Below are 54,260 nucleotides of genomic sequence, written 5' to 3'. Positions count from 1 at the left end.
GGCAAGCCATTCACCGTCATAGACAGTGCCATCCGGGTAGGTTTGAACCCCTTTGCCGTGCGGCAGATCTGCGCTGAAATCACCTGTATAGGTGGCACCGTCGGGGTAAGTGACCTCACCCAGCCCTTCGATTTGACCGTCCACCCATTCGCCGGTGTAGTCAAACCCGTCAGTACCAAGAAAGCGCCCTTTGCCGTGGCGGCGGTCATCGGCATATTCGCCTTCATAGGTGGCACCATTGGCATAGGTGGCCTTGCCATTGCCCTCGCGGCGACCATCGACCAGATCACCTTCGTAAAGATCGCCATTCGCCTGCAACAGGCGACCTTTGCCAGTCATGCGGTCTTCAGACCACTCGCCGGTATATGTCATGCCATCGGGGATGGTTAGCGTGCCCTGTCCATCGCGCAAGCCGTTCTTGATTTCTCCTTCGTAAATGCTGCCTTGAGCAGAGGTGATTTTGCCCTTGCCGTGCTTGACGCCGTCCAACCACTCGCCATCGTAGACGTAACCGCTGGGGTCGGTCAGGACGCCTTTGCCGTGATAGCGAGCGTCTTTGAAGCTGCCTTCGTATCGGACGCCGTTAGTGTACTTTGCAACCCCGGTTCCGTTGATCGACCCTTCAGCCCATTCCCCGTCATAGCTGCCGCCATCGGGGTATATGATTTTGCCCTGACCCTCGGGTTGCCCCTTTGAGAACATCCCCTCATAGACCGAACCGTTGACATAGCGCGCTATGCCCTTGCCCTGAATTTCGCCTTCGACCCATTCACCGACATATTCGAACCCGTTTGGCAGGCGATAGGAACCTTCGCCGTGGCGCAGGCCGTTCAGGAATGTGCCCTCGTACACGCCGCCGACATCATCATCCGCAATGATAACCTGTCCGTCTTGCGCAAATGCGGATGCGGCCAGCAAAGCCATCGCCGTGGCGGCAAAAGATATGCGGATAGCGTTCATGGTTTTTCCTGCGTTGCCCGGTTGTCACCTGTTCGGGCAAAACTAAGATACCCGTGCGGACAGAGCAACGTGTTTTGCCGCATTTGCCTTTTACTCGCGGCGCGATCTGCTAAATGGCATTAAGACTGACGAGGGCAAGAGGGCAGTATGGCCAACAGTTTCCGCATTACTCTGGCGCAACTCAACCCCGTTGTTGGGGACATCCAAGGCAATTTGGACAAGGCGCTTGCGGCGTGGAAGCAAGGGCAAGAGGCCGGTGCCGACCTTGTCGCTTTCCCTGAAATGTTCATTACCGGTTACAATACGCAGGATCTGATCATAAAGCCGGTATTTCATCAGGCGGCCATGACTGCGGTTCAGAATCTGGCCGAGCAATGTGCCGACGGACCCGCCATCGCTATCGGTGGTCCGTGGACCGAGGGCGGCAAGTTGTTCAATGCCTATCTGATCCTCAAAGGTGGTCGCATAGGCAGCAAGGTTTTGAAACATCACTTGCCGAATGAAACCGTATTCGACGAGGTGCGCCTATACGACGCCGGACCCTTGGGCGGACCTTATTCGGTTGGTAATTCGCGGATCGGCAGCCCGATTTGCGAAGACAGCTGGCATCCTGATGTTTCGGAAACACTGGAAGAAACCGGGGCCGAGTTTCTCTTGATCCCCAATGGTTCACCCTACTTCCGCAACAAGTACGATGTGCGCCTGAACCACATGGTTGCCCGTGTGATTGAGACCGGTCTGCCTCTGATTTACCTGAACATGGTAGGAGGGCAGGACGATCAAGTCTTTGATGGTGCGACCTTCGGGCTAAACCCGGGCGGCGAGATAGCGTTTCGGATGCCGGTTTTTGACGAGGCCGTAACGCATATCGATCTGGAACGCGGTGATGATGGCTGGCGCATTGTACCAGCCGAGATTGTGCCGCAGCCGGATGAGTGGGAGCAGGACTATCGCGCCATGGTTCAGTCTTTGCGCGATTACATGGCTAAGACCGGGTTCAAAAAGGCGTTGCTGGGATTGTCGGGCGGTGTGGACTCGGCGTTGGTCGCGGCAATTGCCGTTGACGCAATCGGTGCCGAAAATGTCCGGTGCGTAATGCTGCCGTCAGAATACACCAGTCAGGCTTCGCTGGATGACGCTGAAGCCGTCGCCAAGGCGTTGGGCGTGCACTACGATTATGTGCCGATCTCGGATAGCCGGGCGGCTGTGACAGACACACTTGCTCCGCTGTTTGTCGGGCACGAGGCGGATTTGACCGAAGAAAATATCCAGTCTCGCCTGCGCGGAATGCTGTTGATGGCGATCTCGAACAAGTTTGGTGAAATGCTGCTGACCACGGGCAACAAGTCCGAGGTGGCTGTCGGCTATGCAACCATCTATGGCGACATGAATGGCGGCTATAACCCGATCAAGGATCTGTACAAAACCCGCGTGTTTGAAACGTGCCGCTGGCGCAATGCCAACCATCGCGGCTGGATGATGGGACCCGAGGGCGAGGTGATCCGCCCTTCGGTGATCGACAAGCCGCCCAGTGCTGAGCTGCGTGAAGACCAGAAAGACAGTGACAGCCTTCCGGACTACCCGGAACTGGATGCCATTCTGGAAATTCTGGTCGACCGCGACGGGTCAATTGCGGATTGCGAAGCGGCAGGGTTCGACGCAGACGTCGCCCGCCGGGTCGAGCACCTGATCTATATCAGCGAATACAAGCGGTTTCAGTCCGCACCGGGCACCCGTCTGACTAACAGGGCTTTCTGGCTGGATCGCAGATACCCGATTGTGAACCGCTGGCGGGACCGGTCTTAGGTCGTAGCCACGCGCGTTCGATCGGGGTCTCAGGAGTTTCCAAATAATCAACCAGGCGGCGAATTGATTCCCATTGTCCTCGTCTTGAGGACAGTGATTTCTTGGATTCGGCTGTGAAGGGTAAACACGCTTGAAGTCAGGACATTTTTCTGACACATTTTAGCTTAATTGCCGCCTCAAGTGGGGCAGATGCGGCGCATTCCTATTTGGATCAGGTTATCTGGTCAAAATTTGTTTGTGACGCATCATTGATTGGGTGTCTGTGTTAACGATTTGGTGTGAAAATGCGTGAGCAATACGATAGGCCACTCCATTCGCCACTTCCGTGGCGTTCGATGGAATCCAAAGGCCATGAGCTAGACGAAGATCAGGTCGATTCTGCCATCGCCGAACTCTTGGGGGCCGAGATGCCGCCAGAGCAGGAAACGGTGCCTGTGGAATCAGTGGCCGCTTCGCTTCTGCCTGAACTAACTTCTCAGGAAAGTGTGGGAGAAGAAACGTCCGGCGACGATGCCGGTCTGGCGGCCACATTGCGTCAGAAATGGGCTGAACTCTGCGGAGCTGCCTGACGGTCCGAGCCAACTGGAATGCACGGTGCCAGAGATCATTCTGGCACTTTGATCACAGCTTCTGAAAATTGTGATCCGCGCGTCAGGCGACATGTTGCCTAATGCCTGATACCGCGCATTCATTGCGATCCGAGCAATGAAGTAAGAGCGGCGGATGCCCGGTCCAAAACCAACCCCTGTAGAACCCGATCTGCACCTGCCCAAGTCCGTCGACGTCGTGGTCATAGGCGGAGGAATCATTGGGGCCGCTACAGCCTTGGAGCTGTCAGAGCGGGGCGCGTCCGTTTTGCTGTGCGAAAAGGGCCAGATCGCCGGTGAGCAAAGCTCGCGCAACTGGGGGTGGGTGCGTTTGGGGCTACGGGACCCTCGCGAAATCCCGCTTATGTTGGAAGCACAGCAGATTTGGCAGGATTTGGATCAACGCATCGGGCGCCAAACCGGGTTTTCGCGGTCCGGGATCCTTTTTGGAGCCTCAGGGACGCGCGATCATGCAAATCTCGAACGTTGGATGCGCCATGTCGAAGGCCTGCAGACCGGCGCAAAGATGGTTTCGGGTGCCGAACTGGACGCCTTGTTGCCCGAAAACCAAAGTGGGCTGAAAGTTGCTTTGCACATGCCGCAAGACGGGCGGGCGGAACCGCAATGGGCCGCCCCCGCGATTGCCGAAGCGGCACGCGACAAGGGGGCGTGTCTGATGACCAACTGCGCTGTACGCAGCGTTGACTTTGAAAACGGTCATGTCTCTGGTGTGTTTACCGAACGTGGGCGGGTAGCGTGCGCACGGGTGGTTCTGGCCGGAGGCGCATGGTCGCGTCTGTTTGCCGGAAATACGGGCATTGATTTGCCACAGCTCAAGGTTCTCAACACGGTATTTCGCACTTCCCCGGTGGATGGTCCGGAAACCGCATTTTGGTCAGATGAGTTTGCGATGCGAAAACGGGCCGATGGCGGCTATACCGTTGCGTCTGGCCATGAGAATACGGTGGATATTGTTCCAGACAGTTTCCGACTCGCGATGCAATTTGTACCAGCGTTCCGGCAGGAATGGCGATCCCTGCGGTTCAGGCTGTCCAAGCGCTGGGCGGCAGAGGCGGGCGAGGACCGATCGTGGCTGCATACCGATGTCACACCATTCGAACATTGCCGAGTGCTGGACCCGGAACCGTCGGCCAAGGTCCTGCGGCGGGCTTGGGCGCGTGCGCGCAAAGGCTTGCCGATACTGAATCAGGCAGAAATCGTCCAAAGCTGGGCGGGATTGATCGACGTCACGCCGGATGCCATTCCGGTGATATCCTCAGTTGATACCATGCCGGGCATGTTCATCGCCACGGGATTCTCGGGCCACGGATTTGGTATAGGCCCCGGAGCAGGGCGTTTGATGGCCGATCTGGTTTGTGAAACCACGCCATGCGTTGATCCGGCCGCCTTTCGCCTGTCCCGATTTACGGATGGTTCAAAGGTGCGGCCGGACCCGGGATACTAGGGCACTACCCCATCATCTGATAGCTGACCGGCACAAAGCGGAACCCATCGCCACGGGGTTCAACAAATCCAGCCGCCGGGAATGGCATGTGATAGCCGATCATCGGGACTTTGTCGGCCGCCAGCATGCCCAGTACGTCGCGCCGCGATGCAGTGGCGGCAGCTTTGTCCATGTCAAAACGGACTTCCCATTCCGGATGGGCAAAGGACCAGACATAGTGGTTGGCCAGATCGGCGGTCAGAACCAGACGCTGCCCGTTGCTCTCTAGATGATAGACAGTATGGCCGGGCGTATGCCCATATGCTGCAACAGCGGTGATGCCCGACGCGACTTCGCCGCCGTTTTCAACAAAGGTCATTTTCTCGGCCAAAGGTGTCACCTTTGCTGCGACCAGATCGCCTACGCGATTGCCTGCGTCCTGCGCGGCCCAGAAATCGTATTCCGGTGATGCGGTGACATAGCGTGCGTTCGGGAAGGTTGGCGCGTCATTGGTGGTCATTCCGCCGATATGGTCCGGATGCATATGGGTGATGACGACCACATTGATCTGGTCCGGGGTAACACCTGCATCATCCAGTGCTGCCTGAATACCGCCTTGTCCCAGTCCGGTGTCGAACAAAACCAGCTCAGATCCGGTGTTGACCAGAGTTGGCGTAAAGAAGAACTGCGCGACATCTGGCGAGATGAAGTTGTCTGCTGAGACTTTCGCGAAGTCTTCATCCGAAGCGCCACCACCGAAAATTTCCTGTGCCCCGTCGCGGGGCAGGCTGCCATCCAGCAGCGCCGTTACGGTGAAATCACCCAAAGAAAAAGATCTGGCGATGGTCGAGTTTGCCTTGGTCTCGGCTCCGGCTGCCAGAACCGGTGCCGCGGCTGCGGCAAAGGGCAAAGCGGCTGCGGTTCCCAGCGCTGCGCGGCGTGTAAGTTTGATTGTCATTTTCGTTCTCCCAGTCAGGACACCATTAAGTGAGTTAGGTCGGCACGAGTCTCTTGCCAGTTTATACCCTTTCAAATGGGCTGCGCGGTTGAACATTACGTGTTAATTTTTGTTCATGGCGCGATCTGCAAACAAAACCGTTCCCACCGGGCAAAGTGTGGATAGTTTCCTGGCAACCGTTCAACCGGCCAAGAAAGCCGATGATGCGCGGTTGCTCGATGCCTTGTTTCGGAAAACGACCGGGTTTGAACCAGTCATGTGGGGCCCGTCGATCGTGGGCTACGGCCGATACCACTACCGCTACGAGTCCGGGCGTGAGGGTGATTTCCTGGCAACCGGGTTTTCCCCTCGCAAGGCCGCACTGTCGATTTACATCATGCCAGGTTACACGGATTTTGGCGGCATCCTGTCCCGGTTGGGTAAGCACAAGCTGGGTAAATCCTGTCTTTACGTGAACAAGCTGGCCGATATCGATACGGACGTTCTGTCCGAACTGATCCGTGCCGGGCTTGCGGACTTGAACCGGCACTGGGCTGTGAAACCAACCTGACGCGTCTGCTGGACAATTGGCTAATCCTGTGACATGAGCCGCGCCAACAGGAGAACTCCATGACCACCACCCGTTTTGCCCCGTCGCCCACCGGTTACATCCATGTGGGCAACCTGCGCACCGCCCTGATGAACTACCTGATCGCCCGCAAGGCTGGCGGCACGTTCATCCTGCGCATCGACGACACCGACCCTGAGCGGTCGAAAGAAGAATATGTCGATGCAATCAAGCAGGATATGGAATGGCTGGGCCTGCACTGGGACAAGGTCGAACGCCAGTCGGAGCGCCTGGATCGCTATGCTGAAGCCGCTGACAAGCTGCGCGAGATGGGCCGGTTCTATGAAGCGTTCGAGACGCCCACCGAGCTGGATCTCAAGCGCAAGAAGCAACTGAACATGGGCAAGCCGCCGGTCTATGATCGCGCCGCGCTGAACCTCAGCGATGCTGAAAAAGAAGCGCTGCGCGCCGAACGCGGCAACGGCGTCTGGCGGTTCAAGCTGGATCATGAGCGGATTGAGTGGAATGACGGCATTCTGGGCGATATCTCTATCGATGCGGCATCGGTGTCTGACCCTGTGCTGATCCGCGGTGATGGTCAGGTTCTTTATACGATAGCGTCGGTGGTCGACGATACCGAGATGGGCGTGACCGATGTGGTGCGCGGCTCGGACCACGTGACGAACACCGCTACTCAGATTCAGATCATCAAGGCGCTGGGCGGGAATTGCCCGCGTTTTGCGCACCATTCACTGTTGACCGGCCCCCAGGGTGAGGCGTTGTCCAAACGTCTGGGCACACTTGCCTTGCGCGATCTGCGTGAGCAAGGCGTGCAGCCCATGGCACTGCTGAGCCTGATGGCGCGTCTGGGTTCGTCCGATCCGGTTGAGCTGCGGTCTGACATGGCTGAGCTGATCGAAGGGTTCGATGTGAACCGGTTTGGTGCGGCGCCGACGAAGTTTGACGTTCAGGACCTTTTCCCTCTGACGGCAAAGCACTTGCAGTCGCTGCCGTTGACCGATGTTGCCGAGGCGGTAGCCGACGCAGGCGTTCCGGCGGAACTGGCCGAACCGTTCTGGGCAATGGCGCGCGAGAACATCACCACTCTGGCTGATCTCAAGGGCTGGTGGGAGCTGTGCCGCGACGGGGCAGAACCGCTGATCGCGGATGAGGATCGTGACTTTATCGCCGAGGCCATAGCCTTGTTGCCCGAGGGGCCGTTCGACGGTGAAACCTGGGGTAAATGGACCAGCGCGGTGAAAGAGGCGACTGGCCGTAAAGGCAAAGGCCTGTTCATGCCTTTGCGCAAGGCGCTGACTGGCATGGAGCGTGGTCCTGAGATGGCCGCTCTGCTGCCGTTGCTGCAGGTGATCCGCGCAAAAGCCTGAGCGTGTTTAGATAGACTGACAAAAGGCGGGGTCACTTGATCCCGCCTTTTTCTATGCGTTCTGCACAATTCGGGCAGAGATGCGGCTGAGACGGTCATCGACGAATTCCGTCTCAATCGATTTTAGTTTCTGGTGGCGCGGGTATCTCGGTTCGGCTCGGTCGTTCAGGATCGGGGCTTCCCATCCATCGGTGGTGGCAAAGAAACGATCTGCACCGTCTTCGCCAAACGCGCGCAAGTATCCCTGCACGACCACATCAATGTAACTTAATAGCAGAGGGTGATGATTGCTTGGTGCGTTGTGTCGGTCCTGCGGCACAGTGTAGACGGCAATCTCGACCTCGTGCGTTAAGGGATGTGTGACCGATTGTGTCGCAGATACTCGGTCGTAGGCCCACTCCCGTTCATCCAGCGCGGCCCAATCGTTCTTCGGTACATGTGCAATCATGCCCTCGATTTCGGAAGCGGGATCCGGAACGGCTGTCAGAAAGGCAACCGGGCGCAGGTCTGTGTGCCTCCATGCGCGCCGCCAGCCGCTCAACCGGGCAGGCCGCGGATCGGGGAAGTCATGCGTCGACAGGTTCACGAGGCTGCCGTAGCCAAAGAAATAGGGGTCCGCCATTCGCCGCTGGTTCCTTTCCTGACGATTGATGTATGTCAAACCGCTTTTTTGCCGGACATGCAATAAGTCTGCATCTTGATTTTAGGGAGGCCCCTATGCGGATTACCAAACGGACGAATATTGCGGTGCGCCTGTTGATGTATTGTGCGGCGCATCAGGACAGGTTGGTGACAAAATCCGAGATTGCCGGTGTGTGCAACATCTCGGAAAACCATCTGGCGCAGGTGATCAATCAGCTTAGTCAGTTGGATTATCTCAGCACTCAGCGCGGGCGCAACGGTGGTATGACATTGGCCAGACCGGCCGATCAGATCCGTATCGGCTCTGTATTTCGCCATGTAGAGGGCAATTTGCCACTGGCCGAATGCTTTGCGGATTCCGACAATACATGTCCGTTGACCGATGCATGTCGATTGCGCGTGGCATTGCAGGATGCGGCAGAGGTTTTCTATGCCTCATTAGATGACATTACGTTGGACGCCCTTGTGTGCAACAACGATCACCTGTTGCAAATCCTACAACCTGTCGCCTGCGCTCGGGTGGCTTAATCGCTGGCGCGCAGGATGCCGGCCGGGCGAACGGCCAAGGGGCGCAAGGCGAACAGAAGCCCTGCGCCAAGCGTTACGATGACGCCCGCCAGAACAATGCCGATAGCGGACGGCCAGATCACTGAGAACTTCGTGTCAAAAATATAGGTGGCAACCGCCCATCCGCCCAGAATACCGGTCAACAGGGCTACACTGCCTGCGGCGGCACCCAACAGCACCGCGCGCAGGGCAAAGCTATACAGGATACGTCGCCGGTCCGCACCAAGTGTCTTGAGGATTGCGGCTTCATATCGGCGGGCAGGTTCTCCGGCGGCAGCGGCCCCAATGAGTACCAAAAACCCGGTTAGCAGAGAAATCCCAGCGCCATAAGACGTGGCCGCTGCGATGCCTGCCAACAGGCCCGAGACACGGTCGATCGCATCGCGAACCCGGATCGCGGTTATGTTGGGGAACTTCCCGGCCAAATCCCGCAGAATTGCCGTTTCAGCCTGTTCGTCGGCGTAGACCGTCGCGATAAAACTGTGTGGGGCACCCGCAAGGGACGAGGGATTCATGGACATGATAAAGCCCATACCGGCATTTGAGAAATCGACCTCGCGTGTCGAGGTGAGTTCTGCAGTAATGTCTCGTCCCAAAATGTTCACGGTCAGGTGGTCACCCAGTTTCAGGCCCATTTCTTCTGCCTCTTCGGCGGCAAAGCTGACCTGCGGCATACCGGTATAGTCTTCGGACCACCATTTGCCGGAAGTGATACGTGCATTACCTGGCGGCTGCGCGGAATAAGTTACGCCGCGGTCGCCATCCAAAACCCAATGATCGCCTGCCACTTCGCGGGCGGGTTTGCCGTTGATCTGCGTGATGATCCCACGCAGCATCGGCGCGCTTTCGATCCGGCTCACGGCGGGGTCCGAGGTCAGCCGGTCATTGAATCCGGGCATCTGGTCTTTCTGGATATCGACGAAGAAATAGGACGGGGCGACATCCGGCAGGTTCCCGGAAATTGCATTGCGCAAGGTGCCGTCGATTTGCCCCACGGCAGCCAAAACCGAAAGTCCAAGGCCTAGAGACAGCACAACGGATGCTGCGCCTTCGCGTGGATCGGATATGGCCGACAAGGCCCATCGAAAAGCTGGTCGCCCGCGCGCAGACGATGCGCTGAGCCGGGCCAACCTACGCACCGCGTATGCGGCTACGGCAAGCAACAGCAAAGCGCCCACCAATCCTCCGGCGGTCCAAAACGTCAGGCGTGCCGATCCGCTGAACCAAGCGGCGGATGCGATCAGCAGCGCAACGCCGATGCCGGTTGCAATTAGATGTGCACCTCGTGGAAGTGCCCGGGCAGAGGTCAGGGCGTCGCGAAACAGGGTCGCCGCGCGGACGTCCTCGGTGCGGGCAAGGGGCCAGAGCGTGAACAGGAAGGCTGTCAGTATGCCGTACAGAGCCGCTTCGGCAAGCGGGGCCGGATAAATCGAGAAAACCGCGGGAACTGGTAGGCTGGCTTCAATCACTGGGGCCAGGAGCAGAGGCAGCAGACCGCCCAAGACGACACCAAGCAAGATACCAATCCCCGACAGAACTCCGATCTGAATCATGTAGGTTTGGAATATCGTGGCCTTGTCGGCGCCGAGGGTGCGCAGTGTCGCGATGGTTTCGGTCTTTTGGGACAGATAGGCACGCACAGCCGCCGAAACCCCGATGCCGCCGACCGCAAGACCCGATAACCCGACCAGAACCAGAAATGCGCTGAGCCGTCCGACGAATTCGGCAATTCCGGGCGCACCGTTGCGTGCGTCGGTCCATCGCATGCCCGTACCCTCAAAACTCTGACGGGCTTCTGCCGACAGGGTTTGCAGATTTGTGCCCTTTGGCAGGGTCAGGCGGTACTTGGTTGAAAACAGTGTTCCCGGAGCCAAGAGGCCGGACTTTTGCAGGTCTTCGGTCCGCACCAACGTGCGTGGGCCCAGACCAAAGCCATCGGCGGCCCCGTCTGGTTCATGGATCAGGGCGGCCGTCAGAGTGAATTGCTGCGTCCCCAGTGCAAAGCGATCTCCGATGGAAAGACCCAGTCGATCAATCAGTGATGGATCCATGACTGCGCCGGGAAGACCCTGATACGTCCCAAAAGCTTCCGACAAGGGCATCGCAGGCTCAAGAACAGGAGACCCCAACAAAGGATAAGTGTCATCGACCGATTTGACCTGAGTAAGCGCGCGCTGCGTATCCTGGCCCTGATCGACAACAGCCATCGACCGGAAATCGACCACTTCGGACACACCTGTCCCCGTCTGATCCATCCACGCGCGTTCGTCATAAGTTGCGAACCGGTAAGTGAACTCCAGCTGCGCATCCCCACCCAACAGGGCAGCGCCTTCCTCGGCCAAGCCAGCCTGGATCGCGTGGCGTACGGACCCAACGGCAGCAATCGCTGCGACACCCAGCGCAAGACACGCCAGAAAGACGCGAAACCCACGCAAACCACCGCGAAGTTCACGGCGAGCCAGTCGACCGGCCAGCCGAAGGCTCATTCTGCGGCCTCTTGCTGGCTGTCTTCCGAAATCCGCCCGTCACGCAACCGGACAACCCGATCACACCTGCGCGCCAGGCTATGACTGTGGGTTACAAGAACCAGCGTAGCGCCGTGTTTGTCACGCAATTCGAACAGTAAGTCGACGATGGCCGCGCCGTTCGTTTCGTCCAGATTTCCTGTCGGCTCATCCGCCAACAAAATCTGTGGTCGCGGTGCCGCAGCGCGGGCCAGCGCGACCCGTTGTTGTTCACCGCCTGACAATTGAGCTGGGTAGTGATCGCGGCGATGAGATAGCCCAACTGCGTTCAGTTCCGCCTCGGCGCGTTGGAAAGCATCCTTTTGCCCTGCCAATTCCAGCGGCGTGGCCACGTTTTCCAGGGCCGTCATGGTGGGGATCAGGTGAAAGTTCTGAAAGACGACCCCCATCGCATTGCGCCGGAAACGTGCCAGAGAATCCTCATCCATGTCGGTCAGGTCCTGGCCAAGGGCCGTGATCCTGCCGGCCGTTGCCTGTTCCAACCCACCCATCAGCATCAGCAGAGACGATTTGCCGGACCCGGACGGCCCAACGAGCCCCAGTGTTTCGCCTTTTGTGACTGTCAGGTTAATGTCATGCAGGATATTGATCCGACCGGCATTGCCATCCAGCGACAAAGCGGCATTTTGAAGCAAAAGAACAGGTGTTGTCATAGGTACTTCCACGAGGAGGCGGTCATTTTGGGATATGGAGCGGTTCAAAAAATGCGCAAGGCCTTGATGTCTGTACTGTTTGCGTGTTGCGGCTTTGCCGCCACAGCGGAACCAGTGGTTATCGCCGCGCTTGGGGACTCGCTGACACAAGGATATGGCCTTCCGGAACAGGACGGGTTCGTACCACAATTGAACCAATGGCTGAAGGATCAGGGCGCAGACGTGCAAGTGATCAATGCCGGAGTTTCCGGGGATACCACTGCCGGCGGTGCGGCGCGTGTCGATTGGACCCTGACACCTGATGTGGACGCGTTGATCGTGGCGCTGGGTGGCAATGATCTGTTGCGCGGGATCGACCCAGCTGTGTCTCGCGCGAACCTTGAGACAATCCTGGCATCCGCTCGGGTGGCCGAGGTCGAGGTTTTGCTGATTGGAATGCAAGCGCCTGGGAATTACGGGGTCGAATACAAACAGGCCTTTGACTCGATGTACCCGGACTTGGCTGAGGCATATGAGCTTGTGTATGCGGAAAGCTTTTTTGAGGGGTTGCAACCAAACGGTGATCCGAATGCAGTCCGGCAGTTCATGCAGCCGGATGGGATTCACCCCAACAAGGCGGGGGTGGCGCGGATCGTTGCAGCGCTTGCGCCATATGTGCTGGAGCTGGTCGAAGTTTCGACCAAGCAGGATTGAAAAGATGCCAGGGCGTTTTTTCCTGACACGGCCGATGTCCGAAATAGCCCAGGCTTTAGGCGTCCGGAATAACGCGGAATCGCAGTTGCCCCGCAAGAACATTCAACCGGGGCAAGAGGTGACGGTCCTGACTGAGTCTGGCCTGACGCCCATGCGTTGGGGGATGATCCCAGTTGGGCGCGTCAATGCGCGCGGTCGGCCTGTGATGGAAACCATAATCAACGCCCGATCAGAAACCGTCTTTCACAAAACCGCATTCGAGGGCGTAGGCCGGGCCGTAGTGCCGGTGGACGGGTGGTACGAGTGGACGGGCGAAAAGCGTCGCAAAACCGCATGGCGTATTGCCTCGGCGGATGGCAGTCCTCTGTTATTCGCTGCGATCACGGACAGTTGGCAGGCACCGGGTGGTCTTCAGGTTGACCAGTTTGCAACCGTGACCTGCCCACCCAATGCAGATCTTGAACCGATACACCACCGAATGGGCGTCCTGCTAAAACCTGCCGACGTTCAGACATGGCTTACGGGAACCGAAGATGACGCCAAGGCGTTGGCGCGACCTTGGCCGGACGGGATGTTGCAGATCGAAGAGGCGACAGACGTCGATTGGTCCGGGCCGTAAGCGCTTCAGACCACCGTAACTACGGTTCCGACCGGTACACGCTCATACAAATCGATCACGTGTGAATTCAGCATGCGAATGCACCCGTTTGAGGCGGCGCGTCCGATGGTTTGCGGCTGGGTCGTTCCGTGGATGCGGAAATAGGTGTCGACCCCATTCTGGAACAGGTAAAGCGCGCGTGCCCCCAGCGGATTGTCCCCTCCACCGGGTTGTACGTAATCATTGTCCTTGAACTTTGCATAGGTGGTCGGTTCGCGTTCGATCATCTCGTCCGTGGGCCGCCATGTTGGCCACTCTTTCTTTACGTCGATCGTAGCCGTTCCGGTGAATTCCAGCCCCGCCTTGCCAACGCCACATCCATATCGGATCGCCTTACGTGGCTCGGTGATGAGATACAGATAAAATGATCGCGGCGCGACCAGCAACTGACCGGGCAGAAACTGTTTCTTGACCCGAACGAACTGCGGCGTGGGGTCGTATTCAACAGCTTTCTTCTTGGCCGAAGCAAGGCTGGGTGCCAGACCTGCCGCAGCAGATGTTGCTAGGAAAGTGCGACGTGTGAACATATCGGTTCTCTTCAGGACAGCAGAATATCGTTAACCAGTGTCGGAATGATAGCCGATCTGGTCAATCATCTGCCAAGAGTAACCGTATTGTGATGTAATCGCAGAGACACACTTCTGTTGCAGTTTTGCCCCGCGCAATGTGAAAAGGGCAGAGCTAACCTCTGCCCTTTCGTGGCCTTAGGCCAGTGCGATATCGTCGGCGCTTTCGCGACCGTCACGACCCGAGCGCAGCTCGTACGTGACTTTCTGGTTGTCGGCCAGGCCGGTCAGGCCCGAACGCTCGACAGCCGAGATGTGAACGAAGATGTCTTTGCCGCCATCTTCGGGTGCGATAAAGCCGTAGCCTTTGGTGGTGTTGAACCATTTTACGGTGCCTGCAGGCATATCCGTGTCTCCTAATTGGTGCTGCCCACGGAGTTGCGGCAGCCCGGCGTCGTTGTCTGGATCGATAGACTGAGCGCCGTAGAAGGTGACAGTAGGTCGAAATAGAAAAACGTAAGCGCCTTTGATATGGCATTGAGAAGGCCATGTGGCAAGGGTGGATTGGTTCGCCAGCAGCGCACTGCCGAGGAATCTGACGGCATCGGCATTCCCAAAGCGCGCCTCGACTCAGAATCCAGAACAGCCCCAAATTACAGCCCCAAACTACTTGCTGCAAAATTGTGCCGCCACGTCACGGGAATTCTGGCAGGATTAACCTGAGTTCGCAAAGCTGCCCTACAAAAAGATTTTCTGGGAAAGCCTTTCAAAAATGACGCGAAAAGCAGTTTTCTTCCCCATTGGCTCCCACACATTTTTTCATATGTACGCCGAGCCGCTGCGGGCGCCCACTCACGGAAGAACGGTCTTTGAGTCGGTTACCACCGCACGCTCGAACCGGCCCGCAGCGGAACATTACGACGAATACTCAGATTCGAACAATTGCGAGAAATTAAACGCTCAAGGTGAAAGCTATGTTTTTTAAGTCGAAATTTGGCCGTATGTTCAAATCAAGAGAACTGGCCGGTTCCGTCAAAGAAGATCTTGCTGAGAAAGCGCAAACCGCAAAATCCGGAGCGGTTAACAAATCCGAGCTGACCGCACTTTTCGGAGATGTGCTGAATGACAGTCACGTTCGGAGTGGTGAAAGCCGACGGTCAGCCAGCCCGTCACAAAAGTAGGTGATTACGGCCGGGTGCTGTGAGGTGCAGAGCGAAAACACGCGGGAAACGTGTTTTTATTAGTACTTTGCCGGGTTCTGGTCGACTGGTTGAGTATCGGGTTTTGGGGCCTGGGGACATCAAAACTAGTGGCAAGGTCAGGTGACGGCAATTTCCTGATACCTACGTTGATGCTCTCCTCTATGCGGGCAGGTTCAGGCCCGTAATCACATCCTGTGGTTACGGGCCTTTAACGTTTCTATCGCGCAAACTTCTTGTGCTTTAACCGCTTGGGCTCCAGCGCGTCCGGTCCCAGACGGCGCTTTTTGTCCTCTTCGTAATCCTCGAAGTTGCCTTCGAACCATTCCACATGAGCATCCCCCTCGAAGGCCAGAATGTGCGTGCAGATCCGGTCGAGGAAGAAGCGGTCGTGCGAGATAACCACAGCGCAGCCGGCGAAATCGACCAGCGCGTCTTCCAGCGCGCGCAGGGTTTCGACGTCGAGGTCGTTGGTCGGTTCGTCGAGCAGCAGGACATTGCCGCCCTCTTTCAACAGGCGGGCCATGTGGACGCGGTTGCGCTCACCACCTGACAGCAGCGAGACCTTTTTCTGCTGGTCGCCGCCCTTGAAGTTGAAGGACGAGCAATAGGCGCGGGAATTGACCTGCGCATCGCCCAGCTGAATGATCTCGGCGCCGCCGGTGATCGCCTCCCACACGGTGTCGTTGTCTTTCAGGTCGTCGCGGGACTGGTCGACATAGGACAGCTCGACCGTGTCGCCCAGCGTGATGGTGCCGCTGTCGGGCTGTTCCTGACCGGTGAGCATCTTGAACAGGGTCGATTTACCGGCACCGTTGGGGCCGATGACGCCGACGATGCCGCCGGGGGGCAAGGCAAAATCCAGCCCTTCGATCAGTTGCTTGTCGCCCATATGTTTTGACAGGCCCTCGACCTCGATCACCTTGCCGCCAAGGCGCTGGCCGCTGGGAATGACGATCTGGGCGCGGGTCAGCTTTTCGCGTTCGGACTGTTCGGCCAGCTCGTTATAGGCGTTGATCCGGGCTTTGGATTTGGCCTGACGGGCCTTCTGGCCCTGACGCATCCATTCCAATTCGCGCTGCAGGGTCTTCTGCTTGGACTTGTCCTCGCGGGCTTCCTGCTCCAGCCGTTTGGCTTTCTGTTCCAGCCACGCCGAGTAGTTGCCCTCGTACGGAATGCCGCGACCGCGGTCGAGTTCGAGGATCCAGCCGGTGATGTCATCCAGGAAATAACGGTCGTGGGTGACGATCAGGATGGTGCCCTTGTAGTCGATCAGGTGCTGTTGCAGCCAGGCGATTGTCTCGGCGTCCAGGTGGTTGGTCGGTTCGTCGAGCAGCAGCATGTCGGGCGCTTCCAGCAGTAGTTTGCAGAGCGCCACGCGGCGTTTTTCACCCCCCGAGAGGTTGGCGATGTTGGCGTCGTCCGGCGGGCAGCGCAGCGCCTCCATCGAAACGTCGATCTGGCTGTCGAGGTCCCAGAGGTTTTCGGCGTCGATCGCGTCCTGCAGGGTGGTCATTTCCTCCATCAGCTCGTCCGAGTAATTCTCGGCGATCTCCATGGCGATTTCGTTGAACCGGTCGACCTTGGCTTTTTTCGCGGCCACGCCCAGCATGACGTTTTCACGGACGCTGAGGCTTTCATCCAGTTGCGGTTCCTGCGGCAGATAGCCGACCTTGGCGCCCTCGGCGGCCCATGCCTCACCGGTGAAATCGGTGTCGAGGCCGGCCATGATTTTCATTAGCGTCGACTTACCGGCACCGTTGACGCCGACAACACCGATTTTCACGCCGGGCAGAAAGCTCAGGTGGATGTTTTCAAAGCACTTCTTGCCACCGGGATAGGTCTTGGAGACACCCTGCATGTGGTAGACATATTGATAGGCGGCCATGTCGCGTCCTCTGGGTCGGTGAAATTGAGTTGGGCGGTGTGATAGCGGATGCGTTGGGTGGGGGCAATGATGCCCGTCAACGATTGTTGAGTGGCTGAAACACCTCTAGGTAATCGTTGATGAGTGCGGAGAGAAGCTCTGTGCGCGGAACGTTCCGAAGAGCGTCAGGAACAAAGTCGTTTTCAAAGTTAAGTTCACTCTGACCGAGTACCGGTTTGTCACCAAAGCCAGGGTCCAAATAATAGTGCCATATCAATATTAGCACGTGTCGCTGGTTATTGCGGGGCCTGTTGTTTTCATAAAGCTCTACGCGTGCCAAACCCAACTGCTCAAGCACTTCGTTTTTTGGAAGCTTTCCAACTCTCAATGATGTGTAGAGCTCCGGCCTTTTGATTTTGATTAATATCAGACCCGGCACCAACCATGCTGCGTACTTCCCGCCCCAGTCAGTGTCTATTGGAGCGGCAATGGAAGCCAAAGCACACACCCTTTCCGCGTCACGAAGTGTCAATTCGCGGGTTGCTGAACCGTGCTTAGTGTAGAGGTTTAGTAGCCCGACACCTTGAGTGTTCTTGCTCTTGGTATGTTCAGCGACGAGGGCCAAAAACTTTGAAAGTGTCGTTGCTGATGCCTTGCCTGTTTCTAATGGTAGTTTGAACTGAACGTGAATGAATTTCTGTAGATAGGCATTTGCGTTTGTCTGTCTTCCATACCGAGCGCGAACTGAGTTCTGTAGCTCCTCTAGATTTACGCCCAAAACGAACTGGACGCCTGCCACGTCGAAAAAGTGTTTGATCGTTTCCAAAACGGAGAGGGCAAAGTCTGGTCGACAACGATCCAACTCGTCAATCACAACGATCAGTTTTCGGTTTGGCGCTCCGCTGGCATCTGGTTCGGTCAGATCGACCAGTGCCCGTCTGAAACCCTCCATTGCCGCTCGTTTACCATTTTCTATTTTCCAGAACTCAGCCACGGCTCCGTCAAGCTCACCGGAAACGGTTTTGATCGCGGCCTCCGCCAACTCGTCTGCCTTGGTTACAAGACCCGCAGTCACGACGGACGCGCCAGTACGAACAAGTGCGCGTCCAAGGGCGGGGGCGACCTGCTTGGCTGTCTTCCAGGCCTTCTGAGCCGCTTCGTCGTTTGTTTCTTCGAAGCGTTCGGCAATTGCGCCGGTTAATGCAATTAAAGGATCATCCAGAAAATCATGTTTGAACGCGTCGAAATAGACGGTTTGTGTGGTATTCCCATCGCGTTTTAGATGCTCACCAACCCAACACCTCAAGAACAACGACTTACCTGACCCCCACGCTCCGTCCAAAGCGATCACAAGTGGGTCGTCGATGCGCTCGACCAGTTCCGACAGTTTGTCGCCGGTGGGTTTGCGCGAGAGTTTGTCGTGCTTGTCAAACCCGTCCTCGTATAGCTTGATCTTGGGTTCGGGGATGGTCAGGCGCATGTTTGGCTCCAATTCACAAATCAATCAGCGCTACTATTATCGGCTGCCTCGGGAACGGCCAGACTGCTAGATGAGGGGAGGTGTGAAAATCTCGGAGCCTTTGATGTCTTTGAAAGATCTCATTGCCGGTTGGGCGCAGCCGGGACGTGTTGAATGGATCGGCTTGCGGTCGGATCGGCGGATGGAAATGGGATTTGTAGAGTCAGTCATGATCGCCACCGACGGCCTCGATGGTGACCGTAGCCGGGCGGGCAAGCGAGCGGTGACTCTGATCCAGCAAGAGCATCTGGTGGCGATTGGTTCGTATCTGGGGCAGGAGCCAATTCCCCCAGAAATCCTGCGGCGCAATCTGGTGGTGTCGGGGATCAATCTGGCGGCGCTCAAGGGGCGTGAGGTGCAGGTGGGCGAGGCCGTTCTGCGATTTACCGTGATCTGTGCGCCGTGCAGCCGGATGGAGGAAGCGCTGGGCAAAGGTGGCTATTCTGCCGTGCGCGGGCACGGGGGGTGGTGTGCCGAAGTGATTACGCCGGGAAGGGTTCGGCTGGGCGATCCGGTGCAACCTGTTGATTGACAACCCCTCTCAGTTCTGAACATCAGCAAGGGATGTTGCGAAGCGCCATTCCATATGCACGACCCGGTCAGGTGATTGGGCTGTTCGGCGGGTCCTTTGATCCGCCCCATCAAGGGCATGTCCATGTGACGCTTGAGGCGATGAAGGCCTTCGGGCTGGATCGGGTGTGGTGGCTGGTGTCTCCGGGCAACCCGTTGAAGGCGCGGGGGCCTGCGCCTCTTGCGCAGCGGTTGGCAGCTGCGCGGGCTTTGATGCAGCACCCGCGGGTCGAGGTGACGGATGTCGAGGCGCTGACCGAAACGCGGGCAACGGCGGATACGTTGGCCGAACTGCGACGCTTATATCCCAAAGTTCGGTTTGTCTGGATCATGGGCGCGGACAATCTGGCGCAGTTCCATAAGTGGAAAGACTGGCAGCGGATCATGGACAGCGTTCCGGTGGGTGTGATCGCACGGCCGGGTGACCGGATTTCCGCGCGGATGTCCCCTGCTGCCCGGCGCTATGCCAAGTATCGGATAGATGGGCAGGCGCGGCGTCTGTTGGGGCGTGCCGAAGCACCTGCGTGGTGTTTCGTGAACGTGCCGATGGTCGATGTCAGTTCGAGCCAGATCCGGGCACGCGGTGGCTGGGGTGCCGGGGTGTTGCCGGAATAGCCCCATGCGCGCATAATCCATATCAGTGGTTGTGCGTATTTGATCTGTGAGATTTTATTCGACCTATGACTGATCGATTTTCTCGACGTAGATTTCTAGCAGGGCTGGGGGCGGTATTGACCCCCGTCGTGGCGCGGGCCGAAGCGCCATTGGTTTCGCTGAGACCGCAGATTCGCGGCGATCTGCCGACGGGTGTCGAGCGGTTAGTCCAGGCGGCCGGGCTGCGCGGTGAAGTGGCATTCGCGGTGGCGGATGTTACAACAGGGACACAGCTTGAGGCGTTTGGTGGTGATCAAGGACTGCCGCCTGCAAGTGTCGCCAAGGCGCTGACGGCTCTTTATGCGTTGGATGTCCTGGGTAAGGACTATCGGTTTCAGACCACTCTGATGGCGGACGGGCCGATTGAAAACGGTATCCTGAAAGGTGACTTGATCCTTGTGGGTGGTGGCGACCCGTTGCTGGATACGGATGCACTGGCCACAATGGCTGCAAACCTGCGCGAGGCAGGCATTACGGAAGTACAAGGTGCGTTCAAGGTACATGAGGGGGCGCTGCCTTATGTGTTTAGCATTGATCCGGGGCAGCCGGATCATCTGGGCTATAGCCCGTCCATCAGCGGCATATCACTTAACTTCAACCGGGTGCATTTTGAGTGGAAACGTGATGATACCCGCTATGACGTGTCAATGGATGCGCGCAGCGCGCGGTATAAACCGTCGGTCGACGTAGCCTCTATGCAGATCGAGAGCCGAAAAGCGCCGATCTATACCTACGAATCCAGCGCGCGGCAGGACCGCTGGACTGTGGCGAAAGGCGCGCTTGGTACTGGTGGGGCGCGGTGGTTGCCAGTGCGCAAGCCTGCGCTTTACGCAGGCGACGTGTTCAAGACTTTGGCGCGTGCGAATGGTATCCAATTGGGCCGTGTTCAGGTCACGCGCGCGGCACCGATAGGAACCCCGCTGGTGGTGCACCTTAGTGACCCCCTGGACAGCGTTTTGCGCGGGATGTTGAAGTATTCGACCAACCTTACGGCAGAGATGGTTGGTATGGCGGCCTCAAAAGCGCGCGGCGCAACGTTGCAAACATTGGCGGATTCGGCGGCCGAGATGAATCGTTGGGCGGCAGAGACATATGGTGTGACGGGTGTCGCGATGGTGGATCACTCGGGTCTGGGTGATGCGTCCCGAATGGGGCCGGGCGATTTGGTAAAGGCTCTGGTCGCGGCGAAACAGGCAGGCACGTTGAAACCTTTGCTGAAAAAATTCACCCTTGCGGATAGTCAGGGACGACCCGTCAAAGATCACCCAATCAAAGTAGCGGCCAAGACCGGCACGCTGAATTTCGTATCCGGCCTTGGCGGTTTCATCACAACGCCGGGCGGCTCAGAGCTGGCCTTTGCCATTTTCACTGCAGATGTTGATCACCGGGCCACGATTCCGCGCGCGCAACGCGAACGACCACAAGGCGCGCGAAGCTGGAACAATCGCTCGCGCAAACTGCAACGCACTCTGATCGAGCGCTGGGGGTCATTGGCCGGAAGTTAATTTCAGGTGGTGTGGCGTGCCCGCGCGCCGCGTTCGATCGCGGCAGCGTGCAGGCGATCAATGTTCAGCTCGTAACGAATTTCTTCCAGAAGTCTCAGTTCGGATTCCGCCAGGGAGCCGTCTGCAGCGGCCACATCACAGGCCAGCGCATATGCGGTTTCGTTCAGTCGTTCGGGCAGGTTGTCGCGGATCAGGCCGAATAGTGCGTCCAACCCATCTTCTTGTTCAAACAGGTCAAACACGGTTTGTGAAACGCGGCGCGTGCGGTCGATGTCGTATTCGGCAAACACCGGCAGCATATTGACTGCGCCTTCGATCTTGACCAGCTCGGCAGTCCGGATGGTTTCATCAGACGCAGAGATCGCAACCATGATCGCAACAAGGCAATCCTGAGGGGACATCGGGTGGGGTACTTGTTCGGTCATGGTGTCGTCCTGATTAGGCTTTCTGCGTCAGCACGATAGGAGGGCAAGCGGGCAGGTTCAACGGGTTTCGCTTCACCGAAGCTAGAGAATGGGCAGCGGACCGCGCGTTTTGGTTTGACGCAATACGAAATTGCTGCGCGTGTCGCGCACAAGCCCGGATTTCAGAAGCCGTTGCATGATAAAGTGCTCAAGTTCCTCGGGGGTTTTAGCGTAGACTTTTAGGATGAAGTCGTGATCCCCGGTGATCGAGGCGCACTCGACGATCTGCGGTTCGGTTTCAATCAAGCGGAGGAACGCATTAATACTGTCTTCCTGATGTTCGCGCAGCGCGACGTGGACGTAGGCGATGGCGTTCAGCCCAACGGATTTAGCACGTACCTGCGCGGTATAGCCGGAAATGATAGCAGCGGCCTCTAGGTCGCGCACACGCCGCCAGCACTGTGAAGCGGATAATCCGGTGCGATCGGCAAGGTCCTGCATGGATTGGCGACCATCCATCTGAAGCTCTTGCAAAATGGCAATATCGGCAGGTTGGAGGTTTTGTTTCATAAACAGTGACTCATCGATATATATTTGCCAATTTATATCGTATTTTCCCCTAATCCAAACCATATTTGTCGACTCGCTAGGGTAAAATTTCCACAAGGAGGAAAAGTGATGCCCAAGTCGAGCAAATATGTCGCCAAAGTCGCCGATGCGCGCGGCCACATCGCGTACACACCAGAAGAGGATGCGGTTTGGGCCGACCTCTATGCGGCCCAGGAGGAAAGCGTTCAGCGATACATGGCGCGGGACTATCTGGACGGGTTGGAGCGGCTGGACCTGCCGAAGGCATCTGTGCCGTCCTGTGCGGATATTTCCGAGCGTCTTCTGGATATGACCGGATGGCGTGTTCAGCCAGTACCGGCGCTGATTGGATTCAAGACCTTCTTTGGAATGTTGGCAGATCGGGTTTTCCCCGCCGCGTCCTTCATCCGGTCGCGCGAAGATTTCGATTACATTGAAGAGCCGGATATCTTTCATGAGATTTTCGGCCATACACCATTGCTGAGCGATCCTCGCTTTGCCGCCTTTAGCCATGCCATCGGGAAGGCCGGGGTTCAGGCCGGCGATCAGGATTACGCCTGGCTGATCCGGCTGTATTGGTTTTCGATTGAATTCGGACTTCGACGTCAGGATGGTCAGATCAAGGCGCTTGGCTCGGGACTTGCCTCTTCGCCGACCGAACTTGTTTATGCCGTCGAAAGTGACATCCCCGACCGGGATTCGTTCGACATCCTGACAATTCTGCGCACGCCCTATCGTATCGACATGCACCAGATGGGCTACTTTGTGTTAAATGATCCAGAGGAGCTTTTTGCCGCTGCTGATCGTGACCTTTTAGCAGATGTGCGCCGGGCGCAGACCCTCGGGCTGTTACCGAACAAGTTCCCTGAAAAAGTAACTGCGGCGGAGTAATCGGATTATGACGACAACAGGAGAAACCTGCAGCCTGTCGGACCGCACCTGTGTGCCCTGTTCCGGCGGTGTCCCAGCTTTGACACACGATGAGGCCAAAACCCATATGGCTGAGCTTTCGTCAGACTGGCAGCTCGATGCAGATGCAAAGATGCTGAGCCGGCACTTCAAGTTCAAAGGGTTCGCCAAGGCGACCTATCTTGCAAATCTCTGCGCCTGGCTGGCTGATCAGCAAGGGCATCATCCTGATGTCAGCTTTGGGTGGGGATATGTGGACGTCAAACTGACGACCCATGAAATTGGCGGCCTCAGCGACAACGACTTTATCTGGGCCGCGAAACTGGATCAGCTGACCGCCTAAATCCGCCTTTCCATCAGGAAAAACAGCCCTCTTTATTGACTCATGCTGCACCGGCACAATAGGAGGGGTCGGTCGGTTGCATGGGGCGACCGGCACTGTTTTTCCCGATGGAGCAAATCTGATGTCTGAACTGCGTGAAACCGCGATGTCGTCCAAGGCCTGGCCTTTTGAAGAGGCGCGCCGGTTGCTCAAACGCTATCAGAAAAGGACTCCGGAAAAGGGATACGTGCTGTTTGAAACGGGTTATGGCCCCTCGGGCCTGCCGCATATTGGCACGTTTGGCGAAGTTGCGCGAACCACGATGGTCAAGCGCGCATTCGAGGCGCTGTCGGACATCCCCACCAAGCTGATCTGTTTCTCGGACGATCTAGACGGGATGCGGAAGGTGCCCAGCAACGTGCCGAACCCCGAAGCGCTGCAGGACTATCTGCAGTGCCCGCTGACCTCGGTGCCGGATCCGTTCGGTACGCATGACAGCTTTGGCGAACACAACAACGCCATGCTGCGCCGGTTCCTCGATACCTTCGGGTTCGAGTATGAGTTCTATTCGGCGCGTGAGTTTTATCGCTCGGGCCAGTTCGACGAGATCCTCAAGCGCGCCGTTGAGAAGTATGACGACGTGATGGCCATCATGCTGAAAAGCCTACGGGAAGAACGTCAGCAGACTTATTCGATCTTCCTGCCGATCCATCCCGAGACCGGCCGAGTTCTGTATGTGCCGATGAAGAAGGTTTGCGCCGAGACCTACACCGTCACTTTCGATGACGATGATGGCAAGGAATGGACGCTGCCCGTGACCGGCGGCAACGTCAAGTTGCAGTGGAAGCCGGATTTTGGCGCGCGCTGGGCTGCGCTGGGCGTTGACTTCGAGATGTATGGCAAGGAACACGCCACCAACGAGAAGATCTATGACGCAATCTGCCGGGCCTTGGGTGGTCGTGCGCCCGAGCACTTCTCGTATGAGCTGTTCCTCGATGAGAACGGCCAGAAGATTTCGAAATCGTCGGGAAATGGTGTCTCGATCGACGAATGGCTGACCTATGCACCGACCGAGTCGCTGGCTTACTTCATGTATCAAAAGCCCAAGACGGCGAAGCGGATGCATTTCGACGTGATCCCGAAGGCTTATGATGAGTATCATCAGCAGTTGCGGGCTTATCCGGGGCAGGACCTGAAGGCGCAGTTGAACAACCCAGTGTGGCATATCCATGGTGGGAATGTGCCCGAATCCACGCTTATGGTGCCCTTTGCGATGTTGTTGAATCTGGCGTCGGTTTCGGGGGCCGAGGATAAAGAGGCGCTGTGGGGCTTCATTCGCCGGTATGCGCCTGAGGCGACCGCCGAGACCCATCCCGATCTGGATGAGGCGGCGGGCTTTGCGGTGCGTTACTTCAATGATTTTGTCAAACCGACGCGCAAGCACCGCGCGCCGACCGATCAGGAACGCGAAGCGCTGGAGGCGCTGAGAGCCGCGCTTGAGGCTTATGATGGTCCGGTCGAGGACGAGGCGCTGCAATCCGTGGTTTATTCCATCGGACGCGAAAGGTTCGACCCAATGCGCGGCTGGTTCACGGCGCTCTATGAGGTGCTGCTGGGTGCATCGCAAGGTCCGCGCTTTGGCGGTTTCATTGCACTTTACGGCGTGCCCGAAACCATCGCGCTGATTGATAAAGCGCTGGCCGGAGAGCTTGTCTGATTTGACCTGAAACCGCGTGGGGCTACTCTTTCAACAGGAGGTGGCCTCATGCGTCGTTTACTACTTGCCGTATCGCTCAGTGCTGGACTGGCCTCGAGTGCGTTTGCCCAAAGTGCCGAGATCGAGGCAAATATTGCGGCGCAGATACAGGCATTCAAGGCAGATGATTTTGTCACGGCCTTTACGTTTGCAAGCCCCAACATCCGGAGCTTATTTGGAACGCCGGAGAATTTCGGAGCCATGGTTCGCAATGGTTATCCCATGGTTTGGAGGCCCGCAGAGGTTCGCTTTTTGGAACTGCGTGAGATTGGCGGCGCGTTATGGCAGAAGGTCATGATCACGGATAGCAATGGGCAAGTGCACGTATTGGACTATCAGATGATTCAGCGGGAAAATGGCTGGAAGATCAATGGTGTACAACTGTTGGGAAATTCAGACCCTGCCGCGTGAAGCAACACCACCGTCACGGTGATATGAGCGGCGGTTAATCCCTATTCGATACTCAGGCTTTTGCGTTCGGGTAGCGCCGAACACTGGGTTTGTGCGCGCGGTGAGCTGCTGCGCGCGATTGGGAAAGGGATTTCTATGAACAAGGCAATCACCGACGGTATCGTCTTTATGCCGCCTGCTTTTGCGAATGGTCTGAGCGTCTGGTCCAGAGGCGACGGGACACCGGGTTCGCCAACCTATGACGGGGCACCGAACGGGGCATACGTTCCGGCAGATCCGGATTTCGGCGGCTGCCTTGAAATCCTGAAAGTGCAGGCGACGCAACAGTTGCGCTATATGGGGCAGACACCCCTCTTCCCGGGGTGCTATTTGCAGATCAAGGCGCGGGTCAAAGCCATCAGCGGCCCTTTGCCTCAGGTCCGGATTGCGGCATGGGCTGGGGGGGCAGGCGACCAGCAAGTGGCCGGAGTCGTCGATCAGGGGCCGGTTACTCAGCTTTCGGGCTATGGCACCGTGCATGAAATCACGGCCATTGTTGGCAATGGTAAACGCTCGGGCGTAGATATGCCCTGGGGCGTTGCGGCGCTGTACGGGCATTTCGGTCTGGACATCGACGGTGCCAATGGGTCGGTTGTTCGGGTCGATGATATCGAGATTACCGACGTCACCAGCATCTTCCTGCGTGAAATGATCAGCACGGTAGATGTGCGAGATTATGGTGCAATCGGCGATGGAGTGATCGACGATTCCGCGGCGTTCGAAGCCGCGGATCAGGCGGCTGGTGGTCGCCGGATTTATGTTCCGAAAGGCACCTATCTGTTGGCGCAAAACACGTCGATGTCGTCCGAGATGGATTTCGAAGGCACCATCACAATGCCCGACGACAGGATGTTACTGCTGACCAAGAACTTCGACCTTCCAGCTTACATCGCGGCATTTGGGGACGAGGAGCTGGCATTCAAAAAGGCGTTTCAGGCGCTGTTGAACAATTCGGATCATGAATCGCTCGACCTGGGCGGGCGGAAAATCTCAGTCACGGCTCCGATCGACATGGCCGCCGCCGTTCCAAACCGTCAGGGCGGTTTTTCGACCCGACGCGTCATCCGCAATGGACAGTTCGACGTCAAAAGCAGTTCGGCATGGGATACCGAGACCTTCACCTCGGTCGCGACTTATGATCCGGGGGATTCGACCAAGCTGAAAAATGTCGAAAACATCGCCAATATTCCGGTGGGTGCGCTGGTGCAGGGCAATGGCGTTGGCCGCGAAATCTATGTGCGTTCCAAAGACGTCGGTGCCGGAGAGATCACGCTGAACGATCCGATCTATGATGCGGCGGGCACGCAAACCTTTACGTTCCAATCGTTCAAATACCTTTTGGATTTCAGCGGTTTCAGCACGCTGCGAAAATTTGGTATGGAAGAGATCGAATTCCAGTGCAATGGCCGTTCCAGTGCAATCCGACTTGCGCCGTCTGGCAGTACCTTCGCGGTTACGAATTGCTTTATCAGCCGGCCCAAAGACCGTGGCATCACTTCACACGGGACCGGGTGTCAGGGGATGTTGATCGACAATTGCCAGTTCTTGTCGACCGAAGAATCCTTCAACGTATCCGACCGTAAATCCATCGCTTTGAATGCCAATGCAAACGATATCAAACTGCGGCACAATCGCGCTGTGCGGTTCTTGCATTTCGCGGTGTTGGCTGGAACCAACAACCTGATCCTGGGCAACCACTTTTTCCAGGGCGACAGCATTCCACAAGGAGTTCGCAGCGCCGGGCTGATCATGATCGGCACCTACAACAGTTCGACCATTTCCGAGAACTATGTCGACAACTGTTTTGTCGAATGGACCAACGAGCGGGATGCGAACCCTGTCTACACCAGCGGGTACTCTTTCAGTTCGATGACCATTTCGGACAATATCTTCTATGCCAGCGAAGTCGCGCCCTGGTTCAGTCAGATTGTCATTCGGCCACATGGGGCCGGGCACTATCTGAATGGTGTGGTTGTGACCGGGAATAAGTTCCGTTCAAGCAGCGGTCGTATCGACCGGGCAGATCGCGTCGATACCAGTTTTGCGGATCTGAACCATTCAGCGCATCTGAACGTGATATTCGAAGACAACACGTTCAACGGCATCAATGCAAAGGTCGAAAACCCGCTTCGGATTCGAAGTTCGGAGCAATCGGCGTCTTCGGTTTGGGCCATTCCTTCTGACGGCAGATTGCCATTTGGCGGTAGGGCGCGTGGATGTGATGCGGTCACGGTGTTGGGGCCGCTTAGAAATGCGGGTGGGCAGATTGTTCACGCATCGCCTTATGTCGAGTTGGAGCAGGGCGCAAATCAGGAGTCAATCCAGTTGCGCTGGCCTCTGCCTGTCAGTGGATCGGTGTCCGCCACTATGCGTATGGAATACTAGGACAGTCACTCTAGAACGTATTCCAGATTGCCAGCCTGATGCCCGTGTTTTTGCGGGCATCAGTGCGTTCCAGCCCCAGAATCCACGTGGCCGGGCTGTCCTTGGTGCTGATCATGACAGAGGGTCTTACCCTCCAGTGAAAGGGGCGGTCGCTTTGGTACGCGGTTTCGATCTGCAACAAAGGATTCACAAGCCACGGTGATGACAGGCCGGCGGTCAGGTCCAGTTTGCGGTACAACGTGTCATGCGTGCGGTACTCCAGCGCGGCGTCAACGGCGATCCAGCCATTGCCCCAACCGGTCTGGAACCCTTTGCCGTACGAAAGTGTGGCTTTGTACAAAGCCCAGGCTCGCATCTGGCGATGGTGGGCGCCGATTGCAATCTCGGCAGCAAAGCGACCTGCGTTGTCGAAATCGGCGACAGGCAAGCGCGCGAACACAAGGGCATGCCCATAAAGGTCACGATGTTCTTCAACGTCCAGGCCAAGGGTCAGGTTCTCTCGCAACCCGTATTCGGCGTAGAACGACCCTTTGTAATCGTACCCGTAGTCTTGTTCTTTGAAGGCCGTTACGGCGGCTGAGACAAAAGCGGTTCCCTTGTCCCGCAACCATGCGCCAGACCAAGCAGGTGAACCCGCCAACAATAAAAACAGAATGATCGCAACCCGGCGCATGCGCGCAGCATCCGCCAGCATGGTTAACGGATCGTTAGGATTTGGTCCAAATCCGCGGAGTCCCGATGCTGTAAAATGGCAAAGGAAACACAAGACCTTTTCAAAACCTATGTTAAGTTTGAAGTAGATAAAGGAGAATCCAGATGCCGAAGATTGCCAAAGACACCAGCGTCCAGACAGTTATTACAACATTTGAAATGACGCCCGGCACCTGTCAGGACCTGCTTGAAGCATTGACGGATGCCTACGCAGAATTCATCTCGAAACAGCCCGGATTTGTCGCCGCAGGATTGCACGTGAATGACGCGCAAACGCGGATCGCCAACTATTCGCAATGGGAACGCCGCGAGGATTTTCTGGCCATGTTGCGCACCACAGAAATGCGAAACCGAAATCGGCAAATAAATGAGCTGTGCAAAAGTTTTGAGCCAGTGATGTATGATGTGGCCGATACATTCGGCGAAGCGTGATCTGAATCAATGCCTACCTGCTTGAGATGACGCAGGATTTAGGTGTTAAACCGGAGGTGCGCGTCATGTATCACAACATTCTTGTCCCCATTTCCTTTGATGCGGAGCGGGATATCTCAGGACCTTTGAAACTGGCCGAAATACTGGCGACGCCGGATGCGCAGATCACGTTGCTGCACGTGGTCGAGCACATTCCGAGCTATGCCATATCCTACATGCCGCCCGAGTATCTTGCCGAGGCCCGCAAGGCGCTGCAGATGGAACTCGACGCGCTTGCGGCAAATCTGCCCAACGCCCAAGGCGTGCTGGTCGAGGGCCATTCCGGCCGGACGATCCTCGATTGGTCGGATGAGCATAAGCCGGATCTGATCATTATGGCGTCCCATCGCCCGGGGATGCAGGATCTGTTGCTGGGGTCTACGGCCAATCACGTAGTGCGCCATGCGGCCTGTGCCGTTCACGTCGTGCGTTGATCGGGCCAGATATCAGTTAGGGCAAGGCGCCATGCCTTGCCAAAGCCGCCGTTCAGAACGGCATCGGACGTGGCGAAAGTGACAAACCCGAAATCAGCGAAGTCCACATATAACTTAGCCTTGGGCCGCAGGCTTAGATAGCGCGTGCGCAGCGTATCGTGTTCTTCTGTCCCTCTGGCGATGAACTGTGCGGTAGCATGCAGCGTCAACCTTGGGTGCGTCAGCGGATCGCCCGTGTTACCGGGCTCTCCAATCAACAAGGCGCAAGCGGGATTGGCAGTCAGTGCCCGGGTATGATCGGCAAGGGTTGAGATCAACGTGACCGGCTGCCCCTGATCGTCCGTCGCAAGGGCCACGCGTGACACAGAAGGCATCGTCGTTTCGGAGCGCAACACAGCCAGTGCACCGAAAGTCGCACAACCAATCAGGTCGCGGGCCATCTGGCAGGCCGTTTCATCAATCGGGCGATACGGGTCGGTGTTGGTCATCGGAGATTTAGCCTTGGGGGTGCATCTGAGCGCAACAATATCCACAAAGCGACCTATGCGCGAGAGGTGCGTTCGGGTCTCGGTTTTGCCACAAAGCCGGTTTAAGGGTCCGTTATGGCGCCTAATGATTCCGAGCAGAGCTCGAACAAGACAAATCAAAGAGCCGCAGCGCGACATCGGCGCGCGAACGCGACGCGCAGACGGGCGCTGTCGCCTGTTCGTATCATTCTCATGATCCTCATGTTGCCGGCCACCACAGCGGCGATTGCAGTGGGCGTCTTTCTGCGGACATCCGAATTCGAACATCAAGAAGCCCTGTTACATCTGATCGCGTTGGCAGGCTGTCACGCTGCCGAAGCTCTGGTGCCGGGGCCATATAGGGATGGTGAACCGGGATACCACGCGCGCAACGATACGAATGGGGATGGCATTGCCTGTGGGACGGCCGTTCCTCAGTATGCCGCACCTAAACCGGCTGCTGCGCCTCAACCGGTAGAAGCCCCCCAACAACGCCAGGTAGGCACCGCCAAGTTCGTTCGGCCCTGATCGCCTCGATCCGAAACATTCAAATCTATGCTACACTGCGCATGACGTGCCGCTTTGGCCGTCATTGGGGGATTTCGCCCTGAAAGGGAGGAAAGTCATGTTTGCACGTATTACTCAGTTCAAAATGAAGCCCGGCATGCGGGACGCAGCCGAGGCCAAGATGAATGAATTGAAAGACCAGATTATGGGCATGGAAGGCATGCACAGCTTTACCAATGTCATGAATGAAGACGGCACCGGATTTGTCGTCGCTGTTGTCCAAAGTGAGGAAACATCAAACGCGAACGCGTCCAAAGTGGCCAAACTTTGGGGCCATTTTGCCGAGTTTCTTGAAGGCCCGCCGTCGCCGGCAGGGTATGACGTAGTGGTCCACTGGGACAAAGGGTAAGCGTTTCTTTTGACGGAAACCTGAGCAGTTTTTCACTATTTTTGTCAGCAATTCCAAAGGGGAAATGTTCAATGAACCTATTAAAATTTGCCGCGATAACTTTGGTTGCATCCCAGCTTGCTGGAGGAGCTTTGGGAGACTCGTCCAAAGAATATCTGACTGCAACGAAAGTATCCCAAATTAAGGAAATGGGTGCCAAGCAGATGGATGGCGCATCAATCCAAAAGATTGTTTCAGGGAAAACACTGAACAGCTCCAACTGGACCTGGACGTTTGAAAAAGATGGAAAACAGTTTTCATCTGCAAATGACGGGTCTTGGGAAGACAAGGGGACGTGGTCGGTCAAAGGGAATGAGCTATGCCGGGAATCCGACACCTCTGGTAAAGGCGAACTCTGCTCGAAAGTATATTTTCTGGGCCGTGACCTGAGGTTTAGTGAGGGCAAGCGCGATCTGCACGACTGGTGGGTCAGCTACTAAGGGTTTGAAAAGAAAGTAAGCGAGAGGAATAGTCTTCTCGCTTGCGTTTGGGTGATCTTGCAAGCCAAGATCCAACCATGACCCGAGATGAATTCAACAGTTTCTGCGCCAGCCTCAAAGCTACCAGCCATGTGGTGCAATGGGGCAATGCGGATGTGTGGAAAGTGGGCGGCAAGGTTTTTGCGCTCTGTGGTTGGAACGACGGCAAAGACGCTTTCACCTTCAAGGCCACCGATCTGGCTTTTGAAGTGTTGGGCGATGAGCCCGGCATCCGCCCAGCGCCCTATCTGACATCGCGCGGGATGAAATGGCTGCAGGTCTATGAAGAACGCGGGATGAGCGACGCTTCACTGCGCGAGCATATCGTGACGTCTTACGAGATGGTCGTGGCCAAGCTGACCAAGAAGATGCGGGCTGAGCTGGGCGTTTAGCCCTTCATCGCCTGCAGTAACTCCAGCAGTTGTTTCCGGTCGCCGTCATCCGTGTAGTCACCGGTTGCCAGGCGCTCGGCAATGCGCAGGCGCAGGCGTTCCTGTTGGGTGCGCACCTCTTCTCCGGCTGTCTCAGCCAGGGTTTTCATGATTACTGCCACCGCCTGTTGCCGCTTGGTGGTGGGGTTGGCGATGTAATCGACAAGGCTCTGCTGGCCGGAATCGAGGATATTTTCGGCCAGTTCGCGCAGCTGATCGCCATTGGGCAGCAGCGGGGCGGGAGTGCCTTCGGGTGGCAGGATTTCGGGCACGCTGCGCGGGGTCTCGGCCAGAGCATTTGCGCCGTCTACAAAGGCCTCGGTGATCATCCTTGTGATCTTGATGGCGCGCGGGTCCTTGAACAGGGCCGAGGCGATGGCCACGCCGTAATCCGTATAGACCCACGGATTGACCCGCCGCCCGCCGCGGCCCTTGGGTTTTGAGATCACATTCTGTGATTGCAAATCGGCGACCTCGGCATCGGACAGTTGAAAGCGGTAGCCCTCGAACAGGTCCTTGTTGCGCGATACGGCCTGATTGAAGGCGCTGACGGATTTCCCGTAGAACTGCGCCAGATCCTCGGCCAGCACCACGCGGGTGCCGCGCACCCGGTGAATGGCGCTTTGGACCTCATGCGTACTGGGCAGGGCGTTCGGGTTCATCATGGCAACCATTTGGAATCACAATCTGTGATTTCAAACGTGGAGGAGGGTGAAGTGGGGTGCAAGGGTGGAGTGTGGGGTATCCAATCCTACGCTAGCTTAAAGCTAGTTTTGCGAGCGGTAAATGACCCTGGCGACAGCAATGGCGATCAAGCACAGCAGCTCTCGTGCAAAAAGAAGTAAGAGAAAGCCAACCAAAACATATGGAGCACGCGGATGAGCCCAATAACCGGGTTCGAAGAATGTCAGTAACAGTGAGAAGAGTAGGAAGAACAGCTTTCCTTTGGTGCTACTGTCAAAGACGCGACCGAAGCCGACGCCTTCAAACTTTCGAAAATAGGTGTCAGCCTTTTCTTGAAAAAGGCTTATGAAAGAAGTGGCATTCAACTATCAGACCTTCGGCGTGGTGATATCGACCATTTGTAGACAGACGGGTGCGAACATCCACCCAAAACTTGCTAGCTAATATAAGCGCCAACTTGCGAAAAAAGGAAGAAGCAGAAAACCCAGAACGCAAAAATGAAAGATCGCCGTGTGGCATCTCCAGCGGACTTCAAGTCATCGAAGTTGTCCTTAATCCGACCGTCATTTTCCTTAGCTTGCGACGCGACTGCATCAATAAAATTGTCGTTGTCTGTCAGGTGTCCTTCCCAATCCTCCCATCTGTGCCCTCTTACATGAAAGTTTCTTGGCATGCAGGAACTCGCGGCCATGAAACTCGCCACGACAAATCCGCCACACGATACGTAGGAAAGAAACGGTGAAGGAGCGCTAGGTGAGAGTGTGGCAAGAATTGCAGCTATAGCGGCTAAGGTTCCAGCAAGTGCCATCGCACGTTGATCGGCATTTGATGCTAAGTTGTTAAAGTCCTCAAGGTGCAATTCCGTTTGCCTAAGTGCTTCCAAAGCAATATTCAATTTATTGTTGTTTCTCAAAATACTCTCTCACAGGCACACAATGGCAAAAAAACCAGCTCCACCCCCGACCCGCAGCCGTTCGGGAGCGATGAACGAAGGCACAAGTAGACCCAAACCTACCCCAAAGCCTAAACCGGCTCCACCCAAAAAGCCGAAGAAGTAATCTCCTTAGACGTGTGCGGCGGAGGACTACCGCTTCCGTCGCTTCACATTCCCACCCCGCTGACCCGGCCTCCCAGCCGTTGATCGTCCGCGCGATTTCACCGCATCCTCCGAGGCTTTTTCGACCGCCCATTGGCGCGCCATGGGGTCGTCGGCGATGGCGAGGTCGACCGCTTCCAGACGTTTGATCTCATCCCGGATGTTGGCGGCCTCTTCGAATTCCAGGTTCTCGGCGGCCTTGCGCATCTGGTCACGCAACCCGTCCAGATGGGCCTCAAGGTTGGCACCGTGCATTGGTTTGTCGATGGTGGCGGTGACGCGGTTCATGTCCACGTCGCCTTCGTACAGGCCGGCCAGAACGTCCTCGACATTCTTTTTCACCGTCTCGGGCGTGATGCCGTGTTCCTCGTTATAGGCGATCTGTCTGGAGCGGCGACGGTTGGTTTCGTTCAGGGCGCGCTCCATGCTGCCGGTGATCTTGTCGGCATACATGATCACCCGGCCTTCGGCGTTCCGCGCGGCGCGGCCGATGGTCTGGATCAGGGAGGTTTCCGAGCGCAGGAAGCCCTCTTTATCCGCGTCCAGAATGGCGACCAGCCCGCATTCGGGGATGTCGAGCCCCTCGCGCAGCAGGTTGATGCCGACCAGCACGTCGAACGCCCCCAGCCGCAGATCGCGCAGGATTTCGATACGTTCCAGCGTGTCGATGTCCGAGTGCATGTAGCGGACTTTGATGCCCTGTTCGTGCAGATATTCGGTCAGATCCTCGGCCATGCGTTTGGTCAGCGTGGTAACCAGCGTGCGGTAACCGTCGGCTGCAACCTTGCGCACCTCGTCCAGCAAATCGTCGACCTGCATCGAAACGGGGCGGATTTCGACCTCAGGGTCCAAGAGGCCTGTGGGGCGGATCACCTGTTCGGTGAAGACGCCACCGGTCTGTTCGATCTCCCATTTCGCGGGCGTGGCCGAGACAAAGACGGATTGCGGGCGCATGGCGTCCCATTCCTCGAACTTGAGAGGGCGGTTGTCCATGCAGGACGGCAGGCGGAACCCGTGTTCGGCCAGCGTGAACTTGCGCCGATAGTCACCCCGGTACATGCCGCCGATTTGCGGGACGCTGACATGGGATTCGTCAGCGAAGACGATGGCGTTGTCGGGGATGAATTCGAACAGGGTCGGGGGCGGTTCACCCGGCGCGCGGCCGGTGAGGTAGCGCGAGTAGTTCTCGATCCCGTTGCAGACGCCGGTGGCCTCGAGCATTTCCAGATCGAAATTTGTGCGCTGCTCCAGCCGTTGGGCCTCCAGCAGCTTGCCTTCGCCGACGAGCTGGTCCAGCCGGATGCGCAGTTCCTTTTTGATGCCGATGATCGCTTGCTGCATCGTCGGCTTTGGCGTCACATAGTGGGAGTTCGCGTAGACCCGCACCTGTTCCATCGTCGCGGCGCGTTCGCCGGTCAGGGGGTCAAATTCGGTGATCTGTTCCAGTTCCTCTCCGAAAAACGAGAATTTCCAGGCGCGGTCCTCAAGGTGGGCAGGCCAGATTTCCAAGCTGTCGCCCCGCACCCGGAACGAGCCGCGCTGAAACGCCTGATCGTTGCGGCGATATTGTTGGGCGACCAGATCAGCCATCACCTGACGCTGGTCATACTCGTGGCCTACCTTCAGGTCCTGAGTCATCGCCCCATAGGTTTCCACTGAACCGATACCATAGATGCACGAGACCGAGGCGACGATGATCACGTCATCGCGTTCCAGCAGTGCCCGCGTGGCTGAGTGGCGCATCCGGTCGATCTGTTCGTTGATCTGCGATTCTTTCTCGATATAGGTGTCCGACCGCGCCACGTAGGCCTCGGGCTGATAATAGTCGTAGTAAGAGACAAAGTATTCGACCGAGTTTTCCGGGAAGAACCCTTTGAACTCACCATAGAGCTGCGCCGCCAGTGTCTTGTTGGGGGCAAGGATGATGGCGGGACGTTGAGTTTCTTCGATCACCTTGGCCATGGTGAAGGTCTTGCCGGTGCCGGTCGCACCCAGCAAAACCTGGTCACGCTCACCATCGAAAACACCACTTGCCAGCTCTTTGATCGCGGTCGGCTGGTCGCCCGCGGGGGCGAACTCGGTATGCATGACGAATTGCTTGCCGCCTTCGAGTTTAAGGCGCGCGCGCACGGCATCAGCAGTCAGCTGTGTCTTGTCGGAATGGGCGTAGGGCATAGACAGGCTCCGGATCTGGCCCTTACATTTGTTCTTATTTTGTCCATCTGCAAGAGCTGATCCGGATTCATTTCCCATTACGCGGTCTGAGGCTGCGAGGCTGATCCGGTCTGGATCGTATTCGCGAGCGCCTTCAAATTATCTGCGAGGACCCGGCCCATCATCACCTTCAGCAAGGTTTGCCCCATCAGCCAACCAACGGGGCCGTATTTCATGCGATAATCCATGCTCCACGTGACACGGCAATGGGTTCCGGTAACAGGCTGGATCGCGATGGCGGCGTGGGCTTCGTGCATCGGCATGGCCGGCATTTCCGACAGCCGAACGCTGTAACCCTGATTGATCTGCCAGTTAGTGACCTCTTCAACCAAAGAGGTTCCGTTCTGAAAGTGACACCGCCGCTTGGAACCAACACCGTTATCGCCCGTGGTCAGGGCGTCGACCGACGTCACCTGTGGCGCGAATTCGTCGATATGCATAAAGCGGCTGAGGATCGCCCAGATCTCATCGGGCCGGGCATTGACGTCGAGGCTGCGTTCACGGTGAATCATCGTGCTGTCCTTTAGGTGCGTTTGCACATGATATAGCGTGAGCTAATGACAGTTTCTGACATCAGGGGGTCCAGGGCGTCCGCGACAATTGTCATCTTGTCCCGGCCCGCGCTCTGACGCATAAACAATCTCAGCCAAGTGAGGACGGAGAGGCGACATGCGCGCACGGATTTACAAGCCTGCCAGGAATGCGATGACTTCGGGAACGGCCAAGACCCGCAAGTGGGTTCTGGAATACGCCCCGGCATCATCGCGCGAGGTTGATCCGCTGATGGGCTGGACATCGTCGTCGGATACACAGACTCAGGTGCGCCTGAAGTTCGACACCAAGGAAGAGGCGCTGGACTATGCCAAGGACAATGGCATCGACGCGCAGGTCAGTGAACCGCACAAGCGCAAGCCGAATTTGCGCGCACGTGGCTATGGTGAGAACTTCGCCACAGACAGGCGTGCGCCGTGGACCCACTGAATGATCGAAATCCGCGAGGCCGACCCGACCTCGGACGTGCTGCGTCCGGTGATCGAGGCGCATTTTGCTCATAGCGAAACGGCCGGGCCTGCGGAAAGCAACCACACCATGGATGCCCAGGCTCTGAGTGCAGAAGATATCAGGTTCTGGGCCATGTTTGACGGTGCACAACCCGTCGGCTGCGGGGCATTGAAAGCGTTGCCAGATGGGACGGCCGAGGTGAAATCTGTTCACATCGTGTCGCAGGCACGGGGGCGCGGGCTGGCGCGTCAGATGATGAACCACCTTACAGACGTAGCCCGCAGACAAGGTGTGGAGGCTTTGGTTTTGGAAACCGGTGCAGACCACCTGCCAGACTACGCGGCGGCCCGCAAACTCTACGAGCGGCTTGGTTATTCCTACTGCGGTCCAATTTTCGGATATGAAAGCGACCCAAACAGCGCCTTTATGCGCTTGGCTCTTGAACCCCGGAAGTAAAAACCGCAAGAAGGGCGCAGCGGTCCCGTAGCTCAACTGGATAGAGCAGCTGACTTCTAATCAGCAGGTTGAGGGTTCGAGTCCTTCCGGGATCGCCATCTGTTTTCCAAAACTCGCAGTTGAATTGATCACCGGGATCAAGCGGCCTTGCGTGTATGAATTCGTAGTAAAAACGGGAATATGTTGCTTCGACGGTTGCGTAATACGCAAAATATTGCCGCCCCCACTACCTCGCCGAGCGAAACTCTGCCGTTTACAGCATGCGCGCGTTTTTGGACTGCAGTCTGCACAAATCTGAACAAGTTTAGCCTCGACGACTATGCGAAATCGGAGGGATGGTGATGTCGCAGGCAAGCACGCTTGAGCGTGAAATGCTAAATTTGATCAATGCAGAACGTGCGTCGCGCGGCCTTGATCCTGTTCAGCTTGAACTTCGCTTGAATGCCTCGGCTGAAGATCACAGCCAGTGGATGCTGGAAACCGGTAACTTTTCTCATACGGGTGAAGGCGGAAGTTCAGCCACTCAGCGTATGCGCGAGGCGGGCTTTGTCTTGTCCGGGTCCTGGGGGACCGCTGAAAACATTGCCTGGCAAAGCCAAGGCGGAGAGGCCGGTTTCTCGGACGATGTCGTCGACTTGCACAATGCACTCATGAACAGCCCTGATCACCGCGCCAACATACTAAACCCGAACTTGGCCTATATTGGCATCGGAATTGAGATTGGCTCATTCAGGGGTATTCCCGCCGTCATTGTGACTCAGAATTTCGCCCGCACGACAGCGAGTGTTCAATTAGACACGGGCGCAGGATCAGGTACTCCAACGGATCCCGTGGTCACCGTTCCCGAGCCGAGCGAACCAGAAGACCCGGTGTCGACATCTTCGCAGGAAAACCTGTCATTTGGGGACTCGGACACGCTGAGAGGGACGCCCTCAGAGCTGAATCAAAGTGTTATCAGCGGGTTTGGAGTGGGAAAAACCCTAATCATCGAAGGGGTCGAGCTGGACCGGTCCAACGTCCGATTCACCAATAGCTCGAACGTGGAGTTCGATCTTGATGGTGACGGCAAGGCGGACCTAACGATTTCTCTGGACGGTGGGCAGACAGGCGGTGACTTTTTTGCCTTCGCAAAGGATGGAAACACTGTCGTTAGCTATGCGAAGTTTCTGCCTGATCTCGCACCCGGAGTCAGAGTCGACAGCAGCGTAGTCAACGGGATCGTGAACAAAGCCTTTCTCGAGGGCGACGGCACGACGGATTTCCAGATACAAATGGTCAAGCTTGGAACCGCGGAATTTAACAATGTCCTCGGCGTTTATGATATCCTAAGCAACGGCGAAATTGCGAATGTGCGTCTTCTGTTTGAAAACACAAATGATGCAAGCGGAACGGTTGAAATAAGCAATCTAGCCGACGGGAACCGCCTTGGATTCTTCATCGTTCAGGATGGTGCGGATTGGGCCAAATCCCTTTCGGCCAGCGACGACCTGAATTTTGTCTCCAGCAATGGTGGTTTTGCCGACGTGGACGACGAATTTGATTTTAATTTGACGGTGAATGGGAATGTTGCCGCCGTAACCACGTTCCACGCCGAAAAGGCGGCGTTGAATAGTGATGACCAGCAACACACGCTGTCCGGTGTTGTTTCGGGTGGCCAGTCAATGACCATCGGTTTTGAGGATTTGACGGGTGGGGGCGACTATGATTTCGAGGATGTCGTCTTCAATGTCACCAGGGTTGAGGATGACTCACTATCGGTTGTTTAAACCCAAGCGGAGTGAATAACCCAAAACGCATCGACAACCATCGCATGCCTGACGAAGCGATCTGGACGGTCCAAGGATCACACCGATAGGCGCAATGGCGAGCGAAAGCAAAAAGCGTTGCCCGTAGTCTCGACGCTAATTTCGGTGAAATGAATGGTGGGTGATGAGAGACTCGAACTCCCGACATCTTCGGTGTAAACGAAGCGCTCTACCAACTGAGCTAATCACCCGTGACGGTGCATGTAGCCAAGCCTGCGTCCGGGTGCAAGAGGGTCTGGCAGAATTTCTTTGACAGAGTTTGATTTGTTTGCGGCCGCCGAATAAGCCCGCAGGAAGTAACGCGCTGCGCGGTGGCGCCGTTTCGATTGCGAAGGCGTTGTCAATTAGCGTTCCGCCTTGTCCGCGCTGGCAAAGGCGCTTGCGTGTCACCTGCCGCCTCAGATATCCCCAAGGGAACTGCAACTTTTCAGGCGGGAGAAAACCGATCCTGTCCCTTGCGCGCCGAGTTCTGATGGCGGCCCTGGTTCTGGGTGCCTTGACGCTGGCTCCGCTTCGCGCGGGGGCCGAGGGTGTTCTGGTGTTTGCAGCGGCCAGCCTCAAAAATGCACTTGATGAGATCGCATCAGATTTCGAGCAGGAAACCGGGCAGGTCGTAACGGTATCTTATGCAGCATCTTCCGTTCTTGCGCGCCAGATTCAGTTGGGTGCCCCGGCAGATCTGTTCATTTCCGCCAATGTGGACTGGATGAATGTGCTGCAAGATCAGGGTCTGATTGACGCCGCTTCTCGTGTGGACTTGCTGGGTAACGGGCTGGTTCTGGTCGCCGGGGGCGAGGGGGACGACATTGGTGAGATGCGGACCGAGGACGCTTTGGCCTCGGTTCTGGATGGCGGCTATTTGGCTATGGCGCTGGTCGATGCCGTGCCAGCGGGGATTTACGGTAAGGCCGCGTTGGAAAGCTTGGGGCTGTGGCAGCGTGTTCAGGGACAGGTCGCACAGACTGATAACGTGCGCGCAGCCCTTGCACTGGTGGCCACAGGTGCGGCTCCGTTGGGGATTGTCTACCGCTCTGATGCGCAGGTCGACGGACGGGTTCGCGTCGTCGTCGAGTTTTCGCCGGACCTGCACCCGCCCATCGTTTATCCAGCGGCAGAAACAAAAACAGGCAATGACACCGCGCAGGCGTTTCTGAATCACCTTCAATCTCAGGCCGCGCGGGCCGTGTTTGAAAAGCAGGGTTTTTCCCTGCCGAACGGATAACGGCATGGGGTGGTTGGGACCTGCAGAGCTTGAGGCGCTGAAACTGTCGCTGCGTGTGTCGTTTTGGGCAACGCTGGTAACATTGCCTTTGGGCATATTCGTTGCTTATGCGCTGGCCCGCTGGCGGTTTCCGGGTCGGCAGGTCTTGAATGGGCTTGTGCATCTGCCCTTGATCCTGCCACCGGTTGTGACGGGCTATCTGCTTCTTCTGACCTTTGGAATTCAGGGGCCGTTGGGCAGGCTGTTGGCGGAGTTCGGAATTGTTGTGGCCTTTCGTTGGACCGGGGCTGCGCTTGCCGCCGGTATCATGGCATTTCCCTTGATGGTGCGGGCCATCCGTCTGTCGATCGAAGCTGTGGACCCCAAGCTGGAACAGGCCGGGGCAACGCTGGGTGCGTCGCGATTGTTTGTATTTGCCACGGTGACCCTGCCGATGATCCTGCCTGGTGTCATCGCAGGCGCGATTCTTGCCTTCGCCAAAGCGATGGGAGAATTCGGTGCGACGATCACCTTTGTGTCAAACATCCCCGGTCAGACACAAACCCTGCCATCCGCAGTCTATGCCTTCCTGCAAGTCCCGGGCGGTGAAGCGGCGGCAACCCGGCTGGTCGTGATTTCAATCGTAGTTGCCATGGGGGCGCTGTTGTTGTCCGAATTCATTGGGCGACGGGTTGCGGCGCGGGTGGCCGGATCATGAGCTTGTCCCTTCGCCTGCAGCACGATCTGCCTGACCTCAAGCTGGACCTGAACGTGGAAGCTCCGCCCGGTGTGACGGTTCTGTTTGGGCGGTCCGGGTCCGGCAAGACGACCATCGTTAACGCTGTTGCCGGTTTGGTGAAACCTATGGCCGGTCGGGTCGCCGTGGACGGGTGGGAGTTGTTTGACACCGAGCAGGGCCTTTGGTTGCCTCCACACAAAAGACGGCTGGGTTACATCTTCCAGGAAGGCCGTCTTTTTCCGCATCTCACCGTGCGCCAGAACCTGTTCTATGGAAAATGGTTTACGCCTAAGGGAGCGCGCCGCGAAAACCCTGACAAAGTGATTGAAATGCTGGGGATCGGGCACCTGTTGAACCGGCGCCCCTCGGGGTTGTCCGGCGGGGAAAAGCAGCGCGTTGCCATTGGTCGCGCGCTTCTGGCCAGTCCGCGCCTGATCCTGGCAGATGAACCTTTGGCGGCCCTGGATGACGCGCGAAAGGCCGAGATCCTGCCGTACTTCGAACGGTTGCGGGATGAGGTTTCGGTGCCGATTCTGTACGTCACACACTCGGCCGCAGAAGTTGCGCGTTTGGCGACATCGGTTGTTGCCCTGCAAGAGGGTAAGGTCTTGCGGCACGGACCGGCCTCAGAAGTGCTGTCCGATCCATCGGTCGCACCAGCCGGTGTGAGGGCCGTTGGTGCAGTGTTGCAAGTTCGGGTCGTCAAACATCATACTGACGGGCTGACCGAGTTGGACGCGGGCGGTGCGTCCTTGTTTTTACCCCGAATACCCCTTCAAGTTGCGGAAGAACTACGCATCCGTATTCCCGCGCAAGAGGTTATTCTATCCAGCAAACGCCCCGAGGGTCTTTCGGCCTTAAATGTGCTGGAAGGTACGGTCGACACGATCCGCGCAGGCGAGGGGCCGGGGGCGATTGTGTCCGTAAAAACACCCGCCGGTTCTGTTTTGGCCCGGGTCACCCGCCGGTCGGTTGAAGCGTTGGGGCTGAAACCCGGAAAATCCTGTTTTGCGGTCATCAAAACCGTGGCACTGGCACCTCAGGACGTTGGCGGGCACCTGCGCGGCGCCTAAGTCAGCGCGCGGGCTTCGAATTCACGCAGGATCAGTCGTGCTGCTCGGCCGAATCCCAGCCCCTTCAGTGTGGCTGTGTCCGGGAAAATAGCGGCGAGCTCCTGCAATGCGTCTGAGGACAGAGTGTAAAGGGATTCCTCGCCCAAATAGAGGCTTTCTGCTGGTGCCCCCTCGGCTGTCAGTATCTCATGGTTGTCCAGAAGGATGTGAAAATACTCGACCGGGTCATCCGAAGTATCAATTTCGATCCCAGGCCAGGAACACAGATGCTTGGCCGCAACCAAAGCTTCGGGTGTGCCGAACAACAGCTCGACCTTTGGTCCGCTGATCAGAATGCGGTGCTGCTGTGACACCAGAAGATCGCGGTCTGGCTGTCCCGCACCGAGGCTTCCGGCTTTGATCCGAACTGGGCGCATGGCTGGGTTACTTTGTAATCGTTCTGGTGACAAAGCGCTGCTTTCCACCCACCTGATCGGTTGCAGCCCGCGATCAATGGTCATCACCTTGTCGCCAACATTCAGGCTTTCGATCAGCCGATTGCCACCCTCGGCCAGGATCAATGTGCCTGCCGTAAAGCACACGCCTTCAAGGGTGATCGTGATCTCTTGGGTCAGGTCGAATGGTTGGAAGAAAAAGTCCAATCCGGTAACCCGAACCGTGAAGGTATCGGTCACCGTAGTCCCGAACGGGATGTCGTCAAAGTCGCTTTGATTGACCGTGTAGGTCCATTCGCCGGTATTAGGGTCAATGGAAGCCACGCCTAGTGATGGCTGATCAGAGATCGACCAGGATTGCGTCCGAGGAAGGCCGGTCAAGCCGAGATCACCGCTGGCCTGATTAGGCGGGTCTCCGGTTACAAAACCAGTTGTTGTCCCTACGATCGAAACCATTTCAAGATCCCACCCTTTTAAGGACCTCACGGAACTCTTTCTTGCGATAGAGCTTCATGTGAACATCCCCCGCGTCGTCGCGGGTCCACTCCACTATGCGATTTCGGGTCAGGTCACTGTCCATTCGATTGGTTCTGACCCGGGGGTGGGGGATTTCCTTCTTCAATATATCGACGATCTGGTTGGTCTGTCCAAACGGGGCCACAAGGTCGACGATCCAGAAGGACGTCCCGCTGGCAAAGTCCGTATCCTTCAGCGGTTTTTCCTGAATGGCATACCGACGCTCGGCGTCGGGGCTGAGGCCCGCGAATGTCACAAACCCACGCGGGAATCCGTTTTGTCGGAAGATGTGGTATTGGTTTAGCCGGAAAGGCGTTTCAAAGGCATAAAGCACCTGCCCAAGGGTGCGCGCCCTGTGCGTCTTGGTCAGCGATGCGAGATAGAACATGGCGCCGAAATCTGCGTATTTTTCGGACGGGATATCAAACCAGTCATTTGGAAACGCTTTGCTCAAAACAAACCTCGGCCAAAATCTATTCTGAGCCTAAATGCTTGTAGTTCAAAATGATACTGTTTTGCCCACATAGGCTGAGTTCGGATTCCGAGGGTCAAAACCACGGAGATGCACCGCTTTACTCGGACCATATGTCCGGTATGATCTTGAAAATTTGTTTCGAAACTGGATTTGCGATTATGCGAGCTTTGAAATTAACAGCTTTGGCAGCAGTTGCGGTGTCTCCTGTATTTGCGCAGGGAATTGGCGTCAGAATAGGCGCATACCCAGGCTTTAAAACAACAGTCACGCCTATGGACAACGGTGTATACGAGGTCGCTGTAAGCGGGTCTTCGGCCCCGGTTTCGTATTGGTGCGGGATAGGGGATTTTGCTATTAGCACACTCAGAACCAAGGCAACCCAGCGCATCTATGTTGTCCGCGCCTATGAAAAGGGCGTACGTACGGTGCAGTTTTCACTTACCCCGCCCGAAGGCGTTGATACCGCGCCGAGTTATTCGATTTCTGTGAAACGCGTGGGCGAGAATATGTCAGCAGGGTCCGCGCAAGGGTATTGCTGGGACAACTTCATGGACTTTGGATTCCGATAAGGTTTCAGGCCCATTTTGCCATTGGTGGAAGGCTCATCAACACCGCGTCCGGGTCATGGCCGGTTTCCAGCCCGAATTTTGTGCCCCGGTCGTAGACGAGGTTGTATTCTGCATAAAGGCCGCGATGCGTCAGTTGAACGTCTTTGGCCGCCGCATCAAATTCTTGTACGCGTCGCTTTTCCACCAATGGCAGGAAAGCAGGCAGGAACGCGCGGCCGATATCCTTTGTCAGTGCAAAATCGGCTGACCAATCTCCGGTGCAATAGTCATCCATGAATATTCCACCCACACCTCGGGCGCGTTTGCGGTGGGGGATATAGAAGTACTCGTCAGCCCAGTCTTTGAGACGGGGGTAATGGCCGGGTCCATGCGAATCCAGATGCGCCTTTTGGGTGGCGTGGAAATGCGCTGTGTCCTCATCATATTCGATGCAGGGGTTCAGGTCCGATCCGCCGCCGAACCACCATGCGTGCGGCGTCCAGAACATGCGGGTGTTCATATGAACGGCGGGTACATGCGGGTTTTGCATATGTGCGACCAGCGAGATGCCCGAGGCCCAGAACCGCGGGTCTTCGGTCATCCCCGGAATCCCTTTGCGCGCCGCCATGGCCTGTTGCGCACGCGCACCCAACGTACCGTACACGGTCGAAACGTTGACGCCGACCTTTTCAAAGACTCGGCCACCGCGCATGACGGACATCAACCCGCCGCCCGCATCGGTACCGTCCTCGGACTGGCGCTTGGTTTCCTTCACCTCGAACCGGCCCGGTGCAGCGTCCGCAAAAGGGCCAGTGCTGTGACTGTCTTCAAGTGCCTCAAACGCGGCGACAATCTTATCGCGTAACTGGCGGAACCACGCGGCGGCGGTTGATTTTTCGGTGTCGAACATCGGGATTAATGGGCTGGGGCTGCGACGGGGTCCAGCAGGGTGCGGCCTCCGTCAATTGTCAGAATTTGTCCGGTTATGAACCCGGCCGCGTCCGAAGCCAGGAACTGTGCCGTCTCCGTCAGTTCGTTCGGGGCTGCAATCCGGGCCAGAGGTGTATGTTTCTCGATATCATCGCGAAAGTCTCGGTTTTCCTTGAGCGTGGACTGCAAGGAGGCGCTCATGACCGATCCCAACGCGATGGAATTGACGCGGATCCGGTTGGGGGCCAGGGCCACGGCCAACGAGCGGGTCATCTGATCCAGCGCGGCGGTGGATACGGAATAGGCCATCAGATCGGGGTGGGTGCGCCGCGCGGCGATTGAGGACAAGTTGATGATCGATCCGGCGGGGCCTTCATCATCGTCGCCTGCTTGCTTGATCATGCGCTTCGCGACCGCCTGGCTCAGCCGCAGCGCGGGCATCAGGTTCTGATTCAGAAGCGTGCGCACGGAATCGTCTTCTGAATCGAGCGGGTCGGATGGGATCACCTGCCGTGCGCCATTAATCAGGATGTCCACCTGATCAAAGGCATCCAGCGTGGCAGACAGAAGGTTTGCAATGGTCAGCTTTTCCCGCAGATCGCCAGCGAAAAACTTGATGTTGCTGTCATCGGCCTGTTCGCCAAGCTCATCGGCCAGTCGCTTTTCGTCGATGTCCGCGAACATGACATTGGCTCCGGCATCCGCAAAGTGGCGCCCGATGGCCAACCCGACGCCGTTGGCGCTGCCCGTGACGATGGCTGTCTTGCCGGCTATGGAAAAGGACATGCGTTGTCTCCTGATGTGCGGCGCAGGTTAGCCGGGATTATGGCTTAGGGCGAGAGGCGTGAAACACCTTGAACCGATTGTCACCAGACACCTCGTGAACTTGTACGAAAGTGTCGGCCAATGTGACCTCATAGGGCAGGTGCCGGTTGGCCACCATCCACAGGTTGCCATTGCGGTTCAGGTTGCGGGCGGCGGATTTGATAAATCCCTGTCCCAGTTCCGGGTCGGCTGCGCGTGAGGTGTGGAACGGAGGGTTCATGATTACCGTGTCCAATGGTTCCGGTGCGTTCCATGTGACGGCATCGGCCCAGTGGAACTGCGCGCCTGTCTCGGCCAGATTGGCGCGCGCGCAGGTCAGGGCTATGTGATCGGCTTCGACCAGATGCAAGCTGCGCGGATTGGACACCCGTATGAGCTCTGCAGACAGGTAGCCCCACCCTGCACCCAGGTCGGCGACCCGAGGCCCGAGCTTTTTGGGCAGCGCGCGCAAAAGCATGGCCGAGGCCGGATCAATCCCGTCGGCTGAAAACACGCCAGGCGCGGTGCGGAAGCCATCGACCGTTTGGTAGTCCGGAGCAGCCCAGTCGGCAAAGGCTTCGGGCGTTGAGCGAAACCAGAAGATCTTGCCATGCGCCTTTGCAATAGGGCCTTCGACATCGACACGTTTGCGGATGTCTTTCAGGAGGCTGTCCACACCGTCGGTTTTGGCGCCGTCGATGACAATCAGCCCGCTGGCCCGCTGACAGGCCTGATGCACCATGCTGCGTGCCAATGCCTTGGCGCGGGGCAGGATCACAATCGCATCCTGACAAGGATCATTAGCTTCGGGCACTGCCGCAAAGCCTTGCCCGGCAAAGTGGTCATGAAATGGTTTGAACGGCTGTACCACTTGCGTTTCGCGTGGCAGTGTCGACAGATCGCTGGCCAAATTTGGCCCGAGCACTGTCAACGGTTGCGACAACTCAAGGCCGCTATGCAGGGCAAGATCAAGGCGAGGGGACATCGGCAATTCCGGAAGAGTGGTCAGTCGACCTTACTCTTCACGTTCCATAGTGCATTGCAGGGGGTGCTGGTGCCTGCGGGCAAAATCCATGACCTGGCCCACTTTGGTTTCGGCGATCTCATGGCTGAAGACACCAACAACGGCCACGCCCTTTTTATGGACAGTCAGCATGATCTCGAACGCTTCGGCATGGGTCATGCCAAAGAACCGCTCAAGCACGTGCACAACAAACTCCATCGGGGTGTAGTCGTCGTTCAACAGCAGCACTTTATACAATGGCGGGCGCTTGGTCTTTGGGCGCGTCTGCACCAACAGCGACGGATCGCCGTCGTCGTCCGGTTTTTCAGACATCATCCATTTGTGTTCAATCATTGCGCGCCTTTGTCCGATTCAGGCTTCGGTTTATCTGCAGGGTTATATAACGTGCAGGGGGCCAGAGAAAAGAGCCTGCGAGACGTATCGAAATGGAAAAAACGCTCACGACAGTTGGGTTCGATGCAGACGACACACTGTGGCACAACGAACGTTTTTTTCAGCTGACACAGGCGCATTTCGCTGAATTGCTGTCTGACCACGCCGAACGCGATCACCTGATGGACCGGCTTCTTGCTGCGGAAAAACGCAATATCCGGCAGTATGGATACGGAATCAAGGGCTTCACCCTGTCGATGATCGAAACTGCAATTGAAGTGACCGAAGACCGCGTTCCGGCCTCGGTTATCCGCCAGTTGGTTGAGGCTGGGCAGGAAATGCTGACCCATCCGATCGAGCTATTGCCCCACGCGCGCGAAGCCATCGAAGCGGTGGCCGAAACACATCGGGTGATTCTAATCACCAAAGGCGATCTAATCGATCAGGAAAGGAAGCTGGCGCAATCGGGGTTGGGAGAGCTGTTCGACGAGGTCGAGATCGTGTCCGAGAAATCGGCGCAGACCTACCGCAATATCTTTTCGCGGCATGGTGAGGGACCGGATTCTGCAATGATGGTGGGCAATTCGATGCGATCCGATGTCGTCGCCCCAATCCAGGCCGGGTGTTGGGGTGTCTATGTGCCTCATGGGTTGGTGTGGGAAGTTGAAAAGGCCGAAACTCCGACGGACAATCCCCGCTACAGCGAGTTGCGGGATTTGGGTGAGCTCGCTGATCTGGTCCAGCACCTGAGTTGATGTTGCCAATTGGCCTCAGTTTTCAAAAAACGGGGTGAGAATTGCGTTCAGGGGTTCAGCTCGCGCGCATGTGGTGGGTCACAAGCCGAAAACGTCTACATGTAGTGCCGATTTTGACGGTTAACAAAACAGCGAATTTGCACGCTTTCGGTTTATTTCATTGGGTCTCTGTGTTAGCCTTGTGGACAATAAAATAATAATTGGTGCTGACCGGGAAAACCCGGCGGCCTGAGGTAGACAGAGGCAAAGATCGTGCAGGTTCGGCGGACAGTTCCGGCCCGGATGGGCTTATTTCTCATAGCATTCTTGTGGCTGCTCTCCTTCGCGCCGTTGCAGGGATTTGCAGCACCATATGCGGCGATGGTCATCGACGCGCGAACCGGAGAGGTTTTGCATTCGCGCAATGCTGACACCCGGCTGCATCCGGCTTCTCTGACTAAGATGATGACCCTCTACATTGCTTTCGAGGCGGTGCGGAATGGTGAGATCACCTTGGATACGCCGGTTCGGATTACAAAAAAAGCCTCTTCTGAACCCCCCTCGAAGCTGGGCCTTCGCACCGGGCAAACGATTGCGTTCCGGTATTTGATCCGGGCGGCTGCGGTGAAGTCCGCCAACGATGCGGCAACGGCCATTGGAATCGCGATTAGCGGGTCCGAGGCTGCGTTCGCCCGTCGTATGACGCGCACGGCCAAGGCCATGGGGATGAGTAGGACGACGTTCAAGAACGCCCATGGCTTGACCGAGTCGGGGCATTTGTCGACCGCGCGGGATATGACCACATTGGGCCGCCATCTGCTTTACGATTATCCTCAGTATTATAATCTGTTCTCGCGCCAATCGACGCATGCAGGGATCAAAACCGTTCCAAACACCAACCGTCGCCTGCTGGCTGCCTATAAGGGCGCGGATGGGATCAAGACCGGGTATACACGTGCTGCAGGCTTTAACCTTGTTGCGTCGGCGAAACGCAAGGACGAACGCATCATCGCAACTGTCTTCGGTGGCAAATCCGGTGCATCGCGGAACGCAAAAGTGGCCGAGTTGCTGGACATGGGCTTCCGCCGCGCCCCGTCGCGAGCGCCGATCCGCAAGCCGGCCCGCCCGACATATGCTGGTAACGCAGGATTGGGGGCAACTGTTGCCGCCTTGACCATTGCGCCAAAATCCAGTCTGCGTCCGGTTCTGCGCCCCGGACCAGGGGCAGCAGTTCAGGTTGCTGGCACTGTGGTAGAAACGGCCGCCAAGAATGGTGCACGCATCAAGGATGGGATCGCTGCGGCGATTGCGGCTGCCGACATTCAACCGTCTGGTGACGGCGACACTACTCGTCCCGCGGCACGGCCGGCTGATCTGGTTCTGGCCTCGACCGATCCGGCGGTGCAGCCCGAACCTGAGCAAGAGATCGTGACCCGCCTGTCCACATCCGGCGGACGGCTCTGGGGGGTAAACGTAGGCCGCTATACCACCCGATATGAGGCGGAAAAGATACTTCTGAAAACCGCCCTGTCGGAAATGACCACTCTGGAAGGCACGCTGCGAAAGGTAAACCAAAGCGCGCGCGGCTTTGACGCTACATTCCAGGGCATGACCCGCGAACAGGCCGATCTGGCCTGCCGCAGATTACAGGCCCGGAATGTCACTTGTTTCATGATCGGGCCGTCATAAGACCCGACATACTCTCTCCTGAACGGATATTGGCTGCGAGGAAACTCGCAGCCTTTTTTCAGTCAAAGACATGCCCGTGTTCGTATTGTTCGTCCTGACCTGCCGCTGCGGTCAGGGCTGCCACGTTATCTTTGGTAAAGAACCCGTCGTAGTGGTGACAGCGTTCGATATATTCGGTGATCAGCAGCGTGTATTTCGAGTGCTTTGAGAAGATCTGCTTTAGGTTTGGGTCATCTTTACACTCACCCACCACATGGGCGAGGAACGGCACGCCCTTGTCTTTTAGCGTGTTGACCACGAAGTCGACATTCTTTTCACCCGCGCCGTGGTCACCATCCTGAATCTCGACCGCCATGTGGTGCAAACGGCGGCCAAAGTTTCGCACGAAATCCTCGGTCGGCATCGGCAGTTGTTCAAAGGAGTTAACGAAAGACGGCGTGTTGTTGGCGGTGAAGACCTTGGCTGGGGACTTCTTGTCATCGTCGACATTCGCGTTCCGGTTCACGTTGGTCGACGAATTCATGTCGAAGATGTTGTACGCGCCCCAAAAGTAATAAGGCACCATGGTCAAAAATTCGAGGATCGCGTCCTCGCGCTCACCAGCCAGAATGCGTGTTGCAAGGTGATCTATCCCTAGCATCAACGGCGCGATCTTGCTGTCAGCCCCGAATGCGGCTGCCTGATCCAGACGAGCCTGTTCGTCATTGCTCAGCAAAACGCGGTCACCTAAGCCAAGGCTGTCGGTGTCGTTGAAATCTAGGGATGAATAGCCAACCCTGTTACATGTGAAATCAGAAGGGGACGTAAATCGGAACCCGTCCAGAGTGTAGAATGGGTTTTCTGTGTCTCCCTTGTACTCAAACCTGATGTTCTGATCTTCAAGTGTTTTGGTCAGGGTGTTGAGGTCCGTGGCACCAAACACTTCTCCGACATAACGGGTCTGAGGGGTATTGCGGGCCAGCGGGTACATCCGGTTGATGCGTGGGATAAAGTCTTCAAAGGTTGGGCTCAGCGGAGCCATGACGATCATCGCGGGATAGTCGGAGTGCGAATGAAGCACCGCAAACTTGTGCGTCTGGCCCAGGTAGCTGGCCGTATGCCGGTAAGGTGTCATGACATAGAGTTCGATCAGCGTGTCGAACACAGCGTCCGGTTCAACCTGAATGACGATCGCGCGCATCGCCCCAACTTGGTCGGCCACGCCCGAGCTTTGACGGCGTTCGTAGATCATCGGCAGATATTGGTGAAAGAACTCTGAGTTCTTTTTGTCGCCGCGCGGTTCGTAATTCATCAGATCGAAAGACATTGGCCAACCTCCTTGCCCTTGCCGTTTCGGCATGGCGTTGCTTGGAATTGTGGTATTCAGAACATGCACTTGCTGGTCATGCTAGGGTCTGAATTCCGTGCAGGCAACAGTCAGAGGATAGATCGCCAAGTTTAAGGCCTTCTTTCTACCGCATGAATTTTGTTACCTCGATCCCGCCGTCGATCAGGCATTCCCGAACCGAACGGGCAATCTGGACAGCAGTGGGGCCATCACCATGTAGGCATATCGTGTCGATCGACGTTTCCAGTCGCGATCCGCTTTCGGTGATGATGGCACCTTCGCGCACCATATTCAGGATGCGCGGCCCGGCAATTTCGGGATCGTGAATAACCGCGCCGGGCAGACTGCGGTCCACGAGGGTTCCATCGTCGTTATAAGCCCTGTCCGCAAAGATCTCGCCGACCCATTTGCAACCCAGCTCGCGCACGGCCTCTTCTTGTTTGGTGACGGCCAGTACCATGATGATGATGTCGGGATCGACATCCAATGCGCCCTGATAACAGGCCCGCGCCATGTCGATATCGACCGAACACATGTTTGCCAGCGCCCCGTGCAGTTTCAGGTGCCGCACTTCGGTGCCAACGGCTTTGGCCATCCCGATCGCTGAGCTCAACTGAAACCGCACCAGATTGCGTAAAGAATCATGGGGCACTTTCATGTTGCGGCGGCCAAAGCCCTGCAAATCCGGAAAGCCGGGATGCGCGCCGATTCCGACACCATTCTCAGCCGCCAATGTCATCGTTTTGGCCATCACATCCGGGTCACCGGCGTGAAAGCCGCAAGCGATATTGGCGGATGTGATGATTTTCAGCAGACTTTCGTCATCACCCATCTTCCAGGGACCAAAGCTTTCACCCATATCGGCATTCAGATCGACGCTTGGCATTAGTGGTACTCCCTAGTCGGTGGCAGAGATCATCCCGCCGATCAATTGGTAGGACAAGAGGTCCGGGATGTCATGCGGATCACGGACAAGGGGCTCGACCCGACCAGGCAGGCGGGCAAGTTCGGCAGAATAGGCCGTTTGCAGGGTCGTGGCCTCGTCCAATGAAACAAATTCGAACCTGATCTTCCCGCCCGCCGGTGTTTGCGCCGCGCGTGGCAGATCACAGGGCAGGACAGTGGCTATCCGGGGATATCCGCCCGTTGTTTGACACTCTGGTAGCAGAATAAACGGGTTTCCGGTTCCGGTCATTTGTATGTCGCCGGGGGTTATTACCTCGGACAGGATATTGAGCTGACCTTGGGCCGCGAAACCCTCACCCTCGCTATCCAATTGCATCCCCATACGGTTGGCCCGGCTACCGCGCCGAAATTCAGTCTGGGCAAACCGGTCCAGCGTTTCTTGATCGAACAGGGGTGTCTGAAAGCTGGCGATCACCCGCAGAACGCCACCCGAGAAGCGATTACCCAGGGTAAGCCTCATGCCCCTAACGGGCGGCCCGCTGTTTGCAGGCAGAGTATCTCCGGCTTGGACGGTTTTCCCAATCTTGGCCGTCAGGTGCGCCGAGCGTGATCCAAGAAAGGACTTGGATGCGACCCCTCCGCTGACATGCAGGTAACCATAAGTCCCGCGCGTCACCGCACCAATCACCAGCCGCTGCCCGGCTTCCATCTGGTGCGACGCATTCCAGACCACCGGTGCGCCGTCAATACTGGCCTGCATCGGTGCGCCGGTTAGTGCGATGCCAAGAGGTTGCGTCGCTTCGAACTCTCCACCCATTCCAGCCATTTCCAAAGCTGCAAGCTGAGGGCTTTGGCCAAGCAACACCGCGCCTTCGTGCAACGCCTGCAGATCTGCTGCGCCAGATCGGGATAGTCCCTGATCCAAGTACCCGACGCGTCCCTGGTCTTGAATGGTGCAGGCAGGACCAATGCGGTGCACAATCAAGCTCATCCCGCGATCTCCTCGCAGGTGGCCCCGCCCGTGCCGTCCGAATTGTTGGCGCGGATGGCCTCCAGTTCATCGCGCGAAATCGGCAAAAACTGCATTTCATCCCCTGGCTTCAACGCAAAGCTCTGCGGCCCGTCGGGGCGGAAGCAGCGAAATGCTGTTTGACCTACGTGCCGCCAACCGGTCGGGGTCGGGCCCGAGAACAAAACGAATTGGGAAATCGCCAACACTAACGCCCCCTCTGGGACCATCGGCGTCAATTCCTTCAGGCGTGGAATGTTGAACTCTGGCCCCAGCGGTCCGAGATAGGGCTGCCCGGGTGCAAAGCCGATCGTCAATACGCGAACCTTTGTGTCGCTCAGCCGCCTGATTGCTTCTACGGGATCCAAGCCCGCCGCCGCTGCCGCCTCGTTCAGTTGAGGCGCAAGTTCGCCTCCATAAACCGTCGGAACCCGCCACAGTCTGCGGCCGGTGGGCAGCGGTGCTTCCAGCCAATTCTGCTGCGCAAGTAGGTGCTGTACTTTGTCTTGGATCTCAGCACGGGGCAATTTGTCGGGATCAAACCTCAGATAGGCCGATGCAAGTGACGCGGAGGTTTCGATAACTCCGTCCCATGCTGCCGTGTCCACTGCGTTCCTAAAGGCCAGCGCTGCCCGGTTCGAGGGCTCTGCCATGGCATCGGCAAAGGAAACAAGAAGGCCGTCATAGCCTACAGTGCTTATGCGTGGGAACGTGTCGGCAGTATTGGCAGTCATTTCGCGGCTAACCCGGGCATCTTCTAGGGGCGACCACACATTATCACGCGGCAATGCGCAAGCCCGGCGTGGGTGGAGGCGCTAGGATTCTAGGGCTGATGTTCGTTCCAACCCGATTTTTTTGCCAATTCCGATTCATTGAATCGCAACCGACTCGTTTGAGTCTTGTGGTCTGATCGGGCGACCTGACTATATATAGGGGTGCGCTTTTCACTAAGGCGGGCAGGTGTAACGATAACAAGTAATCTAACTTGTAGCGCGATCATTCAAGGAAGTGTTCGCTGCCTGATAACATGTTGATAAAAAATAACTAAATAGAGAAAATGAAAAAAATCACCGAAGACGTCATTTTCCGCTTGCGGCTTTGTTTGGTAGACCTTAGAACCCCCTTCACCGGCGCTGCTGAGGCGGTGCTGACGGGCCGGAGAGACGGTTGGACA

At 56.9% G+C, this 54,260-nt stretch carries 59 protein-coding genes and 2 tRNA genes (1 of these 61 running past the window's edge); 33 read left to right on the top strand and 28 right to left on the bottom strand.

Features of this window, described 5'->3' with window-relative positions; translation table 11 throughout:
* On the bottom strand, nucleotides 1-960 hold the 5' portion of the coding sequence (locus GOW16_RS11350) for an MORN repeat-containing protein (RefSeq protein WP_170414846.1). Its footprint begins 498 nt before the window's first position; only the first 960 of its 1,458 coding nucleotides appear in the window; it begins with the start codon at nucleotides 958-960; its stop codon lies beyond the left edge, outside the window.
* 147 nt (nucleotides 961-1,107) lie between these two features.
* Here GOW16_RS11350 and GOW16_RS11345 point away from each other — a divergent pair, with 147 nt between their 5' ends.
* The 3 genes from GOW16_RS11345 (at nucleotide 1,108) to GOW16_RS11335 (ending at nucleotide 4,818) form a co-directional block, all read left to right on the top strand.
* Nucleotides 1,108-2,766, top strand: a complete 1,659-nt coding sequence (locus GOW16_RS11345; protein WP_170414845.1) for an NAD+ synthase — start codon at nucleotides 1,108-1,110, stop codon at nucleotides 2,764-2,766.
* Nucleotides 2,767-3,101: 335 nt separating this feature from the next.
* A complete protein-coding gene (locus GOW16_RS11340) occupies nucleotides 3,102-3,335 on the top strand; it encodes a hypothetical protein (RefSeq protein ID WP_170414842.1) in 234 nt (77 codons plus the stop codon).
* 154 nt (nucleotides 3,336-3,489) lie between these two features.
* Nucleotides 3,490-4,818, top strand: a complete 1,329-nt coding sequence (locus tag GOW16_RS11335; protein WP_170414839.1) for an NAD(P)/FAD-dependent oxidoreductase — start codon at nucleotides 3,490-3,492, stop codon at nucleotides 4,816-4,818.
* A gap of 4 nt (nucleotides 4,819-4,822) precedes the next feature.
* Here GOW16_RS11335 and GOW16_RS11330 read toward each other — a convergent pair whose 3' ends face one another.
* Entirely contained in the window at nucleotides 4,823-5,755 is a 933-nt protein-coding gene (locus GOW16_RS11330) for an MBL fold metallo-hydrolase (protein WP_170414836.1), read from the bottom strand.
* Between the two features lie 115 nt (nucleotides 5,756-5,870).
* Here GOW16_RS11330 and GOW16_RS11325 point away from each other — a divergent pair, with 115 nt between their 5' ends.
* Nucleotides 5,871-6,305 carry a DUF1801 domain-containing protein gene (locus tag GOW16_RS11325; RefSeq protein ID WP_170414833.1) on the top strand — a complete coding sequence of 145 codons (435 nt, stop codon included), beginning with the start codon at nucleotides 5,871-5,873 and terminating at the stop codon, nucleotides 6,303-6,305.
* Nucleotides 6,306-6,364: 59 nt separating this feature from the next.
* Nucleotides 6,365-7,690: a glutamate--tRNA ligase gene (gene gltX, locus GOW16_RS11320; RefSeq protein ID WP_170414830.1), complete on the top strand. Its 1,326-nt coding sequence runs from the start codon at nucleotides 6,365-6,367 to the stop codon at nucleotides 7,688-7,690.
* A 51-nt stretch (nucleotides 7,691-7,741) separates the two neighbouring features.
* On the opposite strand, the gene GOW16_RS11315 is transcribed toward gltX, so the two are convergent.
* Nucleotides 7,742-8,311: a gamma-glutamylcyclotransferase family protein gene (locus GOW16_RS11315; RefSeq protein ID WP_170414827.1), complete on the bottom strand. Its 570-nt coding sequence runs from the start codon at nucleotides 8,309-8,311 to the stop codon at nucleotides 7,742-7,744.
* Nucleotides 8,312-8,406: 95 nt separating this feature from the next.
* On the opposite strand from GOW16_RS11315, the gene GOW16_RS11310 reads away from it, so the two are divergent.
* Nucleotides 8,407-8,859, top strand: a complete 453-nt coding sequence (locus GOW16_RS11310; RefSeq protein WP_170414824.1) for an RrF2 family transcriptional regulator — start codon at nucleotides 8,407-8,409, stop codon at nucleotides 8,857-8,859.
* On the opposite strand, the gene GOW16_RS11305 is transcribed toward GOW16_RS11310, so the two are convergent.
* Together GOW16_RS11305 and GOW16_RS11300 are read right to left on the bottom strand one after the other, a co-directional pair.
* A complete protein-coding gene (locus GOW16_RS11305) occupies nucleotides 8,856-11,384 on the bottom strand; it encodes an ABC transporter permease (RefSeq protein ID WP_170414822.1) in 2,529 nt (842 codons plus the stop codon). The two genes, GOW16_RS11310 and GOW16_RS11305, sit on opposite strands and share 4 nt — an antisense overlap.
* Nucleotides 11,381-12,076, bottom strand: a complete 696-nt coding sequence (locus GOW16_RS11300) for an ABC transporter ATP-binding protein (RefSeq protein ID WP_170414819.1) — start codon at nucleotides 12,074-12,076, stop codon at nucleotides 11,381-11,383. Before GOW16_RS11300 ends, GOW16_RS11305 begins: the two co-directional genes overlap by 4 nt.
* A 66-nt stretch (nucleotides 12,077-12,142) precedes the next feature.
* On the opposite strand from GOW16_RS11300, the gene GOW16_RS11295 reads away from it, so the two are divergent.
* Nucleotides 12,143-12,769 (top strand): arylesterase, encoded by a 627-nt coding sequence (locus GOW16_RS11295; RefSeq protein ID WP_254429747.1) that lies wholly within the window; start codon nucleotides 12,143-12,145, stop codon nucleotides 12,767-12,769.
* 4 nt (nucleotides 12,770-12,773) lie between these two features.
* Nucleotides 12,774-13,388 carry an SOS response-associated peptidase gene (locus GOW16_RS11290; protein WP_170414813.1) on the top strand — a complete coding sequence of 205 codons (615 nt, stop codon included), beginning with the start codon at nucleotides 12,774-12,776 and terminating at the stop codon, nucleotides 13,386-13,388.
* Between the two features lie 5 nt (nucleotides 13,389-13,393).
* Here GOW16_RS11290 and GOW16_RS11285 read toward each other — a convergent pair whose 3' ends face one another.
* Nucleotides 13,394-13,954: a L,D-transpeptidase family protein gene (locus GOW16_RS11285; RefSeq protein ID WP_170414810.1), complete on the bottom strand. Its 561-nt coding sequence runs from the start codon at nucleotides 13,952-13,954 to the stop codon at nucleotides 13,394-13,396.
* A gap of 177 nt (nucleotides 13,955-14,131) precedes the next feature.
* Entirely contained in the window at nucleotides 14,132-14,338 is a 207-nt protein-coding gene (locus GOW16_RS11280) for a cold-shock protein (RefSeq protein ID WP_039523244.1), read from the bottom strand.
* 569 nt (nucleotides 14,339-14,907) lie between these two features.
* Here GOW16_RS11280 and GOW16_RS11275 point away from each other — a divergent pair.
* Nucleotides 14,908-15,114: a hypothetical protein gene (locus tag GOW16_RS11275; protein WP_170414807.1), complete on the top strand. Its 207-nt coding sequence runs from the start codon at nucleotides 14,908-14,910 to the stop codon at nucleotides 15,112-15,114.
* 238 nt (nucleotides 15,115-15,352) lie between these two features.
* Here the strand turns inward: GOW16_RS11275 and ettA are convergent, their stop codons facing one another.
* Together ettA and GOW16_RS11265 are read right to left on the bottom strand one after the other, a co-directional pair.
* The gene (gene ettA / locus GOW16_RS11270; RefSeq protein ID WP_170414804.1) at nucleotides 15,353-17,020 is read right to left on the bottom strand and encodes an energy-dependent translational throttle protein EttA; all 1,668 of its coding nucleotides are present in this window, start codon (nucleotides 17,018-17,020) and stop codon (nucleotides 15,353-15,355) included.
* 76 nt (nucleotides 17,021-17,096) lie between these two features.
* Entirely contained in the window at nucleotides 17,097-18,479 is a 1,383-nt protein-coding gene (locus GOW16_RS11265) for a KAP family P-loop NTPase fold protein (RefSeq protein ID WP_170414801.1), read from the bottom strand.
* Between the two features lie 103 nt (nucleotides 18,480-18,582).
* Between GOW16_RS11265 and GOW16_RS11260 the strand changes: the two genes are divergently transcribed.
* The 3 genes from GOW16_RS11260 (at nucleotide 18,583) to dacB (ending at nucleotide 21,247) form a co-directional block, all read left to right on the top strand.
* Nucleotides 18,583-19,050, top strand: coding sequence for an MOSC domain-containing protein (locus GOW16_RS11260; protein ID WP_170414798.1), 468 nt, complete (start codon nucleotides 18,583-18,585; stop codon nucleotides 19,048-19,050).
* 32 nt (nucleotides 19,051-19,082) lie between these two features.
* A complete protein-coding gene (locus tag GOW16_RS11255) occupies nucleotides 19,083-19,703 on the top strand; it encodes a nicotinate-nucleotide adenylyltransferase (protein WP_438826271.1) in 621 nt (206 codons plus the stop codon).
* Between the two features lie 65 nt (nucleotides 19,704-19,768).
* Complete coding sequence (gene dacB / locus GOW16_RS11250; RefSeq protein WP_170414792.1) at nucleotides 19,769-21,247, top strand: D-alanyl-D-alanine carboxypeptidase/D-alanyl-D-alanine endopeptidase; 1,479 nt, start codon at nucleotides 19,769-19,771, stop codon at nucleotides 21,245-21,247.
* A gap of 2 nt (nucleotides 21,248-21,249) precedes the next feature.
* Here the strand turns inward: dacB and GOW16_RS11245 are convergent, their stop codons facing one another.
* Both GOW16_RS11245 and GOW16_RS11240 read right to left on the bottom strand, forming a co-directional pair.
* Nucleotides 21,250-21,672, bottom strand: a complete 423-nt coding sequence (locus tag GOW16_RS11245) for a tellurite resistance TerB family protein (protein WP_170414789.1) — start codon at nucleotides 21,670-21,672, stop codon at nucleotides 21,250-21,252.
* A gap of 81 nt (nucleotides 21,673-21,753) precedes the next feature.
* The gene (locus tag GOW16_RS11240) at nucleotides 21,754-22,221 is read right to left on the bottom strand and encodes an Lrp/AsnC family transcriptional regulator (RefSeq protein WP_170414786.1); all 468 of its coding nucleotides are present in this window, start codon (nucleotides 22,219-22,221) and stop codon (nucleotides 21,754-21,756) included.
* A gap of 108 nt (nucleotides 22,222-22,329) precedes the next feature.
* Here GOW16_RS11240 and phhA point away from each other — a divergent pair, with 108 nt between their 5' ends.
* The 5 genes from phhA to GOW16_RS11215 all read left to right on the top strand — a co-directional run bounded on the left by phhA (nucleotide 22,330) and on the right by GOW16_RS11215 (nucleotide 28,061).
* Entirely contained in the window at nucleotides 22,330-23,130 is an 801-nt protein-coding gene (gene phhA, locus GOW16_RS11235) for a phenylalanine 4-monooxygenase (protein WP_170414783.1), read from the top strand.
* Between the two features lie 7 nt (nucleotides 23,131-23,137).
* Nucleotides 23,138-23,491: a 4a-hydroxytetrahydrobiopterin dehydratase gene (locus GOW16_RS11230; protein WP_170414780.1), complete on the top strand. Its 354-nt coding sequence runs from the start codon at nucleotides 23,138-23,140 to the stop codon at nucleotides 23,489-23,491.
* 121 nt (nucleotides 23,492-23,612) lie between these two features.
* Nucleotides 23,613-25,187 carry a lysine--tRNA ligase gene (locus GOW16_RS11225; RefSeq protein ID WP_170414777.1) on the top strand — a complete coding sequence of 525 codons (1,575 nt, stop codon included), beginning with the start codon at nucleotides 23,613-23,615 and terminating at the stop codon, nucleotides 25,185-25,187.
* Between the two features lie 48 nt (nucleotides 25,188-25,235).
* Nucleotides 25,236-25,637: a DUF4864 domain-containing protein gene (locus GOW16_RS11220; RefSeq protein WP_170414774.1), complete on the top strand. Its 402-nt coding sequence runs from the start codon at nucleotides 25,236-25,238 to the stop codon at nucleotides 25,635-25,637.
* A gap of 135 nt (nucleotides 25,638-25,772) precedes the next feature.
* Nucleotides 25,773-28,061, top strand: coding sequence for a glycosyl hydrolase family 28-related protein (locus tag GOW16_RS11215; protein WP_170414771.1), 2,289 nt, complete (start codon nucleotides 25,773-25,775; stop codon nucleotides 28,059-28,061).
* Between the two features lie 10 nt (nucleotides 28,062-28,071).
* Here GOW16_RS11215 and GOW16_RS11210 read toward each other — a convergent pair whose 3' ends face one another.
* Entirely contained in the window at nucleotides 28,072-28,755 is a 684-nt protein-coding gene (locus GOW16_RS11210) for a hypothetical protein (RefSeq protein WP_254429746.1), read from the bottom strand.
* Nucleotides 28,756-28,877: 122 nt separating this feature from the next.
* Here GOW16_RS11210 and GOW16_RS11205 point away from each other — a divergent pair, with 122 nt between their 5' ends.
* Both GOW16_RS11205 and GOW16_RS11200 read left to right on the top strand, forming a co-directional pair.
* The gene (locus tag GOW16_RS11205; protein WP_170414768.1) at nucleotides 28,878-29,204 is read left to right on the top strand and encodes an antibiotic biosynthesis monooxygenase family protein; all 327 of its coding nucleotides are present in this window, start codon (nucleotides 28,878-28,880) and stop codon (nucleotides 29,202-29,204) included.
* A gap of 65 nt (nucleotides 29,205-29,269) precedes the next feature.
* The gene (locus GOW16_RS11200; protein ID WP_170414764.1) at nucleotides 29,270-29,677 is read left to right on the top strand and encodes a universal stress protein; all 408 of its coding nucleotides are present in this window, start codon (nucleotides 29,270-29,272) and stop codon (nucleotides 29,675-29,677) included.
* On the opposite strand, the gene GOW16_RS11195 is transcribed toward GOW16_RS11200, so the two are convergent.
* Entirely contained in the window at nucleotides 29,662-30,165 is a 504-nt protein-coding gene (locus tag GOW16_RS11195) for a HugZ family protein (protein ID WP_170414762.1), read from the bottom strand. The two genes, GOW16_RS11200 and GOW16_RS11195, sit on opposite strands and share 16 nt — an antisense overlap.
* Nucleotides 30,166-30,279: 114 nt before the next feature.
* Between GOW16_RS11195 and GOW16_RS11190 the strand changes: the two genes are divergently transcribed.
* From GOW16_RS11190 to GOW16_RS11175, 4 genes are all read left to right on the top strand, one after another.
* Nucleotides 30,280-30,711, top strand: coding sequence for an excalibur calcium-binding domain-containing protein (locus GOW16_RS11190; protein ID WP_170414759.1), 432 nt, complete (start codon nucleotides 30,280-30,282; stop codon nucleotides 30,709-30,711).
* A gap of 97 nt (nucleotides 30,712-30,808) precedes the next feature.
* Complete coding sequence (locus GOW16_RS11185) at nucleotides 30,809-31,099, top strand: antibiotic biosynthesis monooxygenase family protein (protein WP_170414756.1); 291 nt, start codon at nucleotides 30,809-30,811, stop codon at nucleotides 31,097-31,099.
* 71 nt (nucleotides 31,100-31,170) lie between these two features.
* Nucleotides 31,171-31,578: a hypothetical protein gene (locus GOW16_RS11180; protein ID WP_170414753.1), complete on the top strand. Its 408-nt coding sequence runs from the start codon at nucleotides 31,171-31,173 to the stop codon at nucleotides 31,576-31,578.
* 77 nt (nucleotides 31,579-31,655) lie between these two features.
* Nucleotides 31,656-32,009 (top strand): MmcQ/YjbR family DNA-binding protein, encoded by a 354-nt coding sequence (locus GOW16_RS11175; protein ID WP_170414750.1) that lies wholly within the window; start codon nucleotides 31,656-31,658, stop codon nucleotides 32,007-32,009.
* Here GOW16_RS11175 and GOW16_RS11170 read toward each other — a convergent pair.
* From GOW16_RS11170 to GOW16_RS11155, 4 genes are all read right to left on the bottom strand, one after another.
* Entirely contained in the window at nucleotides 32,006-32,722 is a 717-nt protein-coding gene (locus tag GOW16_RS11170) for an ORF6N domain-containing protein (RefSeq protein ID WP_254429745.1), read from the bottom strand. The two genes, GOW16_RS11175 and GOW16_RS11170, sit on opposite strands and share 4 nt — an antisense overlap.
* Nucleotides 32,723-33,168: 446 nt before the next feature.
* Nucleotides 33,169-33,645: a hypothetical protein gene (locus GOW16_RS11165; protein ID WP_170414747.1), complete on the bottom strand. Its 477-nt coding sequence runs from the start codon at nucleotides 33,643-33,645 to the stop codon at nucleotides 33,169-33,171.
* A gap of 171 nt (nucleotides 33,646-33,816) precedes the next feature.
* A complete protein-coding gene (gene uvrB, locus GOW16_RS11160) occupies nucleotides 33,817-36,003 on the bottom strand; it encodes an excinuclease ABC subunit UvrB (protein WP_170414744.1) in 2,187 nt (728 codons plus the stop codon).
* A 77-nt stretch (nucleotides 36,004-36,080) separates the two neighbouring features.
* Entirely contained in the window at nucleotides 36,081-36,554 is a 474-nt protein-coding gene (locus tag GOW16_RS11155; RefSeq protein WP_170414741.1) for an SRPBCC family protein, read from the bottom strand.
* A gap of 157 nt (nucleotides 36,555-36,711) precedes the next feature.
* Here GOW16_RS11155 and GOW16_RS11150 point away from each other — a divergent pair, with 157 nt between their 5' ends.
* The 4 genes from GOW16_RS11150 (at nucleotide 36,712) to GOW16_RS11135 (ending at nucleotide 39,266) form a co-directional block, all read left to right on the top strand.
* Nucleotides 36,712-37,023 carry an ETC complex I subunit gene (locus GOW16_RS11150; protein ID WP_170414739.1) on the top strand — a complete coding sequence of 104 codons (312 nt, stop codon included), beginning with the start codon at nucleotides 36,712-36,714 and terminating at the stop codon, nucleotides 37,021-37,023.
* Nucleotides 37,024-37,500, top strand: coding sequence for a GNAT family N-acetyltransferase (locus GOW16_RS11145; protein WP_170414736.1), 477 nt, complete (start codon nucleotides 37,024-37,026; stop codon nucleotides 37,498-37,500). It abuts the gene before it with no gap.
* Nucleotides 37,501-37,521: 21 nt separating this feature from the next.
* Nucleotides 37,522-37,598: transfer RNA gene (locus tag GOW16_RS11140), tRNA-Arg, on the top strand.
* Nucleotides 37,599-37,841: 243 nt separating this feature from the next.
* Entirely contained in the window at nucleotides 37,842-39,266 is a 1,425-nt protein-coding gene (locus GOW16_RS11135) for a CAP domain-containing protein (protein ID WP_170414734.1), read from the top strand.
* A gap of 154 nt (nucleotides 39,267-39,420) precedes the next feature.
* Here GOW16_RS11135 and GOW16_RS11130 read toward each other — a convergent pair.
* Nucleotides 39,421-39,496, bottom strand: a tRNA-Val gene (locus GOW16_RS11130).
* A 281-nt stretch (nucleotides 39,497-39,777) separates the two neighbouring features.
* On the opposite strand from GOW16_RS11130, the gene modA reads away from it, so the two are divergent.
* The 3 genes from modA to modC are packed head-to-tail and all read left to right on the top strand — an operon-like array spanning nucleotide 39,778 to nucleotide 42,318.
* The gene (gene modA / locus GOW16_RS11125) at nucleotides 39,778-40,527 is read left to right on the top strand and encodes a molybdate ABC transporter substrate-binding protein (protein ID WP_170414731.1); all 750 of its coding nucleotides are present in this window, start codon (nucleotides 39,778-39,780) and stop codon (nucleotides 40,525-40,527) included.
* Between the two features lie 4 nt (nucleotides 40,528-40,531).
* Nucleotides 40,532-41,224 carry a molybdate ABC transporter permease subunit gene (gene modB / locus GOW16_RS11120; protein WP_170414727.1) on the top strand — a complete coding sequence of 231 codons (693 nt, stop codon included), beginning with the start codon at nucleotides 40,532-40,534 and terminating at the stop codon, nucleotides 41,222-41,224.
* On the top strand, nucleotides 41,221-42,318 hold the full coding sequence (gene modC / locus GOW16_RS11115; RefSeq protein ID WP_170414723.1) for a molybdenum ABC transporter ATP-binding protein: 1,098 nt from the start codon (nucleotides 41,221-41,223) through the stop codon (nucleotides 42,316-42,318). Before modB ends, modC begins: the two co-directional genes overlap by 4 nt.
* Here modC and GOW16_RS11110 read toward each other — a convergent pair.
* Nucleotides 42,315-43,208 carry a Hint domain-containing protein gene (locus GOW16_RS11110; protein WP_170414720.1) on the bottom strand — a complete coding sequence of 298 codons (894 nt, stop codon included), beginning with the start codon at nucleotides 43,206-43,208 and terminating at the stop codon, nucleotides 42,315-42,317. The genes modC and GOW16_RS11110 overlap by 4 nt on opposite strands.
* A gap of 1 nt (nucleotide 43,209) precedes the next feature.
* Nucleotides 43,210-43,722: a toxin-activating lysine-acyltransferase gene (locus tag GOW16_RS11105; RefSeq protein ID WP_170414717.1), complete on the bottom strand. Its 513-nt coding sequence runs from the start codon at nucleotides 43,720-43,722 to the stop codon at nucleotides 43,210-43,212.
* A 140-nt stretch (nucleotides 43,723-43,862) separates the two neighbouring features.
* Here GOW16_RS11105 and GOW16_RS11100 point away from each other — a divergent pair, with 140 nt between their 5' ends.
* Nucleotides 43,863-44,312 carry a hypothetical protein gene (locus GOW16_RS11100; protein ID WP_254429744.1) on the top strand — a complete coding sequence of 150 codons (450 nt, stop codon included), beginning with the start codon at nucleotides 43,863-43,865 and terminating at the stop codon, nucleotides 44,310-44,312.
* 4 nt (nucleotides 44,313-44,316) lie between these two features.
* Here GOW16_RS11100 and hemF read toward each other — a convergent pair whose 3' ends face one another.
* From hemF to clpS, 4 genes are read right to left on the bottom strand one after another with little or no spacing between them, the layout of a single operon-like run.
* On the bottom strand, nucleotides 44,317-45,201 hold the full coding sequence (gene hemF / locus GOW16_RS11095) for an oxygen-dependent coproporphyrinogen oxidase (protein WP_170414713.1): 885 nt from the start codon (nucleotides 45,199-45,201) through the stop codon (nucleotides 44,317-44,319).
* Between the two features lie 5 nt (nucleotides 45,202-45,206).
* Nucleotides 45,207-46,007, bottom strand: coding sequence for an SDR family NAD(P)-dependent oxidoreductase (locus GOW16_RS11090; protein ID WP_170414711.1), 801 nt, complete (start codon nucleotides 46,005-46,007; stop codon nucleotides 45,207-45,209).
* Between the two features lie 37 nt (nucleotides 46,008-46,044).
* Nucleotides 46,045-47,010, bottom strand: a complete 966-nt coding sequence (locus tag GOW16_RS11085) for a class I SAM-dependent methyltransferase (protein WP_170414709.1) — start codon at nucleotides 47,008-47,010, stop codon at nucleotides 46,045-46,047.
* A gap of 30 nt (nucleotides 47,011-47,040) precedes the next feature.
* Nucleotides 47,041-47,382: an ATP-dependent Clp protease adapter ClpS gene (gene clpS / locus GOW16_RS11080; RefSeq protein ID WP_170414706.1), complete on the bottom strand. Its 342-nt coding sequence runs from the start codon at nucleotides 47,380-47,382 to the stop codon at nucleotides 47,041-47,043.
* 92 nt (nucleotides 47,383-47,474) lie between these two features.
* Between clpS and GOW16_RS11075 the strand changes: the two genes are divergently transcribed.
* Together GOW16_RS11075 and GOW16_RS11070 are read left to right on the top strand one after the other, a co-directional pair.
* Nucleotides 47,475-48,176 carry an HAD family hydrolase gene (locus GOW16_RS11075; protein ID WP_170414702.1) on the top strand — a complete coding sequence of 234 codons (702 nt, stop codon included), beginning with the start codon at nucleotides 47,475-47,477 and terminating at the stop codon, nucleotides 48,174-48,176.
* A gap of 282 nt (nucleotides 48,177-48,458) precedes the next feature.
* The gene (locus GOW16_RS11070) at nucleotides 48,459-49,844 is read left to right on the top strand and encodes a D-alanyl-D-alanine carboxypeptidase family protein (RefSeq protein ID WP_170414699.1); all 1,386 of its coding nucleotides are present in this window, start codon (nucleotides 48,459-48,461) and stop codon (nucleotides 49,842-49,844) included.
* Between the two features lie 58 nt (nucleotides 49,845-49,902).
* On the opposite strand, the gene GOW16_RS11065 is transcribed toward GOW16_RS11070, so the two are convergent.
* The 4 genes from GOW16_RS11065 to GOW16_RS11050 all read right to left on the bottom strand — a co-directional run bounded on the left by GOW16_RS11065 (nucleotide 49,903) and on the right by GOW16_RS11050 (nucleotide 53,820).
* Nucleotides 49,903-51,150: a hypothetical protein gene (locus tag GOW16_RS11065; RefSeq protein WP_170414696.1), complete on the bottom strand. Its 1,248-nt coding sequence runs from the start codon at nucleotides 51,148-51,150 to the stop codon at nucleotides 49,903-49,905.
* Nucleotides 51,151-51,295: 145 nt separating this feature from the next.
* On the bottom strand, nucleotides 51,296-52,057 hold the full coding sequence (locus tag GOW16_RS11060) for a LamB/YcsF family protein (RefSeq protein ID WP_170414691.1): 762 nt from the start codon (nucleotides 52,055-52,057) through the stop codon (nucleotides 51,296-51,298).
* A 12-nt stretch (nucleotides 52,058-52,069) separates the two neighbouring features.
* Nucleotides 52,070-53,068, bottom strand: coding sequence for a biotin-dependent carboxyltransferase family protein (locus tag GOW16_RS11055; RefSeq protein WP_170414688.1), 999 nt, complete (start codon nucleotides 53,066-53,068; stop codon nucleotides 52,070-52,072).
* Nucleotides 53,065-53,820 (bottom strand): 5-oxoprolinase subunit B family protein, encoded by a 756-nt coding sequence (locus tag GOW16_RS11050; protein WP_170414684.1) that lies wholly within the window; start codon nucleotides 53,818-53,820, stop codon nucleotides 53,065-53,067. The genes GOW16_RS11055 and GOW16_RS11050 overlap by 4 nt, the downstream gene beginning before the upstream one ends.
* Nucleotides 53,821-54,260: the final 440 nt, after the last annotated feature.

This window comes from Ruegeria atlantica (genome assembly GCF_013033965.1).
GTDB lineage: Bacteria > Pseudomonadota > Alphaproteobacteria > Rhodobacterales > Rhodobacteraceae > Ruegeria > Ruegeria atlantica_D.
Note: the sequence above shows the minus strand (reverse complement) of the source record. Positions and strands in the feature narration are given on the sequence as shown.

Coding starts and splice junctions, on each gene's coding strand:
- GOW16_RS11255 (WP_438826271.1), top strand. CDS start 19,083: ATGTTGCGAAGCGCCATTCCATATGCACGACCCGGTCAGGTGATTGGG.
- GOW16_RS11185 (WP_170414756.1), top strand. CDS start 30,809: ATGTTTGCACGTATTACTCAGTTCAAAATGAAGCCCGGCATGCGGGAC.
- GOW16_RS11335 (WP_170414839.1), top strand. CDS start 3,490: ATGCCCGGTCCAAAACCAACCCCTGTAGAACCCGATCTGCACCTGCCC.
- modC (WP_170414723.1), top strand. CDS start 41,221: ATGAGCTTGTCCCTTCGCCTGCAGCACGATCTGCCTGACCTCAAGCTG.
- dacB (WP_170414792.1), top strand. CDS start 19,769: ATGACTGATCGATTTTCTCGACGTAGATTTCTAGCAGGGCTGGGGGCG.
- GOW16_RS11275 (WP_170414807.1), top strand. CDS start 14,908: ATGTTTTTTAAGTCGAAATTTGGCCGTATGTTCAAATCAAGAGAACTG.
- ettA (WP_170414804.1), bottom strand. CDS start 17,020: ATGGCCGCCTATCAATATGTCTACCACATGCAGGGTGTCTCCAAGACC.
- GOW16_RS11205 (WP_170414768.1), top strand. CDS start 28,878: ATGCCGAAGATTGCCAAAGACACCAGCGTCCAGACAGTTATTACAACA.
- GOW16_RS11210 (WP_254429746.1), bottom strand. CDS start 28,755: ATGCTGGCGGATGCTGCGCGCATGCGCCGGGTTGCGATCATTCTGTTT.
- GOW16_RS11345 (WP_170414845.1), top strand. CDS start 1,108: ATGGCCAACAGTTTCCGCATTACTCTGGCGCAACTCAACCCCGTTGTT.
- GOW16_RS11145 (WP_170414736.1), top strand. CDS start 37,024: ATGATCGAAATCCGCGAGGCCGACCCGACCTCGGACGTGCTGCGTCCG.
- GOW16_RS11100 (WP_254429744.1), top strand. CDS start 43,863: ATGATCTTGAAAATTTGTTTCGAAACTGGATTTGCGATTATGCGAGCT.
- GOW16_RS11240 (WP_170414786.1), bottom strand. CDS start 22,221: ATGAAACAAAACCTCCAACCTGCCGATATTGCCATTTTGCAAGAGCTT.
- GOW16_RS11200 (WP_170414764.1), top strand. CDS start 29,270: ATGTATCACAACATTCTTGTCCCCATTTCCTTTGATGCGGAGCGGGAT.
- GOW16_RS11070 (WP_170414699.1), top strand. CDS start 48,459: ATGGGCTTATTTCTCATAGCATTCTTGTGGCTGCTCTCCTTCGCGCCG.
- GOW16_RS11055 (WP_170414688.1), bottom strand. CDS start 53,068: ATGAGCTTGATTGTGCACCGCATTGGTCCTGCCTGCACCATTCAAGAC.
- gltX (WP_170414830.1), top strand. CDS start 6,365: ATGACCACCACCCGTTTTGCCCCGTCGCCCACCGGTTACATCCATGTG.
- uvrB (WP_170414744.1), bottom strand. CDS start 36,003: ATGCCCTACGCCCATTCCGACAAGACACAGCTGACTGCTGATGCCGTG.
- GOW16_RS11135 (WP_170414734.1), top strand. CDS start 37,842: ATGTCGCAGGCAAGCACGCTTGAGCGTGAAATGCTAAATTTGATCAAT.
- GOW16_RS11090 (WP_170414711.1), bottom strand. CDS start 46,007: ATGTCCTTTTCCATAGCCGGCAAGACAGCCATCGTCACGGGCAGCGCC.
- GOW16_RS11285 (WP_170414810.1), bottom strand. CDS start 13,954: ATGTTCACACGTCGCACTTTCCTAGCAACATCTGCTGCGGCAGGTCTG.
- hemF (WP_170414713.1), bottom strand. CDS start 45,201: ATGTTCGACACCGAAAAATCAACCGCCGCCGCGTGGTTCCGCCAGTTA.
- GOW16_RS11230 (WP_170414780.1), top strand. CDS start 23,138: ATGACGACAACAGGAGAAACCTGCAGCCTGTCGGACCGCACCTGTGTG.
- GOW16_RS11310 (WP_170414824.1), top strand. CDS start 8,407: ATGCGGATTACCAAACGGACGAATATTGCGGTGCGCCTGTTGATGTAT.
- GOW16_RS11330 (WP_170414836.1), bottom strand. CDS start 5,755: ATGACAATCAAACTTACACGCCGCGCAGCGCTGGGAACCGCAGCCGCT.
- GOW16_RS11110 (WP_170414720.1), bottom strand. CDS start 43,208: ATGGTTTCGATCGTAGGGACAACAACTGGTTTTGTAACCGGAGACCCG.
- GOW16_RS11290 (WP_170414813.1), top strand. CDS start 12,774: ATGCCAGGGCGTTTTTTCCTGACACGGCCGATGTCCGAAATAGCCCAG.
- GOW16_RS11065 (WP_170414696.1), bottom strand. CDS start 51,150: ATGTCTTTCGATCTGATGAATTACGAACCGCGCGGCGACAAAAAGAAC.
- GOW16_RS11225 (WP_170414777.1), top strand. CDS start 23,613: ATGTCTGAACTGCGTGAAACCGCGATGTCGTCCAAGGCCTGGCCTTTT.
- phhA (WP_170414783.1), top strand. CDS start 22,330: ATGCCCAAGTCGAGCAAATATGTCGCCAAAGTCGCCGATGCGCGCGGC.
- modA (WP_170414731.1), top strand. CDS start 39,778: ATGGCGGCCCTGGTTCTGGGTGCCTTGACGCTGGCTCCGCTTCGCGCG.
- GOW16_RS11340 (WP_170414842.1), top strand. CDS start 3,102: ATGGAATCCAAAGGCCATGAGCTAGACGAAGATCAGGTCGATTCTGCC.
- GOW16_RS11155 (WP_170414741.1), bottom strand. CDS start 36,554: ATGATTCACCGTGAACGCAGCCTCGACGTCAATGCCCGGCCCGATGAG.
- GOW16_RS11295 (WP_254429747.1), top strand. CDS start 12,143: ATGTCTGTACTGTTTGCGTGTTGCGGCTTTGCCGCCACAGCGGAACCA.
- GOW16_RS11280 (WP_039523244.1), bottom strand. CDS start 14,338: ATGCCTGCAGGCACCGTAAAATGGTTCAACACCACCAAAGGCTACGGC.
- GOW16_RS11315 (WP_170414827.1), bottom strand. CDS start 8,311: ATGGCGGACCCCTATTTCTTTGGCTACGGCAGCCTCGTGAACCTGTCG.
- GOW16_RS11180 (WP_170414753.1), top strand. CDS start 31,171: ATGAACCTATTAAAATTTGCCGCGATAACTTTGGTTGCATCCCAGCTT.
- GOW16_RS11215 (WP_170414771.1), top strand. CDS start 25,773: ATGAACAAGGCAATCACCGACGGTATCGTCTTTATGCCGCCTGCTTTT.
- GOW16_RS11325 (WP_170414833.1), top strand. CDS start 5,871: ATGGCGCGATCTGCAAACAAAACCGTTCCCACCGGGCAAAGTGTGGAT.
- modB (WP_170414727.1), top strand. CDS start 40,532: ATGGGGTGGTTGGGACCTGCAGAGCTTGAGGCGCTGAAACTGTCGCTG.
- GOW16_RS11300 (WP_170414819.1), bottom strand. CDS start 12,076: ATGACAACACCTGTTCTTTTGCTTCAAAATGCCGCTTTGTCGCTGGAT.
- GOW16_RS11305 (WP_170414822.1), bottom strand. CDS start 11,384: ATGAGCCTTCGGCTGGCCGGTCGACTGGCTCGCCGTGAACTTCGCGGT.
- GOW16_RS11245 (WP_170414789.1), bottom strand. CDS start 21,672: ATGACCGAACAAGTACCCCACCCGATGTCCCCTCAGGATTGCCTTGTT.
- GOW16_RS11150 (WP_170414739.1), top strand. CDS start 36,712: ATGCGCGCACGGATTTACAAGCCTGCCAGGAATGCGATGACTTCGGGA.
- GOW16_RS11175 (WP_170414750.1), top strand. CDS start 31,656: ATGACCCGAGATGAATTCAACAGTTTCTGCGCCAGCCTCAAAGCTACC.
- GOW16_RS11050 (WP_170414684.1), bottom strand. CDS start 53,820: ATGACTGCCAATACTGCCGACACGTTCCCACGCATAAGCACTGTAGGC.
- GOW16_RS11265 (WP_170414801.1), bottom strand. CDS start 18,479: ATGCGCCTGACCATCCCCGAACCCAAGATCAAGCTATACGAGGACGGG.
- clpS (WP_170414706.1), bottom strand. CDS start 47,382: ATGATTGAACACAAATGGATGATGTCTGAAAAACCGGACGACGACGGC.
- GOW16_RS11195 (WP_170414762.1), bottom strand. CDS start 30,165: ATGACCAACACCGACCCGTATCGCCCGATTGATGAAACGGCCTGCCAG.
- GOW16_RS11085 (WP_170414709.1), bottom strand. CDS start 47,010: ATGTCCCCTCGCCTTGATCTTGCCCTGCATAGCGGCCTTGAGTTGTCG.
- GOW16_RS11190 (WP_170414759.1), top strand. CDS start 30,280: ATGGCGCCTAATGATTCCGAGCAGAGCTCGAACAAGACAAATCAAAGA.
- GOW16_RS11260 (WP_170414798.1), top strand. CDS start 18,583: ATGTCTTTGAAAGATCTCATTGCCGGTTGGGCGCAGCCGGGACGTGTT.
- GOW16_RS11220 (WP_170414774.1), top strand. CDS start 25,236: ATGCGTCGTTTACTACTTGCCGTATCGCTCAGTGCTGGACTGGCCTCG.
- GOW16_RS11170 (WP_254429745.1), bottom strand. CDS start 32,722: ATGGTTGCCATGATGAACCCGAACGCCCTGCCCAGTACGCATGAGGTC.
- GOW16_RS11060 (WP_170414691.1), bottom strand. CDS start 52,057: ATGCCAAGCGTCGATCTGAATGCCGATATGGGTGAAAGCTTTGGTCCC.
- GOW16_RS11075 (WP_170414702.1), top strand. CDS start 47,475: ATGGAAAAAACGCTCACGACAGTTGGGTTCGATGCAGACGACACACTG.